The 57,671-nt window shown below is 35.4% G+C and carries 42 protein-coding genes, 2 tRNA genes, 1 rRNA gene and 1 pseudogene (1 of these 46 running past the window's edge); 36 read left to right on the plus strand and 10 right to left on the minus strand.

Translation table 11 applies throughout. From position 1 onward, the window contains the following. The 8 genes from rrf to tsaD all read left to right on the plus strand — a co-directional run. Positions 1-97, plus strand: a 5S ribosomal RNA gene (gene rrf, locus QQS35_RS16020); the annotation flags it as partial. A gap of 53 nt (positions 98-150) precedes the next feature. After that, positions 151-227 (plus strand) — tRNA-Met (locus QQS35_RS16025). Positions 228-268: 41 nt separating this feature from the next. Continuing rightward, positions 269-345: transfer RNA gene (locus QQS35_RS16030), tRNA-Asp, on the plus strand. 193 nt (positions 346-538) lie between these two features. After that, complete coding sequence (thiL, locus tag QQS35_RS16035) at positions 539-1,513, plus strand: thiamine-phosphate kinase (RefSeq protein ID WP_285933236.1); 975 nt, start codon at positions 539-541, stop codon at positions 1,511-1,513. A 9-nt stretch (positions 1,514-1,522) separates the two neighbouring features. Beyond that, positions 1,523-1,978 (plus strand): tRNA (adenosine(37)-N6)-threonylcarbamoyltransferase complex ATPase subunit type 1 TsaE, encoded by a 456-nt coding sequence (tsaE, locus tag QQS35_RS16040; protein WP_285933237.1) that lies wholly within the window; start codon positions 1,523-1,525, stop codon positions 1,976-1,978. After that, the gene (gene tsaB, locus QQS35_RS16045; RefSeq protein ID WP_285933238.1) at positions 1,975-2,682 is read left to right on the plus strand and encodes a tRNA (adenosine(37)-N6)-threonylcarbamoyltransferase complex dimerization subunit type 1 TsaB; all 708 of its coding nucleotides are present in this window, start codon (positions 1,975-1,977) and stop codon (positions 2,680-2,682) included. The genes tsaE and tsaB overlap by 4 nt, the downstream gene beginning before the upstream one ends. Continuing rightward, on the plus strand, positions 2,675-3,121 hold the full coding sequence (rimI, locus tag QQS35_RS16050) for a ribosomal protein S18-alanine N-acetyltransferase (RefSeq protein ID WP_285933239.1): 447 nt from the start codon (positions 2,675-2,677) through the stop codon (positions 3,119-3,121). Before tsaB ends, rimI begins: the two co-directional genes overlap by 8 nt. Then, positions 3,118-4,161 carry a tRNA (adenosine(37)-N6)-threonylcarbamoyltransferase complex transferase subunit TsaD gene (tsaD, locus tag QQS35_RS16055; RefSeq protein WP_285933240.1) on the plus strand — a complete coding sequence of 348 codons (1,044 nt, stop codon included), beginning with the start codon at positions 3,118-3,120 and terminating at the stop codon, positions 4,159-4,161. Before rimI ends, tsaD begins: the two co-directional genes overlap by 4 nt. A 438-nt stretch (positions 4,162-4,599) precedes the next feature. On the opposite strand, the gene QQS35_RS16060 is transcribed toward tsaD, so the two are convergent. Next, positions 4,600-6,525: an ABC-F family ATP-binding cassette domain-containing protein gene (locus tag QQS35_RS16060; RefSeq protein WP_285933241.1), complete on the minus strand. Its 1,926-nt coding sequence runs from the start codon at positions 6,523-6,525 to the stop codon at positions 4,600-4,602. Positions 6,526-6,807: 282 nt separating this feature from the next. On the opposite strand from QQS35_RS16060, the gene QQS35_RS16065 reads away from it, so the two are divergent. Further along, complete coding sequence (locus QQS35_RS16065) at positions 6,808-7,464, plus strand: redox-sensing transcriptional repressor Rex (RefSeq protein WP_285933242.1); 657 nt, start codon at positions 6,808-6,810, stop codon at positions 7,462-7,464. A gap of 48 nt (positions 7,465-7,512) precedes the next feature. Here QQS35_RS16065 and QQS35_RS16070 read toward each other — a convergent pair whose 3' ends face one another. Beyond that, positions 7,513-7,719 (minus strand): YdiK family protein, encoded by a 207-nt coding sequence (locus tag QQS35_RS16070; RefSeq protein ID WP_285933243.1) that lies wholly within the window; start codon positions 7,717-7,719, stop codon positions 7,513-7,515. Next, on the minus strand, positions 7,720-8,442 hold the full coding sequence (locus QQS35_RS16075) for a CPBP family intramembrane glutamic endopeptidase (protein WP_285933244.1): 723 nt from the start codon (positions 8,440-8,442) through the stop codon (positions 7,720-7,722). Between the two features lie 296 nt (positions 8,443-8,738). On the opposite strand from QQS35_RS16075, the gene groES reads away from it, so the two are divergent. From groES to QQS35_RS16145, 14 genes and pseudogenes are all read left to right on the plus strand, one after another. Beyond that, on the plus strand, positions 8,739-9,023 hold the full coding sequence (gene groES / locus QQS35_RS16080) for a co-chaperone GroES (protein WP_285933245.1): 285 nt from the start codon (positions 8,739-8,741) through the stop codon (positions 9,021-9,023). A 90-nt stretch (positions 9,024-9,113) separates the two neighbouring features. Further along, positions 9,114-10,748: a chaperonin GroEL gene (groL, locus tag QQS35_RS16085; RefSeq protein WP_285933246.1), complete on the plus strand. Its 1,635-nt coding sequence runs from the start codon at positions 9,114-9,116 to the stop codon at positions 10,746-10,748. Positions 10,749-11,210: 462 nt separating this feature from the next. Then, positions 11,211-14,189: a phosphatase PAP2 family protein gene (locus QQS35_RS16090; protein ID WP_285933247.1), complete on the plus strand. Its 2,979-nt coding sequence runs from the start codon at positions 11,211-11,213 to the stop codon at positions 14,187-14,189. A gap of 385 nt (positions 14,190-14,574) precedes the next feature. Continuing rightward, positions 14,575-14,925, plus strand: coding sequence for a hypothetical protein (locus QQS35_RS16095; RefSeq protein WP_285933248.1), 351 nt, complete (start codon positions 14,575-14,577; stop codon positions 14,923-14,925). A 20-nt stretch (positions 14,926-14,945) separates the two neighbouring features. Beyond that, complete coding sequence (locus QQS35_RS16100) at positions 14,946-15,722, plus strand: ABC transporter ATPase (RefSeq protein ID WP_285933249.1); 777 nt, start codon at positions 14,946-14,948, stop codon at positions 15,720-15,722. A gap of 2 nt (positions 15,723-15,724) precedes the next feature. Further along, the gene (locus QQS35_RS16105; protein ID WP_285933250.1) at positions 15,725-16,186 is read left to right on the plus strand and encodes a hypothetical protein; all 462 of its coding nucleotides are present in this window, start codon (positions 15,725-15,727) and stop codon (positions 16,184-16,186) included. Next, entirely contained in the window at positions 16,179-16,628 is a 450-nt protein-coding gene (locus QQS35_RS16110; protein WP_285933251.1) for a DUF5085 family protein, read from the plus strand. Before QQS35_RS16105 ends, QQS35_RS16110 begins: the two co-directional genes overlap by 8 nt. Before the next feature lie 375 nt (positions 16,629-17,003). Further along, positions 17,004-17,252 (plus strand): hypothetical protein, encoded by a 249-nt coding sequence (locus QQS35_RS16115; protein WP_285933252.1) that lies wholly within the window; start codon positions 17,004-17,006, stop codon positions 17,250-17,252. Between the two features lie 908 nt (positions 17,253-18,160). Beyond that, positions 18,161-21,955 carry a response regulator gene (locus QQS35_RS16120; protein WP_285933253.1) on the plus strand — a complete coding sequence of 1,265 codons (3,795 nt, stop codon included), beginning with the start codon at positions 18,161-18,163 and terminating at the stop codon, positions 21,953-21,955. Then, a complete protein-coding gene (locus tag QQS35_RS16125; protein ID WP_285933254.1) occupies positions 21,952-22,794 on the plus strand; it encodes a CheR family methyltransferase in 843 nt (280 codons plus the stop codon). Before QQS35_RS16120 ends, QQS35_RS16125 begins: the two co-directional genes overlap by 4 nt. A 21-nt stretch (positions 22,795-22,815) precedes the next feature. Beyond that, positions 22,816-23,787, plus strand: a complete 972-nt coding sequence (locus QQS35_RS16130; protein ID WP_285933255.1) for a GGDEF domain-containing response regulator — start codon at positions 22,816-22,818, stop codon at positions 23,785-23,787. A 958-nt stretch (positions 23,788-24,745) separates the two neighbouring features. Next, a complete protein-coding gene (locus tag QQS35_RS16135) occupies positions 24,746-24,976 on the plus strand; it encodes a hypothetical protein (protein ID WP_285933256.1) in 231 nt (76 codons plus the stop codon). A gap of 12 nt (positions 24,977-24,988) precedes the next feature. Continuing rightward, positions 24,989-25,069 (plus strand): annotated as a pseudogene (locus QQS35_RS16140) (DUF3221 domain-containing protein); the annotation flags it as partial. A 116-nt stretch (positions 25,070-25,185) separates the two neighbouring features. Then, a complete protein-coding gene (locus QQS35_RS16145) occupies positions 25,186-25,860 on the plus strand; it encodes a TOTE conflict system archaeo-eukaryotic primase domain-containing protein (RefSeq protein WP_285933257.1) in 675 nt (224 codons plus the stop codon). A 94-nt stretch (positions 25,861-25,954) separates the two neighbouring features. On the opposite strand, the gene QQS35_RS16150 is transcribed toward QQS35_RS16145, so the two are convergent. Further along, positions 25,955-27,694, minus strand: a complete 1,740-nt coding sequence (locus tag QQS35_RS16150) for an ABC transporter ATP-binding protein (RefSeq protein ID WP_285933258.1) — start codon at positions 27,692-27,694, stop codon at positions 25,955-25,957. Positions 27,695-28,338: 644 nt separating this feature from the next. Here QQS35_RS16150 and QQS35_RS22945 point away from each other — a divergent pair. The 4 genes from QQS35_RS22945 (at position 28,339) to QQS35_RS16165 (ending at position 36,903) form a co-directional block, all read left to right on the plus strand. After that, a complete protein-coding gene (locus QQS35_RS22945; protein ID WP_407933975.1) occupies positions 28,339-28,437 on the plus strand; it encodes a TOTE conflict system archaeo-eukaryotic primase domain-containing protein in 99 nt (32 codons plus the stop codon). Between the two features lie 444 nt (positions 28,438-28,881). Continuing rightward, positions 28,882-31,398, plus strand: a complete 2,517-nt coding sequence (locus QQS35_RS16155; RefSeq protein ID WP_285933259.1) for a GH39 family glycosyl hydrolase — start codon at positions 28,882-28,884, stop codon at positions 31,396-31,398. 342 nt (positions 31,399-31,740) lie between these two features. Further along, positions 31,741-34,488, plus strand: a complete 2,748-nt coding sequence (locus QQS35_RS16160; protein ID WP_285933260.1) for a glycoside hydrolase family 3 N-terminal domain-containing protein — start codon at positions 31,741-31,743, stop codon at positions 34,486-34,488. Positions 34,489-34,566: 78 nt separating this feature from the next. Further along, complete coding sequence (locus QQS35_RS16165) at positions 34,567-36,903, plus strand: glycoside hydrolase family 3 C-terminal domain-containing protein (protein WP_285933261.1); 2,337 nt, start codon at positions 34,567-34,569, stop codon at positions 36,901-36,903. A 300-nt stretch (positions 36,904-37,203) separates the two neighbouring features. Here QQS35_RS16165 and QQS35_RS16170 read toward each other — a convergent pair whose 3' ends face one another. Then, positions 37,204-38,160: a calcium/sodium antiporter gene (locus QQS35_RS16170; protein ID WP_285933262.1), complete on the minus strand. Its 957-nt coding sequence runs from the start codon at positions 38,158-38,160 to the stop codon at positions 37,204-37,206. Between the two features lie 299 nt (positions 38,161-38,459). On the opposite strand from QQS35_RS16170, the gene QQS35_RS16175 reads away from it, so the two are divergent. The 3 genes from QQS35_RS16175 (at position 38,460) to QQS35_RS16185 (ending at position 42,278) form a co-directional block, all read left to right on the plus strand. Next, positions 38,460-38,660 carry a hypothetical protein gene (locus tag QQS35_RS16175; RefSeq protein ID WP_285933263.1) on the plus strand — a complete coding sequence of 67 codons (201 nt, stop codon included), beginning with the start codon at positions 38,460-38,462 and terminating at the stop codon, positions 38,658-38,660. Between the two features lie 521 nt (positions 38,661-39,181). Then, positions 39,182-40,867: a choline dehydrogenase gene (gene betA / locus QQS35_RS16180; protein WP_285933264.1), complete on the plus strand. Its 1,686-nt coding sequence runs from the start codon at positions 39,182-39,184 to the stop codon at positions 40,865-40,867. 259 nt (positions 40,868-41,126) lie between these two features. Further along, the gene (locus QQS35_RS16185; protein WP_285933265.1) at positions 41,127-42,278 is read left to right on the plus strand and encodes an AI-2E family transporter; all 1,152 of its coding nucleotides are present in this window, start codon (positions 41,127-41,129) and stop codon (positions 42,276-42,278) included. Positions 42,279-42,383: 105 nt separating this feature from the next. Here QQS35_RS16185 and QQS35_RS16190 read toward each other — a convergent pair whose 3' ends face one another. Beyond that, positions 42,384-43,283: a glycine betaine ABC transporter substrate-binding protein gene (locus tag QQS35_RS16190; protein WP_285933266.1), complete on the minus strand. Its 900-nt coding sequence runs from the start codon at positions 43,281-43,283 to the stop codon at positions 42,384-42,386. 173 nt (positions 43,284-43,456) lie between these two features. Continuing rightward, positions 43,457-44,008: a choline uptake/conversion transcriptional regulator CudC gene (gene cudC, locus QQS35_RS16195; protein WP_285933267.1), complete on the minus strand. Its 552-nt coding sequence runs from the start codon at positions 44,006-44,008 to the stop codon at positions 43,457-43,459. A gap of 289 nt (positions 44,009-44,297) precedes the next feature. Between cudC and betB the strand changes: the two genes are divergently transcribed. Beyond that, positions 44,298-45,767 (plus strand): betaine-aldehyde dehydrogenase, encoded by a 1,470-nt coding sequence (betB, locus tag QQS35_RS16200; RefSeq protein WP_285933268.1) that lies wholly within the window; start codon positions 44,298-44,300, stop codon positions 45,765-45,767. Positions 45,768-46,383: 616 nt separating this feature from the next. Here the strand turns inward: betB and QQS35_RS16210 are convergent. Next, on the minus strand, positions 46,384-47,487 hold the full coding sequence (locus QQS35_RS16210; RefSeq protein WP_285933270.1) for a M20 family metallopeptidase: 1,104 nt from the start codon (positions 47,485-47,487) through the stop codon (positions 46,384-46,386). A 53-nt stretch (positions 47,488-47,540) separates the two neighbouring features. After that, positions 47,541-48,584, minus strand: coding sequence for an ATP-grasp domain-containing protein (locus QQS35_RS16215; protein WP_285933271.1), 1,044 nt, complete (start codon positions 48,582-48,584; stop codon positions 47,541-47,543). Between the two features lie 221 nt (positions 48,585-48,805). Between QQS35_RS16215 and QQS35_RS16220 the strand changes: the two genes are divergently transcribed. Beyond that, a complete protein-coding gene (locus QQS35_RS16220; RefSeq protein ID WP_285933272.1) occupies positions 48,806-48,967 on the plus strand; it encodes a hypothetical protein in 162 nt (53 codons plus the stop codon). Between the two features lie 317 nt (positions 48,968-49,284). After that, positions 49,285-51,036 (plus strand): methyl-accepting chemotaxis protein, encoded by a 1,752-nt coding sequence (locus QQS35_RS16225; protein WP_285933273.1) that lies wholly within the window; start codon positions 49,285-49,287, stop codon positions 51,034-51,036. Between the two features lie 225 nt (positions 51,037-51,261). On the opposite strand, the gene glf is transcribed toward QQS35_RS16225, so the two are convergent. Continuing rightward, a complete protein-coding gene (gene glf / locus QQS35_RS16230) occupies positions 51,262-52,365 on the minus strand; it encodes a UDP-galactopyranose mutase (protein WP_285933274.1) in 1,104 nt (367 codons plus the stop codon). A gap of 194 nt (positions 52,366-52,559) precedes the next feature. On the opposite strand from glf, the gene QQS35_RS16235 reads away from it, so the two are divergent. From QQS35_RS16235 to QQS35_RS16245, 3 genes are all read left to right on the plus strand, one after another. Further along, entirely contained in the window at positions 52,560-53,441 is an 882-nt protein-coding gene (locus QQS35_RS16235) for a LysR family transcriptional regulator (RefSeq protein WP_285933275.1), read from the plus strand. A gap of 257 nt (positions 53,442-53,698) precedes the next feature. After that, entirely contained in the window at positions 53,699-56,581 is a 2,883-nt protein-coding gene (locus tag QQS35_RS16240) for a glycoside hydrolase family 3 protein (RefSeq protein ID WP_285933276.1), read from the plus strand. Between the two features lie 139 nt (positions 56,582-56,720). Further along, a protein-coding gene (locus tag QQS35_RS16245) for a beta-glucosidase (protein ID WP_285933327.1) crosses the window boundary here: on the plus strand, positions 56,721-57,671 show its beginning. Its footprint extends 1,473 nt past the window's final position; the window shows 951 of its 2,424 coding nt (coding positions 1-951); it begins with the start codon at positions 56,721-56,723; its stop codon lies off the right edge, out of view.

Here is a 57,671-nt window from a genome sequence, read left to right on the forward strand (position 1 = left end):
AGGCCACACCTGTTCCCATGCCGAACACAGTAGTTAAGCTCTCCAGCGCCCATGGTAGTTGGGGCTTTGCCCCTGCGAGAGTAGGACGCCGCTAGTCTTTATAATAAACATAACTATAGTCGGTGAATTAGTTAATAGTCACCACATTATCGCGGGGTGGAGCAGTCTGGTAGCTCGTCGGGCTCATAACCCGAAGGTCGCAGGTTCAAATCCTGCCCCCGCAACCAAATTATCTAATGTAAGATACTATGCTTCATGAAAAAATATTGGTCCGGTAGTTCAGTTGGTTAGAATGCCTGCCTGTCACGCAGGAGGTCGCGGGTTCGAGTCCCGTCCGGACCGCCACTTACATATTTAATACATATTAGGCCTTAGGATATTTTCCTAAGGCCTTTCTTGATTTTCTATTTATAAAACAAGAAGTTGTTGATACTATAGAGATAACTTTTAACCTTATAATAAGACTTGTTTTAGTTTTTAGTTGTTTTTTTTGCTATGATAGAGTTAATCACCTAACGAAAGTTGGCGAAGAAATCATATGGATGAATTTGATTTTATTAAATCGATACAACAGAAAAATTATGTACAATCTAGTTTAATTAAAGGAATTGGTGATGACGCAGCTGTTTTTAGGCAAAACTATAAAGATACGGTTACGTCCGTGGATACCTTTGTAGAAGATATACATTTTTCCCGAAATACTATGCTTCCGTTTCATATTGGTTATAGAGCTCTAGCTGCTAATATAAGTGATATGGCAGCAATGGGATGTGAACCAGCTTATTATTTAATATCGATTGTCATTCCAAAACATTGGTCAGAAAAAGATCTAGCAGATATCTATTTAGGAATGAAAGATATAGCAACGGAGAATAAGATGGACTTAATTGGTGGTGATACAGTATCCGGAAAAGAATTAGTTTTATCTATTACAGTAATTGGTTTTGTAGATAAAGATAAATCAAGATACAGGAGTCATGCCATTAGTGGTGATATAATCTTTGTTACTGGTACATTAGGTGATTCAGCTGCAGGTTTACATATTTTAATGAATCATGAGAAAGAGACCCAGGAAAAATTTAAATATTTAATTGATCGACACCGTATGCCAACTCCTAGGCCGGTCTTTGCTAATAATTTGAAAAGTATATCTAGAATAGCTTTAAATGATATTAGTGATGGGATTGCTAATGAAGCTGCAGAAATAGCAGACGCTTCAAAAGTAACAATGAACATAGAGTATAATAGTATTCCTTATCACGACCTTTTAAAAGGGTTTGACAAAGATATGCAGAAAGAGTGGAAGCTATTTGGTGGAGAAGATTTTGAGTTAATTGGCACAGTTCCCAAAAAAGATTGGGATATTGTTAAAAAGGTTGCAGAAAGTACAAAAACAAAAGTAACTGCGATTGGGTATGTTACGGATTATACGGATTCAAATCCAAATGTATTTTTACATGAAGATAAAGATGTATCGATATTGGATAAGTCTGGATACACGCATTTGAAGTAGGTGGATATAATGAACAAAGTTGAGTTTATCACGAAAACATCAGAAGAAACTAAAAAAGTTGCAGAAAGGTTGGCGACATTGCTTCGTCCGGGCGATGTTATCACCTTAGAAGGGGACTTAGGAGCAGGAAAAACAACATTTACTAAAGGCTTAGGATTTGGCTTAGGAGTAAAAAGAACAATAAATAGTCCTACATTTACAATCGTTAAAGAATATCTTGGTGAATTGCCATTGTACCATATGGATGTTTATCGTCTTGAGGGAAGTGACGAAGATATTGGATTTGATGAGTATTTTAATGGTGATGGTATTACAGTAATTGAATGGGCAAGTTTTATAAAAGAATTTTTACCAACAAATAGATTGGACATTGTCCTACGAGTCAAAGATGAGAATACTCGTATTATTAGCTTTTATCCAAAGGGCAATGACTTTGAAAAGATATGTGAGGAGTTAGCTCGATGAATATTCTTGCTATAGATACTTCAAATGAAACGATGGGAGTGGCAGTTCTCAAGGAAGGACAACTTGCCGGAGAGTATATTACAAAAGTAAAAAAGAATCACTCTGTTCGTTTATTACCAGCTATTGATCAAATCATGCGTGAAACCGAGGTTAATCCAAAAGATTTAGATAAAATAGTGGTAGCAAAGGGCCCAGGTTCCTATACTGGAGTTAGAATAGGTTTGTCGACTGCTAAAACAATGGCATGGACATTAAACATTCCAATTGTAGCAGTATCAAGTCTGGAAGTAGTTGCTTATCAAAGTGCCTATTTAAATAAGCAAGTCTGCCCTTTCTTTGATGCACGTCGGGGATTAGTTTACACAGGTTTGTATCAGTCTAATGATAAAGGTAATGTTACACTTTTATGGGACGAGATAAATATTTCATTTGAAAAATGGTTAGAACGCTTGGCTGAGGAAGGTAAGCCAACCGTGTTCTTAAGTCAAGATGTTGATATTCATAAGGGTCTAATTGAAGAGTATATGGGTGATCTAGCTATAATTCCAGAATCTATGTACCATTTACCTCGTCCGTCATTGCTTGCCTTAGCTGGTGCGGGAAAACAACCTGATTCACTACACACATTAACACCTAACTATTTACGGTTAGTCGAGGCAGAAGCAAAGTGGTTAGAAAAACAGGAGAAAAGTAAAGATGACTAAGGTTATCATTCGACAGATGACTGTAATGGATATTGATCGAGTTGCTCAAATAGAAGCAACGTCCTTTTCAATCCCGTGGACAAAGGATATTTATTATAAAGAACTAACAGAAAATCCTTATGCGTTTTATTTTGTAGTTGAAAAGGATGGACTTATATGTGGATTTTGTGGTCTATGGGTAGTAATTGATGAGGCACAGATAACAAATATAGCAATTGATCCAAATTATAGGGGTAAGAAGTATGGTAAAGCACTATTTCAATACGTTATTAACCAAGCGATTGCTCTAGGTTCGGCAAGATTATCGTTAGAGGTACGAGTTTCTAACTTGGTTGCCCAGAATCTTTATAAAAATTACGGATTGGTTCCAGGCGGTATTAGAAAAAACTATTATACAGATAATAATGAAGATGCATTAGTGATGTGGGTGAATTTATGAATATAAAAGATCAGTACATACTTGGAATAGAAACCAGTTGTGATGAAACAGCAGTAGCAATTGTTAAAAATGGGACAGAGATCATTTCTAACGTCGTTGCTTCACAAATAGAAAGCCATAAACGCTTTGGTGGTGTAGTACCAGAAATAGCCTCAAGACACCATGTAGAACAAATGACTATTGTTTTGGAAGAAGCGTTTACGAAAGCTAAAATGACTATAGATGATATAGACGCTGTAGCAGTAACAGAAGGGCCAGGGCTTGTCGGTGCTTTGTTAATAGGAGTTAATACTGCTAAAGCACTGGCATTCGCAAATAGCAAACCCTTGATTGGGGTCCACCATATAGCTGGTCATATCTATGCGAATCAATTAGAAAAGGAATTTTCTTTTCCTTTATTAGCTTTAGTTGTTTCAGGCGGGCATACAGAGTTGATTCTAATGAAGGACCATGGTTCCTTTGAAATCATTGGTGAGACTAGGGATGACGCTGCAGGGGAGGCTTATGATAAAGTTGCTAGGACGTTGCAATTACCTTATCCTGGAGGCCCCTTTATCGATAAACTAGCGCAGGAAGGCAAAGAGACTATCGATTTTCCTCGTGCATGGTTAGAGCAGGACTCCTATGATTTTAGTTTTAGTGGTTTGAAATCAGCTGTGATTAATAAACTTCATAACGCTGAACAAAGGAATGAAGTATTAGAAAAGGAAGACATTGCAGCAAGTTTTCAAGCTAGTGTTATCGATGTCCTCGTAACAAAGACATTAAAAGCAGCGATAGCCTATGATGTAAAGCAAGTGATTGTAGCGGGCGGAGTTGCAGCTAATAAGGGGCTTCGTAAAGAATTAGAAGCAAAGTTTGTAGCATCACCAATTGAGCTACTTATTCCTCCACTTTATTTATGTACAGACAATGCAGCGATGATAGCAGCTGCAGGAACTGTTGCGTATAACCAGGGACATCGTGCAGCGTGGGATTTAAATGCAAACCCATCTTTAAGTCTAGAGAAGTATTCATTAAGGACTAAGTATGAAAATTAGTAAGAACTAAGGCCAAACTATCCATTGGTCTTAGTTCTTTTTATGCATGTAAGTCTTTAAAATGGCATAGATTCTACAAAAAACTACAGTTATCAACAATCAAATTTTCAAACTGTGGATAGAACAGGGTAGAAAGTTATAGTTTCAACTTTTCTATTGAGGATAACTTTTGTGGATAAGTAAGTGTTGAATTGTGGATAATGGGGATAAACCTGTAGAAAACAGATATATCAACCATTATTTGTGGATAAACCTGTGAATAGGTCGAATAAGTCGCTAACGTATAGACAAAACACCGTAAAATAAAGGTTTTAGACAACTATGCACAAAGACTCATCTTTTGTAGATATAATGTCTATAGAAATTTATTCAGGCGGTTTTTGTATAAATAAAATAGGATAATGACTTATAGCCAGTACCCTACTTTTCATCAACGTTCTATTCATGAAGCTCTTCCCATTCTTCCATAAGTGTTTCTAATTGGTGGTTATTTTTCTCGTTTTTCTCTGTTAACTCTAATGCTTTTTCATGATCCTGAAAGACTTCAGGTTTACATAACAAGTCTTCAATTTCCTCTATTGTTTGTTCAATTTGCTCTATTTCTATTTCAACTTCTTGAATTCTACGTTCTCTTTTTCGGCGTTCCTTTTTCTCTTCTTTATCTTGTTCAAAATTTGATTTCACAGGATTTGCATTATCCACAACTTTATTTTCTTGCTTATTTAATTCTTCTAGTTCAAGCGCCTCTTGTTTTTTATCTAAATAATAATCATAGTCACCTAAATATACATGTGTTTGTTGAGGAAGCATTTCTACAATCTGTGTTGCGATTTTATTAATGAAATATCTGTCATGGGAAACAAACAAAATTGTTCCAGGGAACTCCATTAGCGCTGCCTCAAGTATTTCCTTACTATCTAAATCTAAGTGGTTTGTTGGTTCATCTAGTATTAATAGATTAGATTTTTCCATCATTAGTTTGGCTAAGGAGAGTCTTGCCTTCTCGCCACCACTTAATGCGGAAACAGGTTTTTGAACATCATCTCCAGAGAATAAGAAGTTTCCTAGTACGGTTCGGATGTCTTTTTCATTCATCGTTGGATAATCATCCCATAGTTCAAGTAGAACAGTTTTTGATGAATTTAAGTTTGCTTGCTCTTGGTCATAATACCCAGTTTGAACATTTGTACCAATTTGAATGGTTCCTTTACTAACTTGATGGTCACCAATGATTGTTTTTAGTAAGGTTGTTTTTCCAACCCCGTTTGGTCCAACTAAGGCAATGCGATCCCCTCGTGAGACATTAAAATTGAGATTAGAAAAAATATAGTCCTCTCCATCCTCATATTTAAAAGCCGCGTCTTGTACTTTAAGCACATCATTACCACTTCTTTTTTGAATGTCAAAAGAAAATTTAGCAGATGCTTCATTTCCGCTAGGTCTATCAAGCTTGTCTATTTTCTCTAATTGTTTTCTCCTACTTTGTGCGCGTTTAGTTGTAGAGGCACGAACAATATTTTTCTGAACAAAATCCTCCATACGTTTGATTTCAGACTGTTGTTTTTCAAATTGTTTCATGTCCTGTTCATAGTTAGCTGCTTTTTTCTCTAAATACTTACTATAATTCCCATGGAATTTTGCGGATTTATTTCGTGAGATTTCATAAACAATGTTGACCGTTTTGTCTAAGAAATACCTGTCGTGGGAAACGATAATAACCGCACCACTATAATTATTTAGATAACCTTCTAACCATGTGAGTGTTTCAATATCTAGGTGGTTAGTTGGTTCATCCAGTATGAGCATATCAGGCTTAGACAGTAATAGTTTCCCTAGAGCGAGCCTTGTTTTTTGCCCACCGCTGAGTTCATTAATCGGTGTGTCTAAGTCATGATTTTGAAAGTGCAAGCCATTAAGTACGGCTCTTATATCTGCTTCATAGTGATAGCCGCCTTCTACTTTAAATGCCTGTTGCTTTTGATCATAATTAACTAAGAGTTGCTCATGTGTAGCTGTATCGTTCATAATAGCTGGATCACCCATTTTGAGTTCCATTTCTCTTAGTTCTTTTTCTTTATTAACCAAATGTTGAAATACACCGAGCATTTCTTCCCATATGGTTTGGGAGGATTCTAATCCTGTATTTTGAGCAAGATAACCTAATGTGCTATCTTTCGGTTGATGGATGGTACCCTCATCATAAGAAAGCTGTCCAGCCATGATTTTTAGAAGCGTAGATTTACCTGCTCCATTTCTTCCTACGATTGCAATGCGATCATTAGATTGTATTTCGACTTTAATATTCGATAAAATTAGTTCAGCACCATATCGTTTAACTAGATTGTTTATTTGCATTAAAATCATTTTGTTCACCTCAATAAATTAAGTGTATCGTAACGTACTTTAAACTAGCAAGTCTATGGATACCTGAATAATAATTTGTATGATAGAAAAGTATAACTACATAATGTTTGTTAAACAATTCACGACATTAAAAGGAATTTCTGGTAAAATAAAAGTTAACTAGTATAATTAAATGAAGAGGTCAATTGGGCATAAGTAATAAATGGATGCGCTAACAGAGTGAAAGTTACTATATAATTCAATTCAGAAATACATAAATAATGTATGTAAGGGGATATTTAAATGAGCGATCAAAGTAAAATACCACAAGCTACTGCAAAACGACTTCCATTATATTATCGATTTATAAATAATTTGCATATTCAAGGTAAATTAAGAGTATCATCCAAGGAGTTAAGTGATGCGGTTAAAGTTGATTCGGCAACAATCCGTAGAGACTTTTCCTATTTTGGAGCATTGGGTAAAAAAGGTTATGGCTATAACGTGGAGTATTTATTGGAATTTTTCCGTAAAACGTTAGACCAAGATGAAAGCACACCTGTTGCATTAATTGGTGTCGGTAACTTGGGTACAGCTTTTTTAAATTATAATTTTATGAAAAACAACAATACAAAAATAGAAATGGCTTTTGATGCAGATGCAGGTAAGGTTGGAACTGAAGTAGGAGGAGTGCCGATTTATCATATCGATCAATTAGAAGATAAATTGCATGATGTAGGTGCAGCTATTTTGACTGTACCACTCTCTGAGGCTCAAACAATAACAGAAAGACTTATTGATTCAGGAGTAACTGGGATTCTTAATTTTACACCAGCTAGAATTACAGTGCCTGAAGGTGTACGTGTACATCACATTGATTTAGCGGTAGAACTTCAATCATTGATTTACTTTATGAAGCATTATCCACTTGATAATGAGGATGATGCAGAAGAAGAATGAGTGTTAATAAAAGAAAACAGCTAACCGAGTTCGGATAGCTGTTTTCTTTTATTTATTGTTATCTTTGGCTTTCGTAATTTTGATGTGTAATTTAAATAATCTCATCGACACTACAAAATCTAATGTAGCAAAAAAGGCGAGTAAGATTGTAATGAAGTTCCATATTGTATCCTCAACCGATTGGATTGCAATATACGTAAATAAAACTCCCATACCAAAATATAGGGAAGCCATAAATAAAGGTGATGTCCTCATTTAAAAGTAGCCTCCAATTATTACTTGTAATTGATTTAAATCTTCAACCATCTTGTCAACATCTTCTGGATCAACACTTAATTGTGCTATGACTACCATTGTATTCATTGCCATATGTGCAAGTATAGGCACTATTATTCTCTTCGTCTGTACATAAAGAAATGCAAATACAAAACCCATTGCAGTATATGTAAGAAGATGAGTAATGTCATTATGAACAAAAGCAAAAATGAGCGCTGATGAGAGTGCAGCAAGAATAAAGTTCGTCCGCTCGTAAATAGTTCCAAAAATTATCTTTCGGAAGATTATTTCTTCTAATATTGGGGCAATAATAGAGACGATTACGATAAATATTGGAGCAGCTCTGGCAATGTTCATGATATTTTGTGTATTCTCAGAACCTGGTTCAATCCCTAATACAAATGTTTCAATGAGCGTAGAGACTATTTGTGCTGCAATTGCTAGGAATACACCTAAGATAGACCAACCAATAATTCCACTAACCGTGGATGAATCCCTTAATGGCGTTTTTTTCATATCCTGACGTAATAGATATAAGATGATGATTAAGGCACCAACAAAGCTTATTATATTCCAAGAGATAGCAACCGTGAAAAAAGTTGCATCATCTATAGTGAATAGGCGTAATATTCCTGCAACCACATAAGAAGATAGCTGCATTAATACATAAGTTAAAATAACGTACCAATATTTTTTTGGCAAACAACAACGACTCCTTCAAACAAAATTTACAATTTCTTTGTTCATTGTACGTATTTTAACATAAGTTTAGAATAAAATTGAAATAGTTAGTCCAAACAAAATTGGATTAGCTCTTAAGGATGGTCCTTATACATTTAATATTTCACATAGCTTAAAAAAAATTATAAAAAAATAAATTACTTTACTTGCAATATTTTACTGAATTAATTAATATAATAATTGTGTTAGCACTCTTAGTTAGTGAGTGCTAAAAATTAAATAAACCATTCGAAATATATTTAAGGAGGGTTTTAACAATGCTAAAGCCACTAGGAGATCGCGTAATTATTGAGCTTGTTGCGCAAGAAGAAAAAACAGCAAGTGGGATTGTACTACCAGATTCCGCTAAAGAAAAACCACAAGAAGGTAAGGTTATTGCAGTTGGTTCTGGTCGTGTAACAGATAAGGGAGAAAAAATTGCCCCTGAAGTTGCGGAAGGTAATATTATTATTTTCTCTAAATTTGCAGGAACAGAAGTGAAGTATGAAGGTAATGAATACTTAATTCTTCGAGAGAGTGACATCTTAGCTGTAATTGGTTAATTTGAAAAGTATTAAATGTAGTAGCTTAGATTTCGAAGAGTAGATAACTTAATATCATAACTGAAATAGAATTAAGGAGGGCTTTTATAAATGGCTAAAGAAATTAAATTTAGTGAAGACGCTCGCCGTGCAATGCTACGAGGAGTAGATACATTAGCAAATGCGGTAAAAGTAACATTAGGGCCAAAAGGACGTAATGTTGTATTAGATAAAAAGTACGGTTCACCTTTAATTACAAATGATGGTGTTACGATTGCTAAAGAAATCGAACTAGAAGATAAGTTTGAAAACATGGGTGCACAACTCGTATCTGAGGTTGCTTCTCAAACAAACGACGTAGCAGGTGATGGTACAACTACAGCAACAGTACTTGCGCAAGCAATGATTCAAGAAGGTTTGAAAAATGTTGCTTCTGGTGCAAATCCAGTTGGCGTACGTCGTGGAATTGAAAAAGCTGTAGCTGTTGCTACAGAAGAATTAAGAAAAATATCTAAACCAATCGAAAGCAAAGAATCTATTGCACAAGTTGCAGCTATCTCATCTGGTGATGATGAAGTAGGTCAATTGATTGCAGAAGCAATGGAACGTGTTGGTAACGATGGTGTTATCACAATTGAAGAATCTAAAGGATTTAACACGGAGTTAGAAGTTGTAGAAGGTATGCAATTTGACCGTGGCTATTCTTCTCCATATATGGTTACTGACCAGGATAAAATGGAAGCAGAACTAGAAGATCCATACATTCTTATTACAGATAAGAAAATCAATAACATTCAAGAAGTACTACCTGTACTAGAGCAAGTAGTTCAACAAGGTAAGCCACTTCTATTGATTGCTGAAGATGTAGAAGGTGAAGCACTAGCAACATTAGTAGTGAACAAACTTCGCGGTACATTCAATGCAGTTGCTGTTAAAGCTCCTGGATTCGGTGATCGTCGTAAAGCGATGCTAGAAGATATCGCGACATTAACTGGTGCTGAAGTAATCACTGAAGACCTTGGACTAGAGCTTAAAAACACTGGTATCGAGCAATTAGGACGTGCTTCAAAAGTAGTTGTTACAAAAGAACATACTACGATTGTAGAAGGTGCTGGAGATCCACAACAGATTTCTTCTCGTGTTGCACAAATCCGTGCACAATCTGAAGAAACAACTTCTGAATTTGATAAAGAAAAATTACAAGAACGGTTAGCTAAACTTTCTGGTGGTGTTGCAGTAGTTAAAGTTGGTGCTGCTACAGAAACAGAATTAAAAGAACGTAAACTTCGTATTGAGGATGCGTTAAACTCTACTCGTGCGGCGGTACAAGAAGGTATCGTAGCTGGTGGTGGTACTGCACTTCTTAACGTCTATACGAAAGTAAAAGAACTTGACTTATCAGGTGATGAAGCTACTGGTGCAAGCATCGTACTTCGTGCGCTTGAAGAGCCAGTTCGCCAAATTGCACACAATGCTGGACTTGAAGGTTCTATCATTGTAGAACGTCTTAAAGGCGAAGCAGTAGGCATTGGATTCAACGCAGCTACTGGCGAGTGGGTAAACATGGTTGAAGCTGGTATCGTTGACCCTACAAAAGTTACTCGTTCAGCTCTACAAAACGCAGCATCTGTTGCAGCGATGTTCTTAACTACGGAAGCAGTAGTTGCAGACCTACCTGAAGACAATGCTGGCGGTGGCGGCATGCCAGACATGGGTGGCATGGGCGGTATGGGCGGCATGATGTAATATTGCCCCCAAAAAACCCTTGATACACCAATGTCTCAAGCACTGGTATTATGTGATGACCACATTTTAATCACTTTAAATTAATAAATTTATTTAAATAAGAACTCTCATTAATTCTCTATGAATTTTTGAGAGTTTTTTAATTGCAAATATTTAAATATGTGAGCGTAATTTTTTGTCTTTTGACAGTTACTGACCCATAACCGCACTTACAATCAGTGCGAGTGTAAAACTTCCACTGATTGAAGTCTCACTTTACCACAATTGCAACAAAACCTGGGGCAGGCCAATAGCATTTTTCTCTACTAATACTCAACCTGCTAATTTTCGTAATAAGTCTCTCCTTTTCTACATAAAATTTACAAAATTACAACAATTTCCCTACATTCATTTAACAAGAATCCCTTAAAGTGAAATTTGTGGGTTAAAAATATGCAACAGAAAAGGAGAAATGAAAAAGGTATGAAATTCATGAAAAAAATATCGATAATATTACTACTTGCAGTGCTAACTATGACTTCTTTAGAGCTTCCTGTTCTGGCCGCTAGTCAATATTCTAGTCAGGAGCATTCAAAACCTTCAAAGCCACAAGGGACTACTGGAGAAATAAATACAAATCCTCCTGAAGTTGAGCAGCCTTTACCAGCAGTGGATAATGGCGGAAATGCTAATGATTCACACTTAAAGAATATAGCTGCGACTAATCCTTTTATAAGTATTTTAGGTGGTTTTGATCAGGTATGGTCTATGAATCAACCAGATTGGAGAGACGGAACAGCGTTAACTGTACCAGGTGTAAATGGTAAGGTTGCTAAATATGGTGACGGACCTACCGTTTATTTTGATGGATATAAAAATGATAAGACAAAGGTAGTAGCGGATAAGAAAACATATGCAAACGAAGAAATCAGAGATTCAGAGACTTGGGAAGCTAATATTAAGTATGTAGAAGACATTACTAAAAACAGAACGGATGAAGAAGCGTTAGCGGCCTATTATGATGATCAACGAGATAAGATATATAGCATGATGGATGCTTATGGCCCTTTGGCTAATAACTACGTAGATATCGTTAATCCGATAACAAATGTTGTAAGAACTGTAGATGAAATGAATATGGTATTGGAAGAAATGACTGTTGAAGATCAAAGCCAAGGAATGGGGAAATGGGAGGAATCTGAACTTAGAGATGCGATGGATTTAGTTGCTTTAATTAGATTTAGAAATCCTTCTTCTTCAAACCCGTCTAAGTACTTTTTCTCATCTCCAAGGCCGTACAGAATGAATTCAAATGGAGAAGTGAAAGAAGTTGTTGATGAGAATGGTTTACCTGAATGGGCTACAATCGGTAGTGGTGAAAGTAAAGTAGAAGAATTACCTTCAGGCGGCAAAAAAGAAACAGGAGAGAAACATTTCCAACAATACGAAACGAATGTGGAAGTAATTCCTGCATTAGAATATGTAAAAAGAAAAGCGGAAGACGGGAGAGGTAAAGACGGAGCTTTTCCGAGCGGGCATACAAGTGCAGCTTATTTGTCAACATTCGGATTTGCATACGCAACACCGGAAAGATTTTCTGAATTTTTAACTAGAGCAGCTCAAATGGGAGAAAACAGAATAGTGACTGGTATGCACTCTCCACTTGATGTTATAGGAGCAAGAATACAATCAACTGCAATGACTGCCTACGCATACAACCTTACAGAAAATCAAGAGGTATTGGATAAGGCTTACCAAAATGCTGGAGAAGTATTCGGTGAATTAGCTGCATCAAAAGAAATGAGCTTGTATGAATATGCACATACGGTAACAGAGGATTATACATTTGAAAGTGCATACGATGAACAAAAATGGGAAGATCATGAAGCAAATAAAGCATTCTATCGGGAAAAACTTACATACGGATTACCTCAAACTGGCATAAAAGGTTTAGACCCTGTAGTACCTAAAGGCGCTGAAGTTTTATTGGAAACTCGTCAACCTTATTTGACTGATCAACAGCGTAGAGAAGTATTGTATACCACAGAAATTGAATCAGGCTACCCTGTAATAGACGAATCAAATGGTTGGGGAAGAATTGATTTGGTAACAGCATCTGATGGATATGGTGCGTTTTTAAGCAATGTAACAGTAAATATGGATGCTTCAAAAGGAAGATTTAATGCCCAAGATTGGTGGAGAAATGATATCACTGGCAGTGGTATGCTTACCAAGCAGGGGACAGGTACACTTACATTGACAGGAAGTAATAGTTATTCAGGAGGCACATTGCTGCAAGGAGGAACATTAGAAGCTACTTCTGCGACTGCTTTTGGTGAAGGCGATCTTTATGTAGAAAATGGTACAGTTTTAGTTAATGTCGATGAACCTCTGAATTTAAACGGTAATTTAACAATGGAAGCTGGAAGCCTGAATATTGCAATGGATAATGACGAAACTCAACTAAATGTAGATGGACTGTTATACCTTGATGGCGGGGATCTGAATTTGGATCTTTCTAATTATGAAATAGACAAGGCTGCGAATATTACTTTAATGACTGCTGACAACGTGAAAGGTGAATTCGATAATATAACTGCAGATGATTACGAGGTAACTGTGACTTATAACAATAATAGTGTCGTTGCAAATTTCAAAGCAATCGATACTTCTGATCCAGTTTCACCGGACCCTGAAGATCCCGAAAAACCTGTCAATCCGGAAGATCCTGAAGATTCAAAAGACCCTGTCGATCCAGAAGATCCTGAGGACTCAAAAGCTCCAAAGAAACAAACCAGTGTTACCTTAACACCTGACGTTACCAATGGCGAGGCAACGATCGAAACAGACTCGCTCCATGAGCTAGCTAATCAGGGTGAATTACGGATAGATTTACGTGATTATAATGATTCTATTAATCTAGCATTTACTTCTGACCAAATAAAATGGCTGAAGGAGCATCGTATAACGATTATCATTCAGTTAAAAAATGTCAGCTTGCAACTAGCTGCCTCCAATTTCGCTAATGGATCCGAGGCTGCATCAATTCAGTTTGAGCGTTTAGCTGATATAGATCAAGCATTGAGTGTGGTCTATGATTTTGAAATCAAACAAGGCGAAAAAGAATTAAAAACCTTCGACGAAAAAGTGACACTGACTTTTTCTGTTGATAGCAACAAAGTAAATGATAAAGATCAGTTGCAACTTTTCTATTGGAATCCAGAACTCGAAGAATGGGAAGCAATCGGCGGAGAGTGGCATGATGGAAACGTGACAGCACAAACCGATCACTTCAGCACCTATACCGTTTTTGAACAGGAAGAAATAGAACAACAGCCTGTAACGGATGACGGACAAAAACTACCGGAAACTGCCACTACGATCTATCAGTACTTATTAGTAGGGTTTTTACTCTTCTTAGGTGGCATGCTCTTCCTCTTCATGCGAAAAAGAAAAGCATAATCGTTTAGGTAGATAAATATATGAAAATATCAAACCGATTAGAAAACCAAATCTCAAATGATTTGGTTTCTTTCTTTGTTTTGTATCCATGTTAATAATTATTGAAGGTAATCAATTCCTTTTTACTATATGAACACAGTGCTTATTGTAAGATAATGTAATGGGGTAACTTGGATTATTAATTGCTACAGCAGCTAAAAACACAACTATCCTAAAATATGCTTCGAAAAAGCCAGGCCAAAGCGGATGGTCTTCAGTAGGTGAGAAAGCCTTAGAGAAGAATCCTTTATTAAAGTACTGGAATGATTATGCCACTCCTTTTGAGAAAGTAAAAACAGTTGGAGTTGCAGCAGTTAAAGGTTCTGGGAAATCCCTTAAGGACACTGTGGATATCAAAGGCATTGCCAAGAGCGGGGTGCTAAAAGGTGCAACCAAAAGCCTTGGTCCTGTAATTGCTGGTTTGAACTACTACAGTAATTATAATACTGCTGTGGAAGGCGGATTGACAGGAGGAGAAGCTATAGGAAGGGCAACAGTAGATACAGCGATTGACACAGCAGTAGGAGGGGCTGTCCAAGCAGCTTTCACTGTAGCGGGTACGGCTTTCATTCCTATTCCGGGTGTTGGAACCGCAATTGGGGTTGCCGCAGGAATTGCTGCAAATACTTTGCTAAATAAAAAAGATGAAAAGACTGGAAAATCCGTGATGGATAAGATTAAAGGATGGTTTCACTAAAAGAAAGAAGGTGAAGATTTATGCTAAATAAATTGCCTGAGCAATATTTCGAAGTATTAAAAGCACCAATTGTTTCAGGGAGGCAAAGTCCCACATCTTTAGGAGGTAATTTGATTTTAGCCATTCCTCTTCAATGGCTAATTTATTATTTGACTTACTCTATTGCCTCTTCTTACACGAAGTATCCTAGTACTGATACTATTCAAGAGATACACTTTGCAGCTTCCATCTGTTTCAGTATATTATCCTTACTGTTCTGTATACCTGCTATTTATAAAAGGTTTGAGAAGTTGCAATATCTTTTGACAATCCTGGTTTCTCAAATGCTTTTTACTTTTCCTGCTTTATTATGGGCCCTGTTCACAATAGGAGAAGGAGAGCAAGCTACAGCAGAGTCTTTGGTGTTGTTTACCATTATTGTTTTAACTACTGCCACTTTATTGCTGGGTATTACAATATTTCGGTTTTTAAGACTGTTAAAAAAAGGGGAGTATCATGAAGGTTCATCCCGAGGACAAACCAGGGAACGGTTTGAGACCAAATCTTATTTACCGGTTGCCATTGTGGGTGGACTCAGTTGTGTTTTTACTATTCAGTATTTTATTAGAAATTTTCAAATGGAATATTTTGAATCTGCTATATTAATCATCCTTCCGATCCTAATCTTCTACACCATGATTTTCGTCCTGCCTGAGCAGCTGGTGATTCTTTACTGCAAATTTAGGTTTGATAGATTCAATGTGTATCAGAGCAGAATCAAATCGTCTAAAAAAATTGGTATGGAAAGGAAAGGATAAGAATGGATATCAAAAGAGGTTCACTATATTTCGACCATTTGATGACGTATTCCATGAAAGGAAAAAAAGAGGAGTGGCAGGAAGGCTTTGCGATTCTTGAAGAGCTTGAGTTGGAGCAGAGAGTCTATAAGAATGGACCTGTTTTTTTTACTTTTAAAGCCCACGATACCGGAGACAAGGGTGAGTTTACATACTATCGACCAATCAATGAAAAGGTTGAAATGGCTGGTGACTCAGACATTCAATATAAGGAAAAGGTGGATGTACGGGATGCACTTCTGCTCAGACAGGCCGAACATTACCAGGATTTCAACCAAGCCTATGACAGCATAAAGAACTATGCAACTGAAAGCGAGGTAGATGTTGAAGACTCGTTCTATTGTGTTCTATTGGAAGTCTATGGTGATATCATTCTTGATCTTTATGTTCCTGTATTAGGTTCAGGTGAATCTCATGGTGTATGATCATCATGCTATTTCATATAAAAATGTAGCGTCCAAACTGTACCGGTTCCTTCCAGAGGAAATTCACTTGGCCTTTGAGGACTTTGAAGCACTGTTGACAAAGCATGGATACCATCCCACAGGTGATATGTTTTTTGCGATAATGAGCAACCCTTTCGATCAGCTAATGGTTGCGGAACTCTTCTTTGTGGTTGAAGAAGGCCAGGTAGAGCTACCGAAAGAGGAAAATGTAAGCTTCCGCAGTTATTTCTTCGTCAAGGATATGGTCATGACAATAGCTTTTGAGGAATTAGAGATATCTTCACAGGAGAAATTCTGGGAGGTACTGAACTATATCGAGTCAGAAGATCAGGTTCAGACCACTCCTATTTTTGTGGGTTATAAGCAGACATCCAAAGGGACAACTTTTGTGGAAATGAGTGCTGGTATAAGAGGAGATTAACTTAAGAAAGGCTGTCATTCAGTTGGAGGAGTCAGTTTTTCTAAGAGGAAACAGGAGAGACCTTGTCCTTTTTACCGCCAATGTTGTAGATTTTCTCCTAGATAAGGGAAGTGTTCTACTAATTCCTTCGCTGAAGCCTTTTGTGTGCCAAGTATGTTGCTGCGAAAAAGCTAATACCGTGTATTATTAGTCAGTTTGCTAAAATAAGAAGAGATGTTAAATGAAAATAATGTTTAAGTAGAGTTAAACTCATTAATGCTATCTTTATTTCTGAATATATTTTCAATGGAAAACGCAAATCAGCCAAATCAAGAGTTGGCCAAGTAATTTATTTGAGGAATTGGAAAGAATATGTAGTATTAGAAAGCGATACAAATGATGGAATCGTATATGCTGTTACAAAAAATATTAATCCTGTTAGATGTATATAACTATTGTTTAATTGCGAGAAAGGGACTACCAACAGCATATATTTCATTCTATTCCAATGAATATTTATTATATGTAAGCACTGATGTTATTAATTTTATTTCAAATGATGCCACTAACATTGCTAAGTTAAAAGATAACTATAAAAATCTTTATGATACTTATTATGAAGGCAATGAAAGTTCTTATTACTAATTTAACAAATTAGAGTTGTACTGAAAAGAGCTATCCTTTAAGTGGATAATCCCCGCTATTAAGACAGGGAATTGTAGGTTCTTATTATAAGTATAATGATATAACACTTATTCCAATTTCTAATGTCATATAAGCCACGATTAATTTGCTTTTTTTCTTCAAGTAAGTGATTAATTAAGGTTCTTGGATAGTGAACAGTCATAAAAAATATTTGTACCTTATCATTTGGACTGTTTAGCAATACGCAAAAAATTGATACATTTTCATAATCCATTCCTATACAATGTAGTAGTAAAAGCTAATTTGTTCTAAATAAGAAAATTAATTGATGCTTTTTTCTCATTAGTATACTCTCCTCGTATATAAGTATTTCATAAAGAGTTAACGGTATAATGATGTAATAGCTGCTCAAGCCCCTGATAGAATAGCAAACGTAAAGAGGCATCTCAGTGCTTTAATAAAGCATGAGAAGCCTCTTTTTTATTTTTTTCAGCCTGCTATCAACTGCAATTGGGTAATTATCCTAATTAAAATGGAAATATATACAATTTAGTCCATTTCATAATACTAATTTTGTCGTCACCTACAACAATATATAGTTGAATAAAACTATTTCCAAACTATCTATTGTCGCAGATGACTGATAAGGTAATTATGAAATTGACTCAATTCATAGTTTATTGCTGTTTTTCCTTTTAATGAAGCTGAGAGATTAGATGAGTACATTGAATCATATTTTATCTTGTGTTATTCACTCGACAAAATAATACATTTTAGGCACACTATAAGAAACTACTGATGGAAGTTTCACTTTGTGACAACTTATCCATTTATAGACATTACAAATCATGCATATAAACGATATAATATATTCTTAGGTTTAAATTACTTGGGCAGGGGGGCTAACGGTGAATAAAGCGAGAGATTTATTTGTAAGATCAACGATTATGATGGAAGGAATATCGTATTTAGTTTTAATTCCTTTGGCGGTATATGTTGTCTTTTACCATGGTGATTTACTTGGGGAACGTTTGCAATACTCTACTATTGGTTTAGTGATTGCGCTGATTGTCACATTTAGTCATGGTCTATCTATTCGGTATTTTGGATTGTACAAGCCAGTAAAATCTTTTTATACAGATGATAGTTTAGATGATTCACAGTTATCAGAAATTAAATTAAAACTACTTAAATACCCATTAAAGGAAGCGTTTAGTGCGTCTATTAGATGGGCCTATGGTGTATGTATTGTTATTTTAATTACAAATATATACGTACCTCTTGAAATCACTACTTATATTGCAGCACTGGTAGCATTATTTCAGTCTGTATTAGTTAATTTTATTAATAATTATTTTATAGCTGAAAGGCTTTTATCGGATACTTTAGAAGAACCAACGCTTGTTGAAACGATCATTGAGCCTAATCAATATAAAGAATTTAGTTTAATCAATAAAACGGTCATAACAGTTGTAGGCATTTTCTTGGCTGTTTATTCAGTTACTAGTTATTTAATATTTGCGATAATTCATGAAACGATTCCGACTAACCAAGTGCAAATACACTTTATTATTATTACAGTTGGACTAGTTGCCCTTTTATTACTAACCATTAATATGTTCAACTATTCGAATAAGAAAAGTCTTATAAAAATTAAAGAATCGATTACGAAAATTTCTGAGGGAGAATTGACTACACACCTAAGTATGACCTCCATTGATGAATTAGGTAGAGTGTGTACCGATTTAAATAAATTAAAACGATCACTAAGAAAGATTGCCGGAGTCATTTTTTATGAAACAAAAAATATTCATGAACACTCTGAATCATTAAGCTTTCAGAATAAAAATGAATTTAGCAAAAGTTTGATCCAACAATTAGAGGATGAAAACTTTAATAACCTTTTTGAAGTAACAGACGCACTTCACCAAATGACTAAAGTGTTAAACGAAATGATGAATGTTAATACAAGGCAAAATTATATTCGAAGTGGAAGGGTTCAATTAAGTAGTGCCATTCAAAATGCACAAAGTTTATCGCGATCAACAGATGAAGTGATAAAAAATCTAACTAATCATGTTGATGCTATTGTTGGAGTCTTATACGTGTTAGAAGAGGATAATATATTAAGACAGGTAGGAAGCTACGGACATCCTTATTCACATAGGGATTTTAAGGCTGGAGAAGGTTTAATTGGCCAGGTAGCAGTAGACCAACAGATGAAAATAATAGAAGAGATTCCGGAAAACAATATAATTGTAGATACAGGCATTGTTCAGTTAAAGCCAAATCAAATGACGATTATTCCGTGTGTATATAATGATGAGACAAAAGCAGTAATCGTTCTTGGCACGATGGGAACTTTTGAAGAACACCATGTTGAATTTTTGGGAAATATAGGCGAGTCCGTTGCCATTGCCATTACTTCTCATCAAGCGAATGAAATGAAGGAGGCATTACTAGATCAAAGTCAAAAACTAACCGAGGAATTAAGAGAGCAACAAGAAGAGTTAATGGAAACTAACACAGAGATGGAACAAATGAACGAGGAACTAGAGCAACAAACGCAAGAATTAAAGAAATCAGAAGCTCGCCTTGAATCCCAACAGCAAGAACTGAGGAATGTAAATGAGGAGCTTAAGGAACGATCTTCGGATGTGGAAAAACAGAGAGACGAGTTAAATCAGAAAAATGAAAAGCTTCGTAAGACACAGAAGTTGTTAGAAGAAAAAGCTGAAAACCTAGAAAAGGCAAACCAATATAAATCAGAGTTTTTAGCAAATATGTCGCATGAACTTAGAACGCCTTTAAATAGTATTATTATTCTTTCTAAGATTATGTATGATAACAAGCAAAGCGTCTTAACTGAAAAAGAAGTGGAGTACTCTGAAACAATTTATGCAGCTGCACATGATTTATTAGAGCTAATTAATGAGATCTTGGATCTAGCCAAAGTAGAAGCAGGTATGATGGAAGTAAATTTAGATTATGTTCATCTTCGTCATTTTACAGATGATATAAAGCAGGCCTTTAAGGAATTAGCAATAACGAAAGGCTTAGACTTTTCTGTAGAAATAGATAAGGAATTACCTGAACAGATTCAGACTGATCCACAAAGACTAAAGCAAATTATTAAAAATCTCGTATCTAATGCTTTTAAGTTTACGAATGAAGGTTTTGTATCTATCAAAATCTATAGGTCCGCTAGTAAGGATTGTATAGCATTTTCCGTTTCGGATTCCGGGATTGGTATTCCAGAAGATAAACAGCAATTAATATTCAAGGAATTTAGTCAAGCGGATGGAAACACGAATCGGAAATATGGTGGAACTGGCCTTGGTTTATCCATATCCGAGAGATTTTCTAATTTTTTAGGTGGAGAAATTCAGTTAGTAAGTAAAGAAAAAGAAGGTAGTACATTCACCTTGCTGATTCCTGATAAAAATGAATTAGAAGAGAAAGAAGTTCCAAAGCCGATTATAGTAGAAGAAAAGAAAGTTTCCTATCAAGAGGTTGAGAAGGATAAAATTCTCTTAATCATTGATGATGACCCGAATTTTGTGAAAGTAATAAAGGATTTTGCGGGGGATAGAGGATTTAAATGTCTGAGCGCTCTCGAGGGAGAGAAAGGCTTAGAGATGGCGAAAAACTTTAAACCAGACGCAATTATTCTTGATATTAAACTACCTGGAATTGACGGTTTTGAAGTGATTAAGCGCCTTAATGAAGATGAAAAGACAAGTCATATCCCTGTTCATTTTGTGTCCTCTTTAGACGAGATGCAAAAAGCGAGGGATTTGGGTGCGCTTGGTTTTACAACGAAACCGATTACTGGACAAAAGTTTGAGAAGCTTTTCGCAGGTATAGATGGAAGCCTAAAAGGGAATGTTGTTGCAGGTGAAGAGAATAAATTGCTCGTTATTCATGATGATGGAAAAGGTAAAGATTTCATAGAACAAATTAAAAAAGTTAAAATTCCCTATATAAAGGCAACTAACTTTGTTGAAGCAAACAACATACTAGATCAGCAAAATATAAATAGCATAGTGATACACTTTTCCTTAAAGGATGAGGAAGCGCTGGATTTCTTGCGCACGGTAAGAAGCAATCCAGATACTGCCTCTATTCCAATTATTTTGTACAGCGATGAAATGATCTCTGAAGATGATGAAGTTATCGTAAAAAAGTATGTGAACAGTATTATTATAGAAAGTGACCGTTCAGAAAAAAGATTAATAAATGAACTTGCACTGTTTTTACATCACATTGAAGACCAATCGTTCAAAAAAAATCAAGCACAAGAAAAGTATTCATCAAAAGGCCAATTACTATCAAATAAAAAGGTGCTAATCGTGGATGATGATATGCGCAACATTTTCGCTTTATCCAGTGTGTTAGAGGATCAGGATATGAAAGTTGTCGTTGCGAAGAATGGAAAAGAAGGATTGAAAAGGTTAAAAGAAAACGAAGATATTGATCTGATATTAATGGATATCATGATGCCCGAAATGGATGGATATGAAACGATGCGTGAGGTTAGAAAAATACCAAAATATAAGGATCTTCCGATTATTGCCCTTACAGCGAAGGCGATGAAAGGAGATAAACAAAAGTGTTTGGAAGCTGGCGCGAATGATTATATGTCTAAGCCAGTAGATATTGAACAACTTTTATCCTTGGCTAAAGTGTGGTTACAAAGATGAAAAAAAATGAATGGAACCATGAGGAAAATACGAATATTGAAATTCAATTATTGTTAGAGGCTATTTTTCGAAAGTATGGGTATGATTTTAGAAATTATTCAACGAATCACCTGACTAGAAGAGTTAGCCATATTCTAGAAAAGACGAATAGTAAAAATATATCAGAGCTTCAACATAAGGTTTTGTATGATGTTAAAACATTTTATGAAGTGTTAAAAAACCTATCTATTAATGTCACAGAAATGTTTCGAAACCCTTCTTTTTATAAGTTGATTAGAGAAGAGGTTGTCCCTGTCTTAAAAACGTATCCTTTTATAAAGGTATGGTCGGCAGGCTGCTCGACTGGTGAAGAGGTCTATTCACTAGCCATTTTATTAAAAGAGGAAGGGCTTTTGGATCGCTCGCTAATCTATGGTACGGATCTAAACGAGGATGTCTTGATGAAAGCAAGAGAAGGGATTTATCCAGCAAAAAACTTAGAGCAGTATGCTAACAATTATGAAGATGCAGGTGGTAAAGGGAGGTTAGCGGATTATTTCACCGTGAAATATAATTCTATTCTTCTAAGAGAAGAGTTAAAGAAACATACTGTATTTGCCGGACACAACCTAGTGACAGATCGTGTTTTTGGAGAAATGAATCTGATTATTTGTCGCAATGTTTTTATCTACTTTGAACAAGAGCTACAGGATCGAACGATAAAACTGTTCCTAGAAAGTCTTTGTACTGGAGGTTTTTTAGGAATAGGTGCAAAAGAGGATATTCGATTTTCAAAACACTATCATTTATTTGATGTAGTAAATGATAGAAATAAAATCTATCAGAAAAAATTCATATAACTATCTGGGGGAATTTGTTTCATGACAGAAGTGAATAATTGTAAGGTGTTAATGGTAGATGACCGAGCAGAGAATCTTTTAGCCTTAGAAGCCATTTTGGAAGGCTTGGACGTAAAACTATTAAAAGCGAATTCAGGTAATGACGCATTAAGTTTAATGCTCGAAGAAGAAGAAATCGCTTTAGTACTTTTGGATGTACAAATGCCAGAGATGGATGGATTTGAAGTAGCAGAAATAATGAAATCTAGTGAACGCACAAAATATATACCTATTATTTTTGTGACAGCGATTAGTAAAGAAGATAAATATGTAAGTATGGCTTATGATTCAGGCGCAGTTGATTATTTATTAAAGCCAATTGTACCAGAGTTTTTAATTAGTAAAGTAAAAGTATTTATGGAATTGCACAGACAAAAACAGAAAATCAAGCAACAGGCAATGGAACTAGAAGAGGCGAATGCCAAGCTAAGAGACTTATCTTATATAGATGGATTAACACAAATTCCGAATAGACGAAATTTTGATGAGAATCTTGAAAAAGAGTGGAAAAATGCTATTCGATCGGGTTCACAAATATCCTTGATTTTAATTGATGTTGATTTTTTTAAAGATTATAATGATATTTATGGTCACTCTAAGGGTGATGAGTGCTTGAAAAATGTCGGAACAACATTAGCAAGTGCCGTTCAAAGGCCAAGAGACCTTGTAGCTAGATACGGTGGAGAAGAATTCGTGGTCATTTTAACAGACACGTCTCAACAGGATGCAGAAATGATTGCAAATCAGATGAAGGACAATATTGAAGGTTTACAAATTGCACATGGGAAATCCTCAGTTAGTAATTATGTTACGATTAGTGGTGGCATCGCAACAATGAAGCCCAAGGTTATTATGAAAAAAGAGGAAATTTCACAGAGAGCAGATCAGGCATTGTATAAAGCAAAGGAACTGGGACGAAACCAAATTGTTGCATTTAATGTAGGCAAACAATAGCACTAAATTCCGCATTATTAGTCTTTATAAATAATTTTTGAATCTTGCTGGACTGAAGCCATAACAACCGTACTTATAAAATCTTACATTATTTTATGTATAATCCAATGAAAACTATAAATAACTAGCACCATCCCTGATATACCATGAAAATAACATAATGTATATATCAAGAGGCTTTTCAGTGTTTTTATAAACGCTTGAGAAGCCTCTTTTTGCATTTTATTTTCACTTTTCTCTTTTTAAAAAGTACCGTACTCCATGATAAACATGAAAACATAAAATCGTCACAACCGCAACCAGAAATGCTAGTGGACTTAGAGGCTCAAAAAAGGGAGTGAGTGTACCTCTGATTAAAGCCACTGAATTGTACCAATCTCGCCATACTATTTACTACCGAATGACAGAGAATTTACCAATAAGTTACAAGCGTTTACCACCATACCTTTGTATAATTAATTAGCACAAGAAGAGGAAACTATTGGGCAAATGCGCCGATAGAGAGCTTCATTGGTCGGCTTAAAGAGGAATCCGTACGAATCCAAAAGCCACGTACAATAGAAGCACTTCATCAAACGATCGACTGTTTATAAGAATAGAAGAAGACAAAAAGGTTTAGGAGCCAGTACCTATTCAATATAAACAAAAAATGGCAGCTTGACCCCGAACCGTATGTGTCTACTTGACAGGGGTACGCTTATTGCCCCTTATATCTTCTAGTAACTCACGTACTAACTGTTCTTATCACAGAGACAAATATCTCAATTTGTCCACGGGAGGGGTCTGATCCCGATATTAGGTAGTTGAACAAGAACTAGATAATATTATTCTTTAAGTAAAGTTTTTAACCCTTATTCAATATCAGTTTCTAAATCATTATTGGATAAATCATATAATGGTCCGAAACCTATATAATGTTAAATTCGTCTAATCTTATAAAGGGAAGGGTGTATAGTTTATGAAAAGAAAATTTTTCATTGCATTTACAATGATATTTTTAAGTATTTCACTCGCAGGGTGTGGCAAGGCTGGTATGGAAGGTATTATTTTAGAAGTAACAGAAAATGAAATATTACTTTCAGAGAATCTTTCTCAGGACAAGTATGAAGATATAAAAAACAAATCAATTTCAGAGATACAGGGTATTCCTTTAATATATTTAGCATATGACAATACAGAGGAATGGTAAAAAGGTGATGAAGTAAAAGTATGGATTGATGGAGATGTATTTGTATCCTATCCTGAGCAAGCTAAGTCTAAAAAAATTCAATTGAAAAAATAAGTTCCTCCACTGATGGGGTCTGACCCCATTTTCTAATGAATAATTAAAGTTCTTACTTAAATCGTTATCATCAAAAATAAGATGTGCTATGGTATCCCCTTTTCCTAGTAGTTGGAATGGATTCCTTTGATAGAATGTTCCCAAATCAAAATCAATTATCTAAAGGTGGCTTTGGTAACTTGATAGCTCTTCCATTACAGAAACAAGCAAAAAGGAAAGGGAATAGTGTGTTCGTAAATGATTCATTTCAGGAATATGCCGATCAATGGCAATATTTATCCTCGATAAAAAAGATATCTGAAAAACAAATCTTACATATAGTAAAAAACTTCTCAGATGAAGAGAGTCCTGTGAAGGCAAAAGAGAAAGTTGAGAATGTTAACTTGCCAAAAGAAGTTACGATTGTATTAAATCAGGTTATTCAAATTCCTAAGAGTTTATTACCCAGTAAAATATTAAATGAATTACAAAAGCTTGCTATATTTGGAAACCTAGAATTTTTCAAAGCGCAAGCAACAGGAAAATATGTTGGAGAAGGGTTTGATGATTCTAGATTAGATACACTCTTTCTAACTATGCCAATTTCTTGGAAAGGAACGTTACAACAGTATGTAGGACGTCTTCATCGGGATCACCGTGATAAAGATGAAGTAAGGGTGTTTGATTATGTAGATTCGAACGTGGATGTTTTACAGAAAATGTTTGAGAAGCGATTAAAAGGATATAAAAGTATTGGTTACAGTCTGTCTGGTGAAAACAAAGAGAAAAGCCAACAAATTCAATTGTTTTAATAGTCTGATATAAATAAAATGATATAATAATTGACTAGTGTTGCATACAAATTGCGACAATTTTTATGCAACACTAGTGACTCTCAATACAAAATTAATTAATAAAGGTAGATTCTTTTTCAAACTGTTGTTTGATTACTATTTTATAATACACATGGTTATTTAACAATTCATCATGTGTGCCTATTCCTGTAATCTCGCCATTATCTAATACAATAATTTGATCAGCATTTATAACAGTTGATAGTCTATGTGCTATAATAAAAGTAGTTTGTTTATTTATTAATGAATGTATTGCTTTTTGTATTTTCTTTTCCGATTGAGAATCTAAACTTGCTGTAGCTTCATCCAATAATAAAAAATAACTTTTTCGCATTAAAGCTCTTGCAATAGCAATCCGTTGCTTTTGCCCACCGGAAAGCAGATTACCACGTTCCCCTACTTCAGTGTTATATCCATCAGGTAGTCCTATAATGAACTCGTGTATATGTGCAAGTTGTGCAATTTCTATTAAATAGTCATCTTTTATATCGTGTGTTTGTCCGTACAGAATATTGTCTTTAATTGTACCAGAGAAAATTGGAGTATCTTGGGAAACATAACTGAATTTTTGTCTCCAATCTTCTATATTTATATTTTTATAAGAAACACCATCTAATAAAATATCTCCGCTTGTTGGATCGTAGAATCTTTCTATTAATGAAAAAATAGTACTCTTACCAGCACCACTAGGTCCTATTATTGCTGTTAAAGATCCTTTCTTTATTTTAAAAGAAATATTTTTAATAATATTTCTTTCATCTTTGTATTCAAATGAAACATCTCTAAATTCTAACTGGGTGGGTGAACCGATATATCCTTCTGAAACAATTTTTTCCTCTTCCTTTTCATCTAAGATTTCAAATATTCTTTTCATAGAACCTTTTGCTTCCTGCAAACTTGTTAAAAAGTGATTCATTTGCACGAAAGGAGTTATAATTTGAAACAAATATAATAAAAATGCTACAAGTTCCCCTGAACTAATGAGGCCTTGATCTACTCTCCAGGCACCAAACCCAATCACCCCAATTAAAACAATGGTTGTGAATGTTCCTAAAATTGGTGTTAATAAAGAATTGATTTTAGCTCTTTTTATCCCATTTTTATAAAGAAAGTTAAAGTGATTTAGTCCAACATTGGTTTCTTTCACTTCAGTATTATAAGATTTTATTAGTTTAATTTCAGATAAGGTTTGCGATAAATAAGCGGTTAGCTTTGACATTTTACTCTGTTCTTGAAAAGAAAGTTCATATACCTTTACGCCAAGAGGGATGATTACAAAAAGAGTAATTGGTGTAACCAAAATTAATACTAAAGTCATAGGTACATCCAATATGAATAAAAAAATTAAAGCAAGAACCACTGTTATCCCACTTGTTATTAAGTTAACAATTTCATTTGATATGATATCTACTATTGCAGTGGTATCACTTGTTATTCTACTTACCATTTCTCCTGATTTATTGTCATCGTAAAATTTAACTGGCAACTTTAAAAATTTGCTCCATAGTTTAACACGTAGCTTTTTCACTACACCTTCTCCGACTTTAGATAATAAGTATAAAGACATAGCTGAGAAAATCACTTCTAAAATCAAAAAGCTCACAGCTAGACTTATTGTTTTAAAAGATAGACCTGTAGAAAAACTATCCATTATATCTTTAATTAATAGCGGTATAAGTAATGTTAAGATTCCTGAAATAATAGAAAATACTAAACCTAAACTAAACTGGCGCTTAGAAGGATTAGTTATTTTCCACATATGTTTGATTGAAAAATTGGTTTTATTTTTCATAAAGTTACTCCTCATATATTATGTTTAGACTCTTATATCAGAGTTAAAGTTATATGCCCTTTTCCAGCTAAAATCAAAAAGCTTAGGGCGGCGTCATAGTTATCTTTGATAACTAGTATTGTGGAAATTTGTAAACTTGATAATTAAATGTCTAAACATTCTTTCAAAATATTTTAATATCAACTCTTTAACAACAAGTTTAGCAACAAGCCCCATTTAATTTCATATCCTAATCATTCAATAACATTTACAAAAATTGTAATATCCGATAAATAATAACACGCCAATGAATACTAATCTATCTTTTTTAAAAGAAAGAAGTAATAATTTTACAAAAATATATTAGTAATATCATATTGTAATAGAAAACGGTTAGAGTAGTTCTATAAACATGACATAACAGAATAAGTGTATTTATAGAAATGAATGTGAAGAGGAGCAGCTCTTTAGGAAATGAAAAAAATTTCAAGAGAATAAAGGCACAACCAACTTTGAATTGTGCCTATTCCGTATTATTTATGTTGTTAAATAAGTGAATTCTATACTAGATTTAGGCGGTAATACATCTTATAGTCGAACAACAAAATTAAAGAAAACAGCGACGGAGTTCGCTCCAAAAGGAAAAGGAAAAATTTTGTTATCCCATGAACCTTTTTTTGGGCAGAACTGATGTTTTTGCAAAAAGGTGGGAATCGAGCGCTACAAGTAAATCTGGTTATTCACCTGTATGTGGAAACGAATAGGACAAACAGCTTTGTCGAAAACCTAAAATTAAATAGCCAGGACTGCTCTCATCAATTAATCCAGACATTAACTCCCATGTTATTTACGAACATTTAAGTGTGATTAAAAAAATGGGAATATATCCGTTACTTGAAGATAATACATGTTAATTCTGGATCTGGGTTCTGTTGGAAGAAAACGGGAAGATATGCGCGAACTTATTGAAATCTATAAAAAATCAGAATTCCCATATCATATTGGACGCTCCCATTCAGGATAAGGGGCACATATTTGGTTCTTTTTAAAAGAGGTCAATAAGTGCATCATTAGCTAGAAAATTTAGATGTTATAAAAGTACATGGGGAAGTTTAAAAATAATAACATTATCTAAACTCTTGAAAAATTGTGTAGATATTTTTCTTGTGCTAAAGTATGGATAATTATCGAACAGGGGACGGTGAAACATGCACTACCAATATGAGCAGATAGATTATCAGGTAGATTTACCAATTAACATTTTCACACATACAGTAGAACAATTTCCTTTTCATTGGCACGAAGCGACTGAGATTCTTTTTGTGTTGGAAGGTGAATTGGATATCAGGGTTAATCAAGATGACTATCAACTGAAAATGGGTGATGTTTTTCTAGTTAATGGAAATGAACTACATTTTATCAACTCTAGGACAGCGTTCGGACAAACACATGTGTTGGCTCTACAATTTGACAACAGGTATTTTAAGAAAATGGGTATTGATGTTGAAGAAAAAAGATTCTACTTGAACTCAAGAGAAGTTGAAGAAGGATCTATGTTTGTTTTAGATGAGATAAAATATATTCTAGCAAATATGATGGACCAAGTATTGAATAAAAAAAACCTTTATCATCTTAAAGTTAAGAAAATGCTATTAGATCTTGTGGTCATTCTTCTAGAGTATTTTGAAGTACCGACAAACACAAAGAAAAAGCGAATGAAGGATGACCAAAGACTCGTAGAAATACTTCAATATATGAATGAGCATTGTATAGAAGTACATTTTGGATTACAGGATATAGCAAAAGAGTTTTCATTAAATTCACATTATCTATCCAGATATTTTAAGTCAAATGTTGGGGTATCTCTAAAAAAATATTTAGACAATATGCGCTTAAACAAATCATTGTTTACCTTGCGAACAACAGATGAAACCGTTACTGAGATAGCGCTAAAGTTTGGGTTCCCAGACAGTAAAGCCTATTACAGAGTCTTCAAAGAAACGTTAAGGGTAACACCAATGCAGTATCGAGAACAATATAGAATAGAGCTCAAAAAAGGCACTATAAAGGATTATCTGAGCATTAACAGCAAGGAATCATTTGTAAATCTATTCAAATACTTAGATCGTAAGGATATTAGCGATGTCCCGAAAATAAAAGGGGAAACAAAAACAATTGATGTTACCAATTATTTAACCAAAATTAATCGTTCCTTCACAAAATTAATGACTTTCGGCTTTGCTCCACATGCCCTGAGAAAGGATTTTTATGATCAATTGAAACAGGTACAGGGCGAAATAGGATTCGAATACATTCGATTTCATGGAATTTTTGCAGACCAGCTCATGGTATATAATGAGAAATCGGATGGATCCTATTATTTTAACTTTAATCACATTGATTCTTTATTGGATAATTTACTTGACGTCCATTTAAAACCTTTTATTGAAATTAGTTTTATGCCAAAAGATTTAGCAAGTGCTGAAAATAAGATGTTTTGGTGGAATGCATTTGTATCACCTCCAAAGGAAATGGAGCGATGGCTTAACTTACTGGATGCTTTTTTCAGACATTTGATTAATCGATATGGAATGCATGAAGTTAGAACATGGTATTTTGAGTTCTGGAACGAACCGGAAGTGCAACAATTTTGGAGCGGTTCAAGACAAGAGTTCTTTACCTTTTATGCTGAGAGCTATAGATGTATTAAAGCAATTGATCCTGAAATTAAAATTGGCGGATTTGGAACCATTGACTTTTCCCAAAATCAAAATTGGTTAAATGATTTTGATGTCTTTGTGCAAAATGAAAAGGTTGATCTAGATTTCTTTTCTTTTCATGTTTACAATTTATCCAGAAACCTTTTACCTAAACCCGAAACAATGCAAACAGAGACTGATAATGAATTAACAGGAACCTTTATACAAAAAATAGCTAAATCTAGTGGCATTATGTTGGGTGATGAGAATAATTTTTCAACATCCATTGACCATTTCATTAACAAGAGCAAAGGATTGGCATCACTAAATAAAGAATTATGGATAACGGAGTGGAACGCAAATTCCGATAGCAGAGACCCGATACACGACACTTGTTATATGGGAGCCTTTATCACTAAAAATGTTATCGAAAATTTTGATAAAGTGAAAGGGATGGGTTTTTGGACATTCACAGATATATTTGATGAATTTCAATTGGAACAGCCGCTCTTCCATGGGGGGTTTGGATTAATGACCTATAATGGTATCAAAAAGGCTGGTTATCATGCATTTCTCTTCCTAAGCAAGCTCGGTGAAAACCTGGTTTCAAGAGAAGAAAATATGATTGTCACTAAAAGCGGCGAAGATTACCAAATCCTACTTTTCAATTATAGCCATCCCAATCATTTATACAGCGTATTTGATTATTCACAACTGTCACCAACTAGTCGCTATAAGGTATTTGAAAATGAACGTGTTAAGTCATTTCAATTAACTTTGGAGGGTTTAAAAGGTGAGTATATAATGAAGAAGCAGTATGTTAATAGGCAACAGGGGTCTTCCTATGATGCTTGGGTAGATACCGGAGCACCTAGTGACATGGACAATGATACAATTAATTATATTAAAGGAAGAGCTGAACCAGGAGTTAAAATACAGCATATTTCTGCACAAAAAAATTATAGTCTTGAAACGTTCTTACAACCTCATGAAATACAATTGATTGAGATAAAACGCAGGTATTGATAACGTTAAATAAGTCTGGAAATCCATACATTTAAATAGAAATCTTCTAAAAAATAGACACTATCATTGACGGTGGGAGTGTCTATTTTTTTATAAAAGTCAATAATCGGAATAGCATTTCTTACATAATGGAATGTTTTAGATGGCGTTGGATTGTATATTAAAGCTAACCTTTTAATTTATTATTTAAGATAATAAAGAGGCAAGGGTGATAAAAAAGGAATACTTAAGGAAAATCAACAGCATTGTTCCATTAATTCTATCAAGAAAGTAATAATATAGATGATCTTTATAGTGAAAATGGAAACGTTATCTTATTAGTTTAAAGTTGGAGGGGACATCATGTTAGAATACTTTAAAAAAAGAAAATACAAGAAGCAAGAAATATTGCAACGTGTGAGGGAAGATAAGGCAAAGCGTAAAGAAAGAAAGCAAGAAATTGCGGCTTTACCTGAAACAGATCGAAAGGCAGAAATTGAAAGCGATAAACTTTTGCGAAAAGATCAAAAAAAGCAAAGAAAAGAAGAATTGAAGTCTTTAAGCCGTAAAGAAAGAAAAGTGGCGAAAAAAGAAGCTAAGATGTATAAAAAATTAAGAAATAGACCAAGACGATTCACTGGCTGGGCCGTTTTTGCTACACTCTTATTAATCATTGGAATAACCGTAGGGCCGACAGTTACAAGCATACTTGCGAACGTGACTGGTAAACATATTACAATTGATACAACAAGTGAAGAAGCTGACGAAGCAAGAGAAGCTGCTGATGTTGTTTCAGAAGAGATTGCAAATGAAGGATTAGTATTATTAAAAAATGAAAATAACTCCCTGCCATTAGCAGATAATAAAACGAATGTATTTGGCTCGACTGCGTTTACATTTAAATACGGTGGAGGTGGTTCCGGTGCATCCGACCAAACTCGTGCTGTGAGTTTATTTGATGCGCTTACGAATGCAGGTGTTGAATATAATAAGGAATTATATGATTACTATGCAGGATTACCAGAATTAGAAGAAGGAACAGGTCAGTCGGACACTGGTGTTATTCAAGTCATTAAAGGAATGTTAAGTAGTGATGAGGCAGAAGGTGAACCAGATGTAACAGATGCCGCAATAGCCCAAGCGAAACAGTACTCTGAAAATGCATTGATAATTGTTCAGAGTGAAGCTGTAGAAGCTTCAGATGTAAGTTTAAATGAATTAAAGTTATCAGATGAAATGCGTGAATTAGTTGAAAAAGTAGCTGAAAACTTTAGTAACGTTACCATTGTTGTAAATGCTGGTAATACATTAGAACTAGGATTTGTTGAGGAATATCCAAGTATTCAGTCCGTTATTTGGGTTGGAACACCTGGACCATTCGGAACTAATTCCCTTGCTAAAGCATTATCAGGTGAATTAAATCCTTCAGGTCGTATTACGGATACGTATGTGTATGATGTTGAATCTTCACCAGCTAGTGAAAATTTTGGAGATTACCAGTATGAGAACTTAGATAAAGCTTACCTTAACTATGAAGAAGGAATTTATATAGGATACAGATACTATGAAACTTTCTACCAAGGAAATGAAGAAGGTTATAATCAAACCGTTCAATTTCCTTTTGGATCTGGCCTAAGCTATACAACATTTGATTGGAACATAGTTAATCAAGAATTAAACAGTGATTCTATTGAAATGCAAGTAGAAGTAACGAATACAGGTGAAGTAGCTGGTAAAGACGTCGTTCAAGTTTATTATTCTGCTCCTTATACACCAGGAGGAATTGAGAAGTCTGCCATTAACTTAGCTACATTTGAAAAAACAAAATCATTAGAACCAGGAGAGTCTGAAGTATTAACTATTCAATATGATACAAGAGACATGGCTTCTTATGATATGGAAAATGAGAACTATATTTTAGAAAATGGAACATACGAAATTAAACTTGGTAAGAATGTCCATGCAATTGACAGTACACTAAACTTTGAATTACCTGAAGATATTGTGTACCAATCAGATGCTGATACAGGAACTGAATACCAAAACCGTTTTACTAAATCAGAAAACGAATTAACAGTTCTTTCACGTAACGATTTGGAAGGAACATACCCATCAGATCAAGATGATTCAAAAGTAGCATCTGATAAAGTGATCGAAAGAGTTCAAGAGCATAATTATGATGATGATGTAGAAATGCCTACGACAGATGCTGACAATGGGCTTATATTGGAAGACCTAAAAGGGTTAGATTATGATGATCCTTTATGGGATGAATTTTTAGATCAAATGACTGTGGATCAAATGATAGAGTATGTATCAGAAGCTGCTTATCACACAATAGAAATTGATGAACTTGGTATTCCGAACACAGTTTTAATGGATGGACCTGCTGGTTTTAGCTTTTTCTTTAAGCAGTTTGAAGCCGGTGCTTACCCAACGGAAATCGTCATGGCATCCACTTGGAATAAAGATTTAGCATACGAGATGGGTGAAGCGATTGGACAAGAAGCAAAAGCTTGTGGAATTCACGGATGGTACGCTCCAGCTCTTAATGTTCATCGTTCGCCACAAGGTGGAAGAAACTTCGAGTATATGTCAGAAGACCCTGTATTAAATGGCATGATTGGTTCTGGTATGGCGAAAGGTGCTCAGGACCAAGGTGTTACAGTATTCATGAAACACTTTATCATGAATGAGCAAGAAACAAACGCACGTTCTGGGCTTCTAGTATGGTCGAATGAGCAAGCGATGCGAGAAATCCACCTACGCCCTTTCGAAATGACTGTCAAAAAGGGGGATGTAACTGGTGCAATGTCTAGTTTCTCTTTCATTGATGGAAAATGGGCAAATCCTGAATTATTAAATGGAATGCTAAGAGATGAGTGGGGCTTTGAAGGTGTAGTATCTTCAGATGCGGTGTTCGGATTTATGGAAGCACCACAAGCCATTACATCTGGTAATGATTTAATGTTAGATATTTTAACGGCTCCAAACCAAAAGCAACTTTTAGAAGAAGCATATAAGGAGCATCCAGAAGCGATTACAGTTGGACTGCGAAATAGCATGCATAACGCACTATATGCAACACTTAAAACGCATATTTTCAACTAGTAATATTACTTGATAAAGTAAGAAGGCGGACTATGTTTGCCTTCTTACCAATTGTTAACATCGGGGGCTGTGCAGAAAATGAAACATAAAAATATAATTAAACAAATGACTTTGGAAGAGAAAGCTTCCCTCATGTCTGGAAAAAACTTTTGGAATACGAAGGCAATCGAGCGATTGGATATTCCATCCATTATGCTAACCGATGGACCACATGGAGTACGTAAACAGGGTGGGAAAGCGGATCACTTAGGTTTAAACAAAAGCTTACCAGCAACTTGTTATCCAACAGCAGCGACGCTTGCAAATAGTTGGGATAAGTCACTTGCATATGATGTAGGAAAAGATATCGGTAAAGAAGCTCGTAGTGAAAAAGTAAGTGTTTTACTTGGACCTGGTCTAAATATTAAACGTAATCCATTATGTGGACGTAATTTTGAATATTTCTCAGAAGATCCATACCTAACCGGTGAACTTGCTAGTGGAATGGTAAAAGGAATTCAGTCTAATGGTATTTCAGCTTGTCCTAAACATTATGCAGTCAATAGTCAGGAACATATGCGTATGACAATTGATGAAATTGTTGATGAACGTTCACTTAGAGAAATTTATTTAACTGGATTTGAAAAAGTAGTGAAAGAAAGTAATCCATATACAATCATGTCTTCTTATAATAAGGTAAATGGCGAATATGCAAATGAAAATCAACATTTAGCGAATGACATTTTGTATTCTGAATGGGGATTTGATGGTGTTGTTGTAACGGACTGGGGTGGAAATAATGACCGTGTTGCCGGGTTGAAAGCTCATAACCAGTTAGAAATGCCATCTACTAATGGGATAACAGATAAGGAAATTGTAGAAGCAATCCATGCAGGAACTCTAGATGAATCCATATTAGATGAAGCAGTAGATCAATTGTTATCTGTTATAAATAAAGTACGTTTAGATGATAAAGAATCCGTACAAGTAGATTATGAAGAGCACCACAATAAGGCAGTTAATGCGGCTCGTCAGTCTATGGTACTGCTTAAGAATGAAAAAAGTATTCTTCCGCTTAAAGCAGGAACAGAAGTAGCAGTTATTGGTGATTTTGCTAAAAATCCAAGGTATCAAGGCGCAGGTAGTTCTTTAATTAACCCCTATAAGTTAAGTAATCCACTTGATTATTTACAAGATTCTTCTTTAAATATAGTTGGTTATTCACAAGGGTTTAAGCGTATGGGTGGAAATAGTAGCAAATTATTGAAAGAAGCAACAAGTCTTGCGGAGTCTGCTGAAACAGTTATTTTATTTATTGGTCTTGATGAAAGTAAAGAAGCAGAAGGGGTAGATCGAGAAGATTTAAAACTGCCTCAAAATCAGCTAGACCTTGTTGAATCTGTAGTAAAGGTAAATAAGAATGTGGTCGTTGTTTTAGCTGGTGGTGGAGCACTTGAATTACCATTTGCAGATCAAGTACAAGGTATTTTACACACCTACCTTTCTGGCCAAGGTATTGGAAAAGCTGTCGTTGATCTTTTACTCGGTAAACACAATCCAAGTGGTAAATTAAACGAAACATTCCCAATTCATTACACGGATGTGCCTTCTTCGGCATACTATCCGGGAGATCAAGCAACAAGTGAACATAAAGAAGGGTTGTTCATCGGTTATCGATACTTTGAAACAGCTAATCTACCAGTGCGTTATCCATTTGGATACGGGCTATCTTATACTACTTTTGAATACAGCAACATTGAAGTCAATGGTTTAACTGTAAGTTTTGATCTGACAAATACAGGTGAAATGGCTGGAGCAGAAATTGCACAGTTATATATTGAAAAGGTAGATTCGAAAATTTTCCGTTCGAAAAAGGAATTGAAAGGCTTTGATAAAGTCTACTTGGCTACTGGTGAAACGGAGCGAGTTACATTAGCGTTAACAAAAAGAGATTTCTCTTACTATAATCCTGAAATAAAGGATTGGGAGATTGAATCAGGGAATTATAAGATTCAAGTAGGCAGTTCCAGTCAAGACATTCATGTAGAGGAAACTATTGAGATGGATGGTGTTTCTCCATCTATATTCTTAAAAAATGAATTTCCACACTATGCAATGGCAAATGTAAAGGATATCCCTGATTCCGAATTTGAGAAAATATTAGGGAGGAAACTTCCACCTACAAATTGGGATCGTGATAAAGATTTAGGAATGAATGACACGATTAAACAGGCGCAATATAAGAATTGGATAGGAAAAATGCTATATAATTCTATTATGTTCGTCCATGTTTTCCTTAAAAAGATTGGTAAACCATTAACGGCAAATAACGTGTACTTTATTATAAACATGCCATTTAGACAAATTGACCGTTTCACAGGTGGAAAAGTTAGTAAAAAGAAGGTTGAGACATTATTACGGTGGATTAATCGATGAAATTAACAGGAAAAAACTTAACTCTTTCACCAAAACATTAGTACTATTGTTTTGGTGAAAGAGTTTTTCCATCAACAAGCAATTCCTAATAACTGGATAAAAGCCTTCAGAAAAGCTATTTTTTTGAAACAATGCACAAATACTCATTAATGAAACAAGGACTATTTTTTATAACAATATAAAGAACAGACGAAATCTTTTCTGTCTGTTCTGATTCTTGACATGAAAATATATTCAAGCTTTCATATAAGGATAAATTGTTCTATGCTTTTTCAATAATCTAACTGTACTTCTATGATGCTAATTTCTGATTATAATAAAAGCAAGGTAAATAATGTAGATAATGGTTAAAATTATACCTTCTATCTTTGAAATCCTATGCTGAGTTCTTGATAGGATTAGCAGTAAAAATGTAACAAAGACCATTAGCCACATATCTACAAATATTTTTGAATCAACAGCTAATGGATGGATAGTTGCTGAAGCCCCTAAAATGAAAAAGATATTGAAAATATTACTGCCAACAATATTACCTAATGCAATCTCAGTCTGTTTCTTTAAGGCTGCTGTAACAGAAGTAACCAATTCAGGAAGCGATGTGCCAACAGCCACTATAGTCAAACCAACAAGAGTTTCACTCATCCCTAGTGAGAGAGCAACTTGGATACTATTTTCGACTACAAGGCTGCCTCCAAATACAATGCCCACAAGACCCCCAATTGTAAATGCAAGGTTTTTCATCCAAGAAATATTCATCGTATCAGAAGGATTCTCGTCTATCTGATTTCGATTGTTCTTTGCCATCTCAAATACATAGTAAAGGAAAACAACAAAGAAAAGTAGTAGAATAATCCCCTCGGTTCTCGTAATAAGATTGATTTCTGAGTATTGAAGTTGGATGTCACTAATAAGAAGTAGCAATGCAACGGCTCCCAACAAAGCGAATGGGATTTCTTTTCTTATTGTATCGCTCTGCACGGCCAATGGGAATACAATTGCTGTAACTCCTAAAATGAAAGTTGCGTTAAGGATGTTGCTTCCAACAACATTTCCAATAGCTACATTGCTATTTCCTTCGAATGCAGCAATAAAACTAACCGATGCTTCTGGTGCACTAGTACCAAAGGCTACGATTGTCAACCCGATTAACATTGGTGAAACTCTCAATATTTGTGCTATTTTCGAGGCTCCGTCTACAAAATAATTAGCTCCCATAATTAAAAGAACAAATCCTATTAATAATAAGAGATAGGTCATGTTCTCACCTCTTTCAGTACGTCTATTTAATTGTTTATCAATTGCCTAAACAATATACATAAGTTTACCACAAGGGGATTATTCTAAACAGGTTTGCTTCCTCTGTTGTTGAAGCATATTTTTGATGTTTATAAGGACTCTATCTTGGGTTTCTGGAGTTTAAAACTAGAAGGGGTTTTTAGTGCTAATGAAGCAAAATCTATCCGGAATTCAATTACTTTAGTAAAAACACGTAAAAAAGCTAATATCTTGCTACCTTTATACCATTAACAGAAGCTTCTCATAAGTTGTCTTTTTGATTGTCTATACAAGATAAAGTAGCCGATTACGGCGGCGAGGTTAAGTATATAATGGTGAAAAAAATCGTTTTTATAACTCCGATAAATAAGCTAATGACTGTGTTGTTTACCTCTGCTCATTCTATGGAAAATGAACTAAAAGCTGAGTTAGTCATCCCAGTGAACCGCTTAGAAGTTAGCAATGGAAGAGAACTTATATAAGAATCCCTCATGCTATAACAGTATATTAAATAACTAGTTCCTACCATATTAATATGTTGTAATTTAGGACATTCGTGCTCATCTGAACTTTCCTTTGCCAAGATTATCTTTCTCCTCCCTGAGTGACTATAAGAAAAATGTAAAAGAATACAAGTTGGTTTACAAAAAATATACATTGTGGTATTTTTAATATATTAAATATGTTAAATAAATTTTTAACAAAGTTAATAAAATTATGGTTTGTTCCGGAAAATTAGGTAACATCACCCGTATTGTGAGCTTGCTGGTAGAGAGATATAGATGGTCTGAATTAATATGAATGCAGGCAATTCCAAATCAGAAATAGATTGCAAAACATATTTATCGTATCCTCAAACCTGAACCACTTAATGGGCTTAAAGTGAATGTTATAAAAAACTATTAAACTAGTATGAACAACAGAAGGATAGTTTTTGATGAATGCTTTTCAAATTTTTTTAATTCACTGAATTCAATTTTTAACATCTATGGAGGTTTTCAATATGAAAGAAACATTTGATTATGTAATCGTTGGTGGCGGTAGTGCCGGTTCTGTACTCGGCGACCGTCTAAGTGCAGATGGGAAAAACAGTGTCCTTGTTTTAGAAGCAGGACGTAAGGATTTTTCATGGGATCTATTGATCCAAATGCCAGCAGCTTTGCCGTTCCCTGCAGGGAAAAGCTTATACGATTGGAAATATGAATCCGACCCTGAACCTTATATGAATGGACGACGTATCAAGCATGCTCGAGGCAAGGTTCTCGGAGGTTCGGGTTCAATAAATGGAATGATTTTTCAACGTGGTAATCCACTAGACTATGAACGTTGGGGAGCCGACCCTGGTATGGAAACGTGGGATTTCAAGCACTGTCTTCCGTATTTCAAACGCATGGAAAATGCTTTAGCAGCAGATCCTGAGGATGAGTTTCGTGGCCACGATGGTCCTCTTAAATTGGAACGAGGTCCAGCAACTAATCCTTTATTCCAAGCATTCTTTAACTCAGCTGTCGAGGCTGGATACTCGAAAATCCCTGATGTGAATGGTTTTCGACAAGAAGGATTTGCACCGTTTGATAAGCATGTGTACAAAGGTAGACGATTTGGACCTTCCCGTGCATACCTGCATCCAGCTATGAAGCGTCCGAATCTAACTGTTCGAACTCGCGCTTTTGTTCAAAGTATTGATTTTGATGGTACCCGAGCAAGCGGTGTTACTTATCAACGAAACGGTAAGACTCATCAAGTTACTGCTGGGGAAGTTATACTCGCCGGTGGTGCAATCAATACACCGCAGCTACTACAACTGTCAGGTGTAGGCGAAGCTGAACATTTGCGATCCGTTGGTATTGAACCTGTAATTGATCTTCCAGGTGTAGGCGAAAACCTTCAGGATCATCTAGAAACCTACATCCAATACGCTTGTCCGTTACCTGTCTCTCAGCAGCCTAGTTTAAATAAAGCGAAGATGCCTTTTATCGGTTTACAATGGTTACTTGGACGGAAAGGTCCAGCAGCAACCAACCATTTCGAAGGTGGAGGTTTTGTTCGTTCGAATGAGGAAGTAGACTATCCAAACTTGATGTTCCATTTTCTTCCGGTAGCAGTACGGTATGATGGACAAAAAGCAGACACTAAACACGGATTCCAAGTACACGTAGGACCTATGTATTCTGATGCTCGTGGGTCATTAAAGATTCGCTCGAAAGATCCTAAAGAGTATCCGAGCATGGTCTATAACTATCTTTCCACTGAACAGGACCGACGTGAGTGGGTGGAAGCTATTAAGATTTCACGTGAAATCATGTCTCAGCCAGCTATGAAACCTTATAATTCAGGAGAAATCTCGCCTGGTCCTTCCGTTACTACAGACGAGGAGATTTTGGACTGGGTGGCTAAAGATGCCGAGACTGCACTTCATCCGAGTTGCACAGCAAAAATGGGACCCGTTTCTGATCCCATGGCTGTAGTAGATCCATTAACGATGAAGGTCCATGGGCTCGATAATGTACGAGTGGCCGATGCTTCTGCCATGCCTTACGTGACTAACGGTAATATCCATGCACCAGTATTGATGCTGGCGGAAAAGGCGGCTGACTTAATCCTTGGAAGTAAACCACTGGAGCCTATTAATGCAGACTTCTACCGTCATGGCGTACATCCAGCCGACGCAGGCACAATAAAAGGTTAAACTAAAATATTATTTTCAATGAGAAGGTCTCTTTCAAAATGTATTTATCCGTAAAATATACATTTTATTAGAGTGCCTTCTCTTTTTTGTACTATCATCAACTATTACATAATAAATTTCTATTTTTTGATAAATATTGAAACCGGTTATATGTTATCCTTTTTCATTTCCTTTAAATATTAGTTCTATCTTATATATGCCGAACATTATGGAGTGTATAATAATATGTGGTACCATTATCATTGAAGGGGTTGTATTTATGGAAGAAAAAAACAGGTTTTTAAAATTAATTGGTGGTAGGAATGTCTTTTACATATTAGCTTTTTTTCTATTGATTGGCATTACGATATATATTTATACTAAAATTTCATTTATCTTTTATCCACTGAATGTCATCATATCTACTATAGCACCTCCAGTAATTTTAGCATTTATTGCTTACTATTTACTGAATCCAATTGTAGATTTGCTCGAACGATTACGTATTAAAAGAATTTGGGGAGTGATCATCCTTATTCTCGGTATCAGTGGTGCTTTAACTGGAATAATTTTGTTGACTGCTCCATATATCGAAGCACAGATGAAAGATTTATTCCAATCTTTTCCGAACTATCTAAAACAGTTTGGAGATACCATGACAAAATGGGTGCAGAATTCTTTTTTAGGACCTTATTATGATGATGGTTATAACTGGGTAATGGAGAGGTTAGGTGAATTACCACAACTAATTGGAACTTATATTTCTAATGGTTTTCAAGGGGTGCAAAATGTTGCTAGTACGATTACAACTACGATTGTATCTATTGTAACCTTCCCATTTATTTTATTTTTCTTGTTAAAGGATGGAAAAAAGTTTCAACGTTTTACTATTAAGTTATTTCCACCGAAATTTAGAGATGATACCAAGCAAATCTTAACTAATATCGATACACAAGTTGGTTCTTACATCCAAGGTCAAATTATTGTCGCATCGGTTATAGGGATTCTACTATTTATTGGTTACCTGATCATAGGACTAGATTATGCATTTACATTGGCTATTGTCGCAGCAGTAACAAGTGTTGTCCCTTATTTAGGACCAACGATTGCCATTATTCCAGCAGCTATTATTGCAATTGTCACTTCTCCTTTCATGTTGCTAAAGCTAGCAATTGTATGGATCGCAGTCCAATTTTTAGAGGGGAATTTCGTCTCTCCAAATATCATGGGGAGAACGATGAAAATTCATCCACTAACCATTATCCTTGTCTTATTAATTGCAGGTAATTTATTTGGTGTTGTCGGTGTAATTCTTGGTATTCCAGGCTATGCGATCGTAAAGGTAATTGGTTCCTATCTTTTCTATAAGTTTAAAAAACGATATAACACGTATTACGGAGAAGACCGTGGATATTATGAAATGGAAGATTAATTAAAATTTAAAAGTAATTACAACGTGACAGAAATAGCAAAAAAAGAAGTTAGTCTCTTCAAAAAATGAGACTAACTTCTTTGTGCTTTTTTATATTATTTGTCTTTATTTCACCCATTCACCAATTAACTCTTGGTTTTCCTCAATCCATTGCTTTGCACCATCTAATGGATCTTCAGCATTTTCTACATAATCAATTAATCCACCGATTTGTTGGTCATCCATTTTCCAGTTTTTAAACCACTGACTGATTTCTGGATAATCTTCTGCAAATCCTTGTCTTGTAGCATGGTGAATTTTTTCAATTCCACCGAATGTGTTTTTTGGATCTTCTAGGAACTTCAAATCGTATTTAGAGAATACCCAGTGTGGGCTCCATAGAGGTGCAACGATTGGCTCTTCATTATCTATAGATTGTCCAATTTGAGCTAACATTGCTGGTTCAGAGCTTGGTAGTAGTTCAAACTCAAGATTATAATCTTCTATTAATTGTTCTGTTACTTCCATTGTACCTGCTCCAGGGTCAAAACCAATAATCTCTCCATCAAACAATTCCTTATGCTCGTTTAAGTCTTCTACACTATTAATTTCTTCTAAATAAGTTGGAACTATAAGTCCTACTTTAGCATTATCATACCAAGTAGCTTCAGAGAAATTAACAGCATCTTGATATTCTTCCAAATAGTTAGCATCTTGGACTGGTAACCATATTTCTAAGCTAGCATCAAGTTCTCCACTTTCTAACGCCTTCATCGTCGTACCCATATCTAATACATTCAGTTTTACGTCGTACCCTTTTTCTTCTAAAATTGCCTTCCACATATTCGTTACTGCAATATTTTCAGCCCAGTTAATTTGGCCAATTCTTACTTCTTCGTCGCTTACTTCTGTTTCTGAGTCAGTTTGTTCACTGTTTTTATCCCCACTAGTGTTCCCGCATGCTGTCAGTACAGCAACCATTACTAGTGCTAAGATAAGACTAAGCTCTTTTTTAAATTTGTACATGATTAAATAACTCCCCTTTTTTTATATAAAATATTCTAAACGTTAAGTTAGTTAAGAATATTTTTAACAATAATACAATGCTAACTTATCTCATATTTAAAAGAGATAAGTGCAACACTCACAAAAAAATGTTCATAATTCATACTTTATAGGCTGTATGATAACTTCTTTATTTATTCTTTTTTCCCTTGAGGTAGAAATTCGAAAATATTACCATTTCTTATATTTGCTACTAAGTCTTCCAACCAGTGATAGTATGTTTTAGATTCCTCTAATTGATCATAGTATTTTTTTGCATCAGCAACAATTTCTGGTGTGCTAGTGGAATCTTTAATGACATTGATAAAGTCTTCTTGTGCTTCCTCAATTGCTTCCATATTCATTTTCACTTCTCGTTCCCACATTTGACAATAAAATACCATAAAGGAACGGAAGAAATTTTTCTCTGCTACATAGGTATGTTTTCTAGAACCGCGAGTAAATGTTTTTTTTACCATTTCTATTTCTTGTAGCTTACGGACACTAGTACTCATACTCGGCTTACTCATTTCGAGCTCCGTACGCATGTCATCAAGAGTCATCTGATCTTTAAAGTACATCGTCGCATATAAATTTGCGGCAGCTGGTGTTACACCATATAAATCCATGGTCTCTGCAATAGCGCCAATGACTTTATCTTTGGCTTCTTCTATTTTAATTCTGGATCTTTCAGTAGATTCACTCATAAAGTCGCTCCTTCACTATAAAGTAAAGCATGTTAAATATTTTTTAAATCTTCTTTACGAACTTTATGATACCGTGCTCAGATTAAATGTCAAATGAAAATGTGTATTTTCACCCAAACAAAAATGCTTGAAAATCAGTATTCATAAGCTCTTTAGTGAATTATAATTCTTTTTAAACTTTTATGTTTGTTATATTTTTGACAGCTTTCAATAGAAGTGGTACGATATTTAAAACGTTAAATAAATTTTTAACAAACTTAATTCATTTATAAAATTGGAGTTGATAGATTTGAATCTAAAACAACAATATATTAATGGTAAATGGGTGGGTGCGAACTCAGGTAATAAGCGTGATATTATTAATCCATTTAACCAGGAAGTTATTGCTACTGTTCCGGAAAGTGATGAATTAGATACAAAAGCAGCAATCGCTGCAGCAAGAGCCGCATTTGATGATGGAGAATGGTCTTCTACACCAGCAACAGAACGCGGTAATATTGTAAGAAAAATTGCAGAGTTAATAGAAAGAGATAAAGAAGAACTTGCTAGATTGGAATCATTAGACACTGGTAAAACAGTGGAAGAAAGCCGTGGAGACATGGATGATATTGCTGGAGTATTTCGCTTTTATGCGGAGCAAGCAGATAAAAATGGGGGAGAGCTGATTGACTCTCCTGTGCCAAACTCTATTAGTAGGGTGGTCCATGAACCTGTTGGTGTGTGTGGTCAAATCACACCATGGAATTACCCATTACTACAAGCGTCTTGGAAATTAGCTCCAGCTTTAGTTACAGGTAACACATTAATCATGAAGCCAAGTGAAATTACCCCACTTACTACGATTAAGGTATTCGAACTAATGGATGAGGCGGGAGTGCCTGCTGGTGTTGCTAACCTGGTACTTGGTGCTGGTCATACAGTTGGTGCAGAGCTATCTAGTAACATGGATGTGGACCTTATCTCCTTTACTGGTGGGATTGTAACTGGAAAGAAAATTATGCAAGCTGCAAGCGTTAATGTGAAGAAGCTTGCACTTGAACTTGGTGGGAAAAATCCTAATATCATCTTTGCTGATGCTGATTTTGATATCGCTGTTGACCAAGCATTAAACGGGGTATTCTTCCATGCAGGGCAAATTTGTTCCGCTGGCACAAGATTGATTGTAGAAGAGAGTATTCATGATGAGTTCGTTAACGCACTGGTTGAACGAGTGAAAAAATTTAAGTTAGGAAGTGGATTTGACAAAGATACACAAATGGGTCCACTAATTTCAGGTGAGCACCTTGCGAAAGTAGAAGAATATGTAGAAACAGGAATAAAAGAAGGTGCTACATTAGCAGTTGGAGGTAGTCGCCCAGAAGAACCAGAACTACAAAATGGATTTTTCTACTTACCTACTATTTTTACAGACTGTACAACAGAAATGAGCATTGTTCAAGATGAAGCTTTTGGTCCTGTTATCACAGTTGAGAAATTCAGTACAGAAGAGGAAGCAATAAAGCTTGCTAATGACTCTATTTACGGACTTGCTGGTGGCGTTTGGACAAACGACATCGTTAAAGCAGAGCGTTGTGTAGCAAAGATGCGCATGGGTACTGTTTGGATAAATGAATTCAATCTTTATTTCCCACATGCACCGTGGGGTGGATTTAAACAGTCAGGTATTGGACGCGAATTAGGAAATCTAGGTATGGAAGAGTACACTGAAACAAAGCATATTTTCCAAAATCTTAAACCTGAAGCTATCAACTGGTTCTAAGCTATCAGAGAATTATTTACTATAATTGAATTATATAGAAGAGAAAAGCTATAAGAAAAGTCCTCACTTTAAAAAATTTAGTGGGGGCTTTTACTATTTTGTTTCGCACTAATCCTCCACAATTATTGCTATTTTTAAATCTTTTTACACTTGGTTACATTTTAAGAATTTTCAACCGTTTATGATTGGTATGACTATTGCCTTTCTTGCATACACTGTTTTACCTATAATTAAACTGTGATAGACGATTTTCAAGATTATATGTTTTACTAATATCAACGAAATAGGCTATGTAAGCCATTACAATTAAATAAGGGCAAAGCTAATTATATTTTTATGTACGTACTGATTCCCATAATGCTTGAATTTTTCATGCTTAGGGGTTGGTATGTATCCAAAAGATGGCGGAAATATGGATGAATTATTCAAGGAAGCAGATGCTCGAATGTATGAGAACAAGAGGCAACATAAGAAGTCTCAATAATATGTATAATATAAATAGGAAGCAGGGAACGGTTCGCTGGTTTCCCCTGCTTCCCACTAACATGTCTTAATATTCCTAACTCTTCAGATGCTTCTTTTTTTATGCTACTATCATATCTTCACGAAAACTAATTTATTCCATTTTGATTTCATCTTTTTTGGCTGTTTCCTGAAAAGATAATAAAAAATTTTCTAATACTTTCTGATATTCTCTAACAGAATTTATATAAACCAATTCTTTATGGCCGTGCCAATCGTGTCCAACAGGACCGCATTCTACAGCTGAACCACCAAATTTGGTAAAAAATTGACCATCATTAGAACCATGTTGTCCAAAGATGTTTACTCTTTCCAATTCGGTTTGATTTTTAATAGAATTAGCCAGTTTTTGGACGAAAGGGTTGTCCTCTTTGGTTTTGACTGGTGCATTACAAATATGAATAGATACGGTGCCGTCTGTTATTCCTTGAATTTGTTTAAATATCTCATCAGGTGATTGGTCTGGTAAATATCTAATATCAAGGGACATTTCACATCTCTCTGGTACCTTATTGTAAACAGTACCTCCTTTTATCGTTGCAAGGTTTATAGACGGAATATCATAAATTGGCGGACCAGTTTCATGTGCAAAGGGAAGCTGCAAGATATCTTCATATAAAGAAAAGGCTTTGGTGATTGCATTTTGACCTTCCCATGGCCGACTTCCGTGTGCTGGTTCTCCCTCTATAACGAAATCGAGCTGTAGAACTCCTTTTGATTGAATACCAATTCCCATATTTGTTGGTTCACCACATATAATAAAATCACCTAAGTAACCATTTTCTGTTAGATACTTTGTACCATTGACGCCGCCGGTTTCTTCATCAGGTACAATTTGCAACATGACTTTTGTATTTATGTTACGATCCTTTAAATTGGCTATTGTGGCCATCATGGAAGCAGCCCCTGCTTTCATATCAACAGCACCGCGACCGTACATTTTTCCATCCTTTGTGTAAGGTTGGAACTGTTGTGCATTTGCTTCAATGACATCAATATGTCCATTTAATACGACAGAATCTTCACCTTGTCCAATTTCACATACAATCATATGGTAGCCATTGTTCTTTATTAATTCGACTGATAGGCCTTTTTGTTCTAACCATTGTTTACAATAATCTATAGCACTATTTGCGCCCGCTTTATTAGAACTATCTATTTTTATTAATTCTTCTAGTAAGGTGATAGGATCACCCATTATATCCCTCCTAAAAGTTAATATTGTGAATATCTGTGCTTTGCTTATTAAGTCTATGAAATTTTTTGTCCTTTTTGTTCATCTATTTTAACAATCATGTCATGACGGGCCAACTCTATCCCTGCTGTTTGAATAAGCCAATCTTCCTTTACTTTGTTCCCGTTTGTTAAAGCAATAATTGCAGCTGGAATATTCGCACCAGCTACGTGACTAAAAGCATAACCTCCGCCAAAGCGAGGATTAATATCAATGACGTAATAGTTATTCCCATCAAAATAAACATCTGCATTGAGATAACCTGTGTGACTTAAGTTTTCCCCCATCTTTCTAGCAATGTCTAATAGTTCAGTAGTGTTTACAGTAGTACACCTATCGACGTCACCACCCCTCATAGCCAACTGTCTACGAATGAAGCAAGCAAGATAGTTACCATTTAAATCATTGAAAATATCTAGACTAAATTTGTCTCCATCAATTACATCCTGAATAATAATATTATCTTCAGGTTTTTTGTAAGTTGCATCATCTAACGGTGAATCTTTTATCATCTGTACGGCATGTTGATATGCAAATCTCATATCTTCTAAATTATTTGCAATTTCTACTCCTATAGAAGCAGAACCATTTCTAGGCTTGACAATTAATGGAAAAGATACTTCGTTATTTTCTAGAGCTTGTTCAGCATCTTCTATGGTGATATAAGATAAAGGTGCATTTACATTGAAGGACTTCAAGAGTTCCCGGTACTTTCCCTTGTCTCGCACCTTATCTACAATTTCAGAATCAGGAGTGAAAACAGATACCCCTATTTCTTCAAGTGACTCTTTATGAGTAGCTATTTTTGGGACTTCCCAATCATTTAAAGGAACAAGACATTGTACATTATGTTTCTTGCAAATTTCAAATATCGTTTCCATGTAATTCGAGTCAGTTTGATGTGGGATTACATAATTTTCGTCGCCAGCTTGAAGAGACGGTGCATTTTTCTCAGGGTCTGCTGTAATTATTTTCCCTTCAATATTAGCGTCGTTTAAAGCATCCTGAAAAAAATTAACGAAATCTATACGTCTAGCAGTTGATGTTAGTAAAATATTCAAGGTTAATCGCTCCTCATTGTAAAAATAGTTTACTAGACACTTTACCCATTATGAAAAAATTAAACCTATGTATAATCTATACTAAATCTTCCTCACGATTTATTTCATGCAACCTATTTCATGGAAAAAATGTTAATTTTATGTTTATGATATTGAAAAAGTGGTAAATGGTAGAATGTAACGCGATGACAAAGCCTAAAATATTGAAAGGAGCTGTTAATATGGCTAACAACAATAATAACGGTAAAATGTCTCGTGAACAGGCAGGAAAAAAAGGTGGAAACAAAACAGCAAGAGAGCACGGTCAGGAATTTTATGAAGAGATTGGTGAAAAGGGCGGTAAAGAACGTAGCCGTCAGCAAAATAATAATAATAACGATTAATTAAAAATTGTTCATAGAAAAGGGAAATGAGAATTTATACTTCATTTCCCTTTTTTCTTTGTAATATTTGCTTGCAATGGTTCATTTTCAGCATATTAAGGGTCTTTGCACTATATAATAAGATTGGTGATTGAATATCATATCGCTGAGTGATGTTTCTAGAGTTACCTTTTAAGCCTTAATCGCGATGAATTAAAGGTGCTCCAAGATAGACTGAAGAAAATTATCAAATTATAAATGTCTATCAACTAAAAGTTGATAGACATTTATAATTTACAGGACTATAGTTTTATTAATTACATCCTAGGGGGAAAGTTATGCGAAAATCGATAGCAAATCGTATATTATTTATTCTTGTTTTTTTATCATTTCTTTTTATTTTGAATACAGTGCTAAGTGGTATTACTAATTCACAGGTAAAATTATCTACTAATTTAATGTCTGAGTCATTTGTTAGTCTGGAATCTGAGCGGGTAAATTTAGCTGAAGAACTAGGTCAGCTTGATCTGTCGATACAGAGAACACTTTTAGATGAGGAAATAGATGAGCAGGAATTATCGGATTCAATTATAACTAGTGTAGAGCGTGCAACTACGAACATTAATGTAATCGCATCCATAGTCGATGAGTTCTCAGATAAATCTATGAATAGCGCTCTTCAAGATGCATATGAACCATATCTTGCCGATATGAAGGCTTATCTCGAGCAGTCTGCAGTAATCGGAGAGGACATAGAACAAGGGAATATTACTGCAGCAGAAGTAAGCTATCAGTCTCTCGAAACCCTATCAGACTCTATGGGAGCATCGGAAAATGACTTTCAGATGGTATTAAATGAAAGTATCGATCATGAAAAAGCGCTCACAAACTCCAGAGTGGAGAGATCTACAATTATTATTTGGGTTATGGCAGTTATTTTTATCATATCTGCAGCTGTTGCTTTTCGAGTTTCCGTAAAGACGATTATTACTCCACTAAAACGAGTGAATCATAGTCTTCGTGAAATTATTCAGAAGTTGGAAAAAAATGAAGGAGATTTAACTGCTAGGGTAGAGGTCCATACGGAAGATGAAGTTGGACATATAGCAAAAGGCATTAATCGTTTTCTAGAGACTTTGCAGAATGCCATGATTTCCATTAAGTCAGGATCCAATATGATACATACATCTACAGAAAGTATTAGTAGTCACATATCGGAATCTAAAGACTCTACATCTAGTATTTCCGCGGCTCTAAATGAATTATCGGCAAGTATGGAAGAAGTGAGTAGTACTGTGCAAAATATTGATGACGGAGCACAGAATGTTCTTTCTTCATCCAATGTTATCGCAGATGATGCTAAATCAAATGCTGTCCATGTAGGAAGCATTGTAGAACGAGCTGATAAAATCCGAACAAAGTCAAATGAAAGTAAAAAACAGACAGAGGCAGTGTTAGACGGAATCAAGCAAACAATGGATGAATCCATAAAGAATAGTCGTTCTGTTGAAAAAATAAGTGATCTTACAACGAATATTTTAGATATTTCTGCTCAGACCAATCTGCTTGCTCTTAATGCATCTATCGAGGCTGCGAGAGCAGGGGAAGCAGGAAAAGGTTTTGCAGTTGTAGCTGAAGAAATAAGGAAACTGTCAGAGGGTACCGAAAAAACAGCAAATAATATTCAGAGCATTAATGAACTGGTAACAAACTCCGTAGAAGAATTGGTTCGTAATGCCAATGAAATTATGGGCTATATTACGCAAAAGGTTTTGTTGGATTACGATGAATTTGTAGAAGTAGCGAATAGTTATAAGCAAGATGCAGATACGATAAACGACATGCTCGCGCGTTTTAGTACAAGCTCAGGAGAGTTGCGACGGATTTCTATCCATATGGCTGAAGGTATTCAAGGAATTACACTTGCAGTTGAAGATAGTGTCCGCGCAGTAATCGAATCAAATGAGAATACAAGTACTTTGTTGAATTCCATTACAACTATCACTGAACAAGTGGGACAAAACCAAGAGATTGTCAATGACCTAAATAACCAGGTGAACAAATTTAAAAAAGTAGAAGAAGAGCTATAAGATAAAACAAACAAAAAACGCGACATATGAAGTGCCGCGTTTTTTGCTTGTTTATCCCAGTGTAACCTTTCGTAAGACTCTTACTTCAAATTATGAAATGAAACATAGATGTCTAGTCTAGTTGGAAGCGGACGATTTGCTTGTTCAAGAACACCTTTATGCGGTCATACCTTTGGGTACTTACAATTGTTTTCTTGCTCTCCCCAACTGATTGAAGTTTTACTTTTATTGATCAAATTCCTTTTCAACAGTAACCAGAGCTGATCCAATAACCTGATGCATATCATAATATTTATAAGTAGCTAATCTACCACCAAAGATTACCTTTGGCTCATTTTCGGCTAATGCTTTGTACTTTTTGTATGTTTCGTTATTTTTGTCATCATTAATTGGATAGTAAGGCTCATCTCCAGGTTTCCATTCGGATGGATACTCTTCTGTGATGATGGTTTTGTCTTGTGTGCCAAATTCAAAATGCTTATGTTCGATTATTCGTGTGTAAGGGGTTTCTTTATCTGTATAATTGATAACTGCATTTCCTTGATAATTTGTCGTATCATCTATTACCTTTGTCTCAAAATGTAAGCTTCTATATTCTAATACACCGAATTTATAATCGAAATATTGATCAATCATTCCTGTATAAACTACTTTGTTAGCTAAACTTTCTAATTCTTGTCGCTGTTCAAAGAAATCAACGTTTAACTTAACCTCAATACCTTCTAACATTTTTTCGATAATAGTGGTGTATCCACCAATTGGGATTCCTTGATATTGATCATTAAAGTAGTTGTTGTCATATGTAAATCGAACTGGCAAACGCTTGATTATGAAGGCCGGTAATTCTCTTGCTGATCTACCCCATTGTTTTTCGGTGTAGCCTTTAATTAACTTTTCATAAATATCTGTACCAACCAATGAGATAGCTTGTTCCTCTAAATTTTTAGGTTCTGTAATTCCGGCAACAGTTTTTTGTTGTTCAATTTTTGCTTTGGCTTCGTCTGGACTGACAACCCCCCATAACGTATTAAACGTGTTCATGTTAAAAGGGAGGTTATACAATTCTCCTTTATAATTAGCTATTGGTGAATTGGTATAACGATTAAATTTAGTAAAACCATTCACATAATCCCAGATTCTTTCGTTGTTCGTGTGAAAAATGTGAGCACCATATTTATGCACATTAATTCCTTCGATTTTTTCTGTATATATATTACCACCAATATGGTCTCTTTTATCAATAACTAGACACTTTTTACCTCTTTTTTTTGCTTCATATGCAAATACTGATCCAAACAAACCAGCACCTACAATTAAGTAATCATACATTTCCAATCTCCTTATAATTAAAGTATAGATAGGTGTTATCAAGGATGAAGTATACCAAAGTAATATCGATTAATAAAGAATAGGACGAGCCATCTTCTGAAAGGAGTTTGTGTTTGTAGAGTTCATTGCAAAAATAACTGATTGAATGCTATACTTGTTTTTAATATGCAGAGAGAAGATAAAAAGGTGGACATATGAACATAGAGGCATTGCAACACTTTAATAAGGTTTATCAAATGAATAGTATAAATTCAGCTGCTAAAGAACTATTTATTACACCCCAAGGATTGAGCAAGACAATCAAGCAACTTGAATTAGAATTCGAGACAGAGTTATTTGATAGAGGTCCACGAGGGATGGAAGCAACTGAAGCTGGTGAATTATTATATGCTAGGTCTCAGCATATCGTTTATCTAATGGAGGACCTTAAAAAAGAAATTAGCATTATAAGCGGTAGAAGGGGAACGTTAAATGTTGTGGTTACTTTTTCATCAACTGCTGCCATACCTGTTGAATTTTTATATGAGTTTTCTAAAAGTTATCCTGATATTCAAGTTAAAATTAAGGAGTTACCTGACGAATCTAACCTTAATCAGTTATTCCAAGAAGAAGTGGATGTTGGATTGGTAACAGATTATGAAGATATCGAAAACTGTGAAAGTGAGCTAATTGCACTAGGTGAAGCAGTTGTCGTAGTTTCTAAAGAACATCGATTGGCCAAGAAGGACCAAATATCAGTAGAGGATCTCAAAGGAGAACCTATCGTTGTAAAGTCTGTTGGAAAAGGGAAAGAGCACAGCTTTGTTGATAAATGTTTAGAGCAAGGTTTTACACCAAATGTTGTTCATGAATTTGGTAGTATCATAACGGCCCATCGACTGTGTGAACTCAATGGATTCGTGGCAATATCAATAGACTTTGTAGAAGATGAACTTAAAGAAAGAAATTTAAAAATAATAAAGTTAAAAGAGAAAATTCCACAAAATATATATTTAGTTTCAAGAAAAAGAGGTATTCAATCAAAAGCAATTATGTTATTTAAAAGTTATATAAAAGATAGAACTGAAAAAAGTTGAGTCGATTTGGTATGCTGAAAAGCCTATTAAATCGACTTTTTTCGTCATGACAAACTAAAAGTTACTACCCCCTAACTTTTGGTTTATAGTGCAATAGACAAAATTGAAGTAAGCTTAACTTGTGATTATAAAACGTTTTCAATAATTAATTGATATTGATAACGCTTTACAAGTTAGAGGAGGGGAATTCCTAAATTAGTTAAAAGCACTAGAATTTTAATTATTTTGCTATTTATATAACAGGGGGTTATAAGATTATGGCTAAGAAAAAAATGAGTAAGAAAAAATTTAGGATTGTATGGAGTTCTGTTATAAGTGTTGTTTTGGTTATCGCTCTAGGAGCTAACATTGCATTAGGCTATTATTCAGATGTCATTACATCGTATTTTTCAGAAATTGATATTACTAGTGATGAAGCTATTACAGCTCGGGATCATTCAGTAGAAGTTGTAGAACAAATTGCAGATGAAGGAATAGTTCTTTTGCAGAATGAAGAAAACGCTTTACCATTTGCTGAAGGAACAAAAGCAAATGTATTTGGTTGGAGCTTTACAAACCCAATTTATGGTGGTGCGGGCTCAGGTGGTACAGATGCATCGACTGCAATAACACCTAAAGCAGGGTTTGAAGCTGCAGGAATTGAGATTAATGAGAACTTATATAATGCTTATACTGCAACAGATTTGGAAAGGCCGGAAATAGGGATAGAAGGTCAAGACTTTACAATTCCAGAACCTCGGCCAGAAGAATTCTATACAGACGAGTTAATGGCTCAGGCGAAGGAATTTTCTGATACAGCTGTTATTTTTATCGCTCGTTCGGGTGGAGAAGGTGCGGATCTTCCAACTAGCTTGTTTGGACCAGATACGTATGATCCAGAAGGTAGTGCACAAGGACCAACTGGACAAAGATTTGGTTTTGAAGATGACCAAGATCCGGATAAACATTACCTTGAACTTACAAACAGAGAACTAGGTATGCTTGAAGCAGTAACAGCAGCAGACTTTGAAAACGTCATTGTTGTTGTGAACAGTGCAAACACATTCGAACTTGAGTGGGTTAATGAATACGATGAAATCAAGAGTGTTGTAAATATTGCTGGACCGGGACAAAGTGGATTTGGTTCGTTAGGTAGAGTGCTTGCTGGTGATTTGAATCCATCAGGTAAAACTGTAGATATTTATGCTTCTGACGTTCTTGATGCACCTGCAATTAGCAACTTTGGTGATTTTGATTACGTTGTTGAAAATGCAGATGGAACGTATTCAACAGCAGCTGACGCTAAAGGTGTTCCATTGAAATATGTTGATTTGGCTGAAGGGATTTATGTAGGTTATCGTTATTATGAAACCGCTGACGAATTAGGAACAATTAATTATGATGAAAAGATACAATATCCATTTGGACACGGTTTAAGCTATACAAACTATGAGCAAACGGTCGTAGCTGACAGTTTAACATGGAATGAAACGGATATTTCCGTTGATGTAGAAGTGTCAAATACGGGTTCAGTAGCAGGGAAAGACGTAGTTCAACTTTATTACTCTGCACCATACACTGGACAAATTGAAAGGTCATCTGTTGAACTTGCGGCATTTGGAAAAACGGGTGTCATTGAACCTGGACAATCAGAAGTAGTAACACTTACTTTCCAAGTAGAAGATATGGCTGCATATGACCATAATAAAATATTCAGTGCGGATGGTTCTTATGTACTTGAAGCAGGCGAATATAATCTTACGTTGATGAAAAACTCACATGAAAAAATTGCTGATGTAGGATCGAAAACACTTTCAGAGATTGTATATGATTCTGGACGTTCTTCAGACCAACAGGTAGCAATTAACCAGTTTGATGAGGAAGTCACTGGTGAAGGAAGTATTGAAACATACCTTTCTAGAGCAGATGGATTTGCGAATCTAGAAGAGATTGATCAAAATGAAACATTTACGGTTACGAGTGAAGATGGAGCGACTAGAGAAGTAGAAGGAACATTGGTAGACACTGCCTTTGTTGACATGGTAAACAGCAAGCGTTATGACGTACCCGCAGATACACATGATTCGGCACCTACGACAGGCGCAGATAATGGATTAATGCTAGAAGAATATAAAGATGTGGCTTTTGATGATGAAAGCTGGGAGCCTTTACTTGACCAATTATCAGTTGATGACTTAGTTAATGTCGTTACACATGGTGGTTATAAGACTGTTGAGATTGAATCCGTTGGTAAACCGGCTACAACAGATTATGACGGACCTGCAGGTATTAGTTCTTTCCTAGCTGCGACACCTGTAACAGGTATTCCATTCCCTGCAGAAGTAATGCTTGCATCTACTTGGAATATCGAGCTTGCTACAGCAATGGGTGAAGCAATTGGTGACGAAGCACAAGCCTACGATGTTACAGGCTGGTATGCTCCAGCGATGAACATTCACCGTACAGCATTTGCTGGAAGAAACTTTGAGTATTATTCAGAAGATCCATTCCTTTCTGGAGAATTTGCAGCTGCTACTACAGCAGGTTACCAAAGTAAAGGTGGATTTGTGTTTATGAAACACTTTGCCTTAAACGACCAGGAAGACAACCGTACACTAGGTGTTCTTACGTGGGGTGATGAGCAAACGATTCGTGAAATTTACTTGAAGCCGTTCGAAGTTGCAGTTAAAGAAGGCGGAGCATTAGGAATGATGTCATCATTCAACAGTATTGGTGATGTATGGGCTGGTGCAGATGAAAGCTTGCTTAAAGAAGTGTTACGAAATGAGTGGGGCTTTAACGGTACGGTTAACACAGATTTCTTTATCCAAGATGCTTATCCGTACATGAATGCTGAGCTTGCTATCCGTGCAGGTAATGATATTATGCTTACTGGTGTAGCGCCATATGGTGTACCAGAGTTTGATACGGAGAGTAATGACACATTATGGGCAATGAGAGATGCTGCGAAAAATGTACTTTACACTGTTGCAAACAGTAGTGCAATCGATGATGGATTAAGTACTGATACACCACAATGGGTTGTCATCACAATCGTTGTTGATAGTCTCGTTGGTCTAGGTATCATTCTAGGCTTCTTCTTTACCTTCCGTAACTCAAGAAATAGAGATAAAAACGGAGAAAGTGAAACATTAGCATAAATATTTACAGAAATAAATAAGGGGAACAATCATCTATTTTTGGAAAAATATAATTCAGCGGTACTCCTTAAGGGGTATCGCTGAAAACACAAAAGAGGACTGACGTATGAAAAATGTAGATGTAATCGAAAAAAAAACGTTGAGATATAGAGAGATAATAGAAAAAATGACTATTGAAGAAAAAGCATCATTAATGTCAGGGAAAGACTTCTGGCAGACACAAGATATAGAGCGACTTGGAATTAACGGTATTTTTCTTGCTGATGGACCGCATGGTATTAGAAAACAAGCAGAAGCTGCTGATCATTTAGGTCTAAACGAAAGTATTCCTGCAACATGTTTTCCAACTGCTGCAACAGTGGCAAATAGTTGGAATGAGAAACTGGGAGAAAAAATCGGACAGTATCTTGGTGAAGAGGCTGTTGCACAAAAAGTAAATGTATTACTTGGACCTGGTATTAATATGAAAAGAGATCCATTGTGTGGAAGAAACTTTGAATACTTTAGTGAAGATCCATACCATGCTGGAAAATTAGCGGCTAGTTATATAAAAGGTATTCAGTCTCATGGTATTTCAGCTTGTGTAAAACACTTTGCCGTGAATAACCAAGAAGAAAGACGTATGTCTATTGACACAATCGTAGACGAAAGAACACTAAGAGAAATCTATTTAACTGCATTTGAGATTGCAGTCAAAGAAGGAAATACGAAGACGGTTATGTCTTCTTACAATATGCTAAATGGTGCATATACAAATGAAAACATGCATTTAATGCGCGAAATCTTACGTGATGAATGGGATTTTGATGGAGTTGTTGTGACGGATTGGGGCGGAAGTAATGATCGCGTAGCAGGACTTTTAGCTGGTAATGAATTGGAAATGCCGACAACAGCTGGTGAGACGAATCAGGAAATTATTGAGGCGATAAACAGTGGGAAGCTCAAACGTGAAGTCTTAGACGAAGCTGTCGATAGATTACTTCATCTAATATTCACAACAGAGGAAGTCTATAATAAACCTTATAAGCAAGAATTTGATGTGAAACAACATCATCAAGTAGCTCAAGAGGTTTCAGAGGAATCGATTGTT

It is taken from the genome of Aquibacillus rhizosphaerae (assembly GCF_030282825.1).
In the GTDB taxonomy this organism is placed as follows: domain Bacteria; phylum Bacillota; class Bacilli; order Bacillales; family Amphibacillaceae; genus Aquibacillus_C; species Aquibacillus_C rhizosphaerae.

Bases quoted from the DNA above. Each gene is read 5' to 3' on its own strand.
- QQS35_RS16100 (WP_285933249.1), top strand. From the start codon at position 14,946: ATGCTAAATAAATTGCCTGAGCAATATTTCGAAGTATTAAAAGCACCA.
- thiL (WP_285933236.1), top strand. From the start codon at position 539: ATGGATGAATTTGATTTTATTAAATCGATACAACAGAAAAATTATGTA.
- cudC (WP_285933267.1), bottom strand. From the start codon at position 44,008: ATGAGTGAATCTACTGAAAGATCCAGAATTAAAATAGAAGAAGCCAAA.
- QQS35_RS16235 (WP_285933275.1), top strand. From the start codon at position 52,560: ATGAACATAGAGGCATTGCAACACTTTAATAAGGTTTATCAAATGAAT.
- tsaB (WP_285933238.1), top strand. From the start codon at position 1,975: ATGAATATTCTTGCTATAGATACTTCAAATGAAACGATGGGAGTGGCA.
- QQS35_RS22945 (WP_407933975.1), top strand. From the start codon at position 28,339: ATGAACCTTTTTTTGGGCAGAACTGATGTTTTTGCAAAAAGGTGGGAA.
- tsaE (WP_285933237.1), top strand. From the start codon at position 1,523: ATGAACAAAGTTGAGTTTATCACGAAAACATCAGAAGAAACTAAAAAA.
- QQS35_RS16145 (WP_285933257.1), top strand. From the start codon at position 25,186: ATGGATTCCTTTGATAGAATGTTCCCAAATCAAAATCAATTATCTAAA.
- QQS35_RS16065 (WP_285933242.1), top strand. From the start codon at position 6,808: ATGAGCGATCAAAGTAAAATACCACAAGCTACTGCAAAACGACTTCCA.
- QQS35_RS16240 (WP_285933276.1), top strand. From the start codon at position 53,699: ATGGCTAAGAAAAAAATGAGTAAGAAAAAATTTAGGATTGTATGGAGT.
- QQS35_RS16160 (WP_285933260.1), top strand. From the start codon at position 31,741: ATGTTAGAATACTTTAAAAAAAGAAAATACAAGAAGCAAGAAATATTG.
- rimI (WP_285933239.1), top strand. From the start codon at position 2,675: ATGACTAAGGTTATCATTCGACAGATGACTGTAATGGATATTGATCGA.
- QQS35_RS16130 (WP_285933255.1), top strand. From the start codon at position 22,816: ATGACAGAAGTGAATAATTGTAAGGTGTTAATGGTAGATGACCGAGCA.
- QQS35_RS16125 (WP_285933254.1), top strand. From the start codon at position 21,952: ATGAAAAAAAATGAATGGAACCATGAGGAAAATACGAATATTGAAATT.
- QQS35_RS16190 (WP_285933266.1), bottom strand. From the start codon at position 43,283: ATGTACAAATTTAAAAAAGAGCTTAGTCTTATCTTAGCACTAGTAATG.
- QQS35_RS16070 (WP_285933243.1), bottom strand. From the start codon at position 7,719: ATGAGGACATCACCTTTATTTATGGCTTCCCTATATTTTGGTATGGGA.
- QQS35_RS16170 (WP_285933262.1), bottom strand. From the start codon at position 38,160: ATGACCTATCTCTTATTATTAATAGGATTTGTTCTTTTAATTATGGGA.
- QQS35_RS16135 (WP_285933256.1), top strand. From the start codon at position 24,746: ATGAAAAGAAAATTTTTCATTGCATTTACAATGATATTTTTAAGTATT.
- QQS35_RS16150 (WP_285933258.1), bottom strand. From the start codon at position 27,694: ATGAAAAATAAAACCAATTTTTCAATCAAACATATGTGGAAAATAACT.
- groES (WP_285933245.1), top strand. From the start codon at position 8,739: ATGCTAAAGCCACTAGGAGATCGCGTAATTATTGAGCTTGTTGCGCAA.
- QQS35_RS16105 (WP_285933250.1), top strand. From the start codon at position 15,725: ATGGATATCAAAAGAGGTTCACTATATTTCGACCATTTGATGACGTAT.
- QQS35_RS16220 (WP_285933272.1), top strand. From the start codon at position 48,806: ATGGCTAACAACAATAATAACGGTAAAATGTCTCGTGAACAGGCAGGA.
- QQS35_RS16090 (WP_285933247.1), top strand. From the start codon at position 11,211: ATGAAATTCATGAAAAAAATATCGATAATATTACTACTTGCAGTGCTA.
- QQS35_RS16165 (WP_285933261.1), top strand. From the start codon at position 34,567: ATGAAACATAAAAATATAATTAAACAAATGACTTTGGAAGAGAAAGCT.
- QQS35_RS16060 (WP_285933241.1), bottom strand. From the start codon at position 6,525: ATGATTTTAATGCAAATAAACAATCTAGTTAAACGATATGGTGCTGAA.
- tsaD (WP_285933240.1), top strand. From the start codon at position 3,118: ATGAATATAAAAGATCAGTACATACTTGGAATAGAAACCAGTTGTGAT.
- betA (WP_285933264.1), top strand. From the start codon at position 39,182: ATGAAAGAAACATTTGATTATGTAATCGTTGGTGGCGGTAGTGCCGGT.
- QQS35_RS16210 (WP_285933270.1), bottom strand. From the start codon at position 47,487: ATGGGTGATCCTATCACCTTACTAGAAGAATTAATAAAAATAGATAGT.
- groL (WP_285933246.1), top strand. From the start codon at position 9,114: ATGGCTAAAGAAATTAAATTTAGTGAAGACGCTCGCCGTGCAATGCTA.
- glf (WP_285933274.1), bottom strand. From the start codon at position 52,365: ATGTATGATTACTTAATTGTAGGTGCTGGTTTGTTTGGATCAGTATTT.
- QQS35_RS16185 (WP_285933265.1), top strand. From the start codon at position 41,127: ATGGAAGAAAAAAACAGGTTTTTAAAATTAATTGGTGGTAGGAATGTC.
- QQS35_RS16225 (WP_285933273.1), top strand. From the start codon at position 49,285: ATGCGAAAATCGATAGCAAATCGTATATTATTTATTCTTGTTTTTTTA.
- QQS35_RS16115 (WP_285933252.1), top strand. From the start codon at position 17,004: ATGATGGAATCGTATATGCTGTTACAAAAAATATTAATCCTGTTAGAT.
- QQS35_RS16155 (WP_285933259.1), top strand. From the start codon at position 28,882: ATGCACTACCAATATGAGCAGATAGATTATCAGGTAGATTTACCAATT.